The sequence below is a fragment of the Microcoleus sp. FACHB-SPT15 genome (genome assembly GCF_014849525.1).
Classification (GTDB): domain Bacteria; phylum Cyanobacteriota; class Cyanobacteriia; order Cyanobacteriales; family Coleofasciculaceae; genus Symplocastrum; species Symplocastrum torsivum.
In genome coordinates this window covers 1-49211 of record NZ_JACJNU010000043.1, presented here as the reverse complement: position 1 = coordinate 49211, position 49211 = coordinate 1, and the positions used below count along the sequence as shown (strand labels likewise).

The window sequence follows — 49211 nt, the reverse complement described above, 5'->3', positions numbered from 1 at the left end:
TTATTTAGTTCAGCAACTCAAACGTCCCGATATTCTCATGTCTATCGTCTAGTTGTTGGACGCGGCAATACGGCTATGCCACGCCATAGATTGTGACAGTTGCGTAAGTCCTGATCAAGCCTAGAGTTAACTAGTGGAAAAGAAGCGGCGCTCCCACTGCCATCAATGAATGATATCTGTTGGAGTTTTCTACTTAGGAAAAGGACAGCAAAATCGCCGCGTTTGAAACCTTCCTCCGTGACGTTGACGGCATGAGCGCCTTCTTTACCAACGTCGCCAATAAAGCAGAAGCGTTCCACTAACGCTTCCAAAATCTACAACTAACTACCTCTTTTGTACTTTGAAGGTAATCAGTTTAATTCCAATCCAAGCATGGACGATTGCGCGGAGCGCACTGCAATCAGGCAATCGCACTTCGCTGAGGAACGGTATTGCCGGGAAAAGCGAAATGCACAACGAACCAGTTCACAAAAAAGGAGACTCTAATGCCTTACGTTACTGTCGGTAAAGAAAACTCTGGAAGCATTGATATCTACTACGAAGATTTCGGAGCAGGTCAACCCATCGTGCTAATCCACGGGTTTCCTCTGAGCGGTCATTCCTGGGAGAAACAGGTGGGGTTTTTGCTGGACAAGGGTTATCGGGTCATCACTTACGATCGCCGAGGATTTGGCGATTCCAGCCAGCCGTCGTTTGGCTATGACTACGACACCTTTGCTGCGGATCTGAACACGCTATTGACAGAACTTGACCTGCGTGATGTTGCCCTAGTCGGCTTCTCGATGGGTACAGGCGAAGTGACGCGCTATCTCGGCAAGTACGGCTCAGATCGCGTGAGTAAAGCCGTGCTAATGGCTCCGGTGCCACCCTTCCTGTTGAAGACAGGCGATAATCCCGAAGGAGTTGATCGCAGTGTCTTCGACGGGATTATGAAGAGTATTGTAGAAGATCGTCCAGCGTATCTGTCCGCATTTTTGAAAGACTTCTTCAACGTGGATGTGTTTCTCGGCGATCGAATTAGCAACGATGCCATCCAGATGAGCTGGAATGTCGCGGTCGGAGCTTCCGCTAAGGGAACGCTGGACTGTGTACCGTCATGGCTGACCGACTTCCGTGACGATCTGCCACGCATCGATGTGCCAACCCTGATCATTCATGGGGATGCTGATCGCATTCTTCCATTTGAGTCTACCGCAGCAAGACTGCCGCAGCTCATTAAAGGCAGTCGCCTCGTGGTGATACCAGGTGGTCCGCACGCCATCAACTGGACTCATGCCGATCAAGTCAATCCTGTGCTGCTGGACTTTCTTAAAGGAAATTAATCAGCATTCCAAAGTCCGCCTAAACTCATTGGTATCTGTTGCGATGCCATAGGCACGCTGAGTCCTCCGGACACGCCCAAGGGACGCGAACGAACGGTGATCTAGACTGCTGTGATCGAATGCTGTCCCAAACTTTAGAGCTAAAGATGAAACTCATCTCTGTTAACGTAGGACTTCCGCATGAAGTTACCTGGAAAGGGAAAACAGTTACAACTGGAATTTTCAAAGAGCCAGTCAGCGAACGGGTGATGGTGCGATCGCTTAATTTAGACGGTGATGGACAGGCTGATCTCTCCGTTCATGGCGGATTAGACAAAGCAGTTTATGTCTATCCGTTCGAGCATTACGATTACTGGCGAGGTGAATTGCCTGACACAGAGTTCCCATTAGGCATCTTTGGCGAAAATTTCACGATTACTGGACTAAGAGAAGAGGAAGTGAATATTGGCGATCGCTTTCGTATTGGCGATGTTCATCTGATAGTGACACAACCTCGCCTACCCTGCTACAAACTGGGGATTCGGTTTGGGCGACCGGATATGGTTAAGCAATTTCTCGCAAGTCGCCGAACCGGATTTTACTTTCGTGTTTTGCAAGAGGGAGAAGTTGGAGCCGGAGACACTTTAGAGTTGGTGAGCCAGGATGACAACAATATCACTGTTGCCGATATTACTCAACTTTATGTTCGTGAGCAAGACAATCCGGAGTTACTTCACCGCGCTGCTCAACTTGAAGCCTTACCCAAAAGTTGGCGTGACTATTTCCAGCGGTAGCGTGTGTTCATCTAAATTGAGTGCGCGATCGAGATTGCAAGAGAACTGTGTAGCATCACTAACACTAATTTACGAATAAACAACTTGTTTACTTGGAGACGACAATGACAATCAACCAAAATGGACTTCTCGTTGAATCAGGTGGGGGTCATTCTTACTACTTTGGTCAAGACCTTTATACCTTCAAAGCAGTTGGTGAAGAGACAGGTGAAGCTTACGCGCTTTGTGAGGTTGTTGTTGCACCTCAAGGGGGTACTCCTCCCCATCGACACAGCCGAGAAAATGAATCGTTCTATGTGCAAGAGGGAGAGATTGAATTTCAGCTTGACGAGCGCACCTTTGTTGCAACGGCTGGAAACTTCCTCCATTCGCCCAAAGGTCAGCTTCATCGATTTACCAACACTACCTCTGTACCTGCCAAAATGTTGGTTTGGGTGACACCCGCCGGATTTGAGAAATTTATTGCCGAGGTGGGAAAGACGGTGAATGGTCAAATTACATCTGCCCCACCATTGAGTTCTGAAGACTTAGATAAAATCCTCACTACTGCACCGAAGTATGGCATCGAGATTATTCCCCCACCTCCTGAGCAATGACAACACGAGGACTCACCGTAAAACTTCCAGGACTTGTGCAAAGCAACGAGTTTTAGTTGTGGGAAATCGGTAAAAAGTCTACTGATAACTGGGAAGACCTGAAGTTTAATTTACTCGATACCTGACATTTTGCTCTGGAAGAGGACGCAGATGTGATCTGCGCTAGCCTGCGGCAAGGCTTGCCGTAGGATGCTCAAAGGACTGTAGGACGAACGTGGTAGCGGGTAGAGTTCCTACGTCGCTATCGCTGACGCTATTGCAAACCACATCACACAATTTCTTAGGTCACAACTGCAACCTATCCCTATCTAAGTAAGTACAAAGGTTGCTAGGCGAATGCTTTCGTTTTGGCGATATTCACCTGATAGTGATACAGCCTCGCTACAAACTTAGGATTCGTTTTGATGTTGTTGTGAAAGAGTATTTCTGAAGCCAAAACTGGTGTACAAAACAATGCGATAGATATTGTTGCTTCATTTTTTGTCTAATTCCAAACAAACCAAACATTCATTTGCAAGAGGTCTCATGTTTATCGATTACCTTACACTCATGCTCATTAACCTAGCGGCTGGACTCGCTCTGTTAGCTGCCTATGTGTATTTTGGCCTTGGTAGTTCAAATCAGACACGCTGGATTCCAGGCTTTGGTGTAGTCGGTGCGATCGCTTTAGTAACTGGCTTACACATGACTTTTACCTGGCCCATTATTGGCAGTTTCAATATTGCCTTTGGTGAAACAACTGTCCTGTTTGGCATTCTCTTCGTAGCAACTTCACTAACTCTGGCAATGGGTTGGGAGCTATTTACCCTGGGCATTTATGGCTTCTTTGCAGGACTTGTATCGCTTCTAATTGGCTTTCGCATCATAAACCTGGGAATAACACAAATCCCTCTGCTGACAGGAATTGGGTTCATTTTAGTTGGCTTAGGAGGAATTTTCTCTATACCAACCCTCTCTCTCAAAGAAAATCGGCTCTTGCGAACTATTGGAGGAATTGTGTTAATTGTGGCAGCCCTCATCTTTGCTTTTATTGGATTGACTGCGTACTGGGGACATCTTGCTAGCTTCTCGACATGGCAGCCCCTGCCAAAGTAGTCGCCGTAAAACGACCCTAGTGTACTTTCCTAAAGTTAACTTCTCTTCCCTGCTCCCCTGCTTCCTCAACATGCTTTACTTTGATGCGTAACAGAAAGTAGGGCGGGATTGCCCACCCTACTCAGCTCAATCGTTATTTGAGACTAGAGTACATTCTTTGTTCAAATACGTGAATTAGCCAATGATCTAGCGTGATTAGCTTGCTCAGTGTTGCAAACCTTCATATAGCTCTGGTTATACCTTCTGTGCTTTCATCCCATAGTATTAATTTTCCAGCCGAATGATTGGAAAAGACCAGAAGCTTGAGGCTGTTATTTGTTAATCACGCCACATTTACTGTTCACTCACAACTAGGAAGCATTAATAACCTAACTAAAACGGAGTTAAATCATGCAGAACATCACGCTTGACACCATCACTGAAGCCATTATTAATCATGGCGATGGCGGCAAATCTCACCCACGACTATATGAAATTTACACAAGCTTAATTCAACATTTGCATGACTTTGTGCGCGAGGTGAATCTGACTGAATCAGAATTGCAGCAGGGACGTAATTTTCTCAATCAGGCAAGTCATCACACTGAAGAGATTCCCGCTGGAGAGCTCCATCTACTGACGGATCTACTAGGGATTTCAGAGTTGGTAGAACTGCTACACGATGCCCATCGCGGTACAGAAAGCAATTTAGAAGGACCCGTGTATTTGCCGAATGCACCAGAACGGCAAATGGGCGATCGCTTAGGCATTGATCCAGAAGGCGACACGCTTTTCCTGTCAGGGAGTGTTTTAGATTTGAACGGTCAGCTGATCGCTAATGCCGTAATTGATGTTTGGCAATCAAATTCTAAGGGACTGTATGACATTCAGGATTCATCTCATCTCCAGGGAAACTTCCGAGGGCGTTTCAAAACAGATGGGAGTGGCAAGTATACGTTTGAAACTGTGGTGCCAATGGGCTACCCCGTGCCAGTCAGTGGTCCAGCTGGCGAGTTGCTGCGACGGCTAGGACGGCATCCTTGGCGGGCGGCTCACATCCATTTCAAAGTCAATGCCCCGAAGTACACTTCGCTGACAACACAAATTTTTATGGCTGGCGATCCTCACCTGGATTCAGATACAACCTTCGCAGTGCGATCGGCGATCATTCAATTGCAAAAACATGAAACACTAGACGAACTCAAAGCGCACAATCAAAGTAAACCGTTTTACACGTCCGAGTTTGATTTTGTGTTGAAACCCGTTACTCCAGCGGAAGACCATAAACCAGCGGCTAAACATTATGTCTACACCATCGATTGAGAATAACCCGCTAATTGGCATTTGGAAGTTAATTTCTGCAATCGGCATCCAGTCAGATGGAACGATTAAGACAGACGTGTATGGGACTCATCCTACTGGCTATATTACTTACACATTGGATGGTCACATGATGGTGATGTTTTCCAAGAGCGATCGCTCACTGCTGAGTCAAGAGATTCAATCGCCGCTGAGTCCCCAGATGCAATCTCTACCTGTTGAAGAGCTTGCTCAAGCATTCACGACATTCAATGCTTATGCGGGAACTTATACATTGAGCGGCAACACAGTAATTCACCAGATCGAAATTGCATCGATTCCTAATCGGGTCGGTACAACGTTAGTTCGCACCTTTACTCTGAGTAAGAGCCGATTGACGCTGAAAACGCCACCAGTTTTGAGTGATGGTGTTGAGACGGTTTTCGAGTTGGTGTGGAAGCGCATTTAATTGCTTTGTCATTCCATCGCAAAAGCCTTTAGGTTTTTACAACTTGGCGGCACAGTAGGAAATTTCATTCAAGCTTCAACCGTAGGCGAAGTCAATTTTTATGACTAGCGTGATTAGCTTCCTTAATAGCGCAAATCTTCAACAAGCGCTTTGAAACTGTCTCTAACTTGTAGCTTAATTTAGCAAACTTGAGTGTTCTGAATCAATGAATCTTGAACAATGAAGATAACGGAACACCTGTTTTTCAATCCAGCAAGTGGAAATAATAGAACACTCGGCGCTCATCATCAAGCGCAGTCGTAGCATAGTTCAACGGTGGTTAAGTCAATGTTGATTCAAAAACTTAGTACATGCGAAGAATTCATCGCTGGAGATGGCACATTTTTGCGAGAGCTTTTGCATCCTGATAAGCAACCTTTGGAATTACGGTATAGTCTAGCTCATGCAGTAGTGCCAATTGGAAAAACGTCAACTCCCCACTCCTTGACAACTTCCGAAGTCTATTACATCCTCAGTGGGAGAGGAGAAATGTATATAGATAGTGAACTTCAGATAGTAGAACCAGGAGATGCGGTGTACATTCCACCGAATGCTAGACAATTTATTCGTAATTGTGGGGAAGAGGCACTGGTATTTATTTGCATAGTCGATCCCGCATGGCGTAAGGAAGATGAGACGATCTATCCTGTTGAGTCAGTCTCTGCAACTGAGTTCACATATCTAGGGACGATTGTCTGATACCAATTGGCTTTGACACAAATGAAACTAAGTCCCTACCAGGAGTGGCTCAGACCAATTGCGTCATTCTTATACCCAATTGGTTAAATGCACTGTTGTGCCATCACCTTCTTTAAATCTCAATAGCTCAAAGCGTAGCAGCAATACCACCGCACCTTCAGCGAGAGGATGTCTGGCAAACGCCACAATTTCACCACCTATAACCTTACAAGGAGTAAAGTTATGACCACATATCGCACGATCGCAGTCGATGGTTTAGATATCTTTTATAGAGAAGCTGGCTCTCGCAATAATCCAACGATTCTGCTGTTGCACGGCTTCCCGACCTCATCTCACATGTTTCGCAATCTGATGAGTGCGCTTGCTGATCGCTTCCATCTGGTTGCACCCGATTATCCTGGCTACGGCAACAGTTCGATGCCAACAGTGGATGAGTTTGACTACACGTTCGATCATCTAGCTGAGATCGTGGAGAAGTTTATTACTGCGATCGACCTCAAAAAATACAGTCTTTACGTGATGGATTATGGTGCGCCCGTTGGCTATCGAATTGCTACTAAATACCCAGAGCGAGTGCAAGCCCTGATTGTGCAAAACGGGAATGCCTATGAGGAGGGGCTGGGAGAGTTTACGGAACCGATGAAGACATACTGGCAAGATCCTTCTTCTGAGAATGCTAAAAAGCTTAGAGACTTTCTCTCCCTGGAAGGAACGAAGTGGCAATACACCAACGGTGCTCGCAATCCTGAAGCGATTAGCCCTGACACCTGGAACATGGATCAACTCTTCCTCGACCGCCCAGGAAATGCTGAGATTCAAATGGCGCTGTTTTATGACTATAGAACTAATCCACAGCTCTATCCACAATGGCAGGAGTATTTCCGCAAACATCAACCTCCCACCCTAGTTGTTTGGGGTAAGAACGACGACATCTTCCCGGTCGTTGGCGCTTATCCCTACCAGCGCGACCTGAAAGACGTTGAGTTCCATTTACTCGATACCGGACATTTTGCGCTGGAGGAAGATGGGGATGCGATCGCAAACTACATCCGTCAATTTCTCACGTCACGGCTGCAACCCATCCCTGCCTAATCAAATTTTGATTTCCGATCCCCATTAATTGGTTAAAAAGGAAAGGCACCATGACAATTCAAACTGTAACCATTCCCGCCTTGTTAGGGGGCAGTTTTAGCGCCTATCTAGCAGCACCCAGTACTCAGCCTCGTGCAGGAATTGTGCTGATTCAAGAAGTGCTTGGGGTAAATGCTATTATGCGGCAGACTGCCGATGATTATGCTAAGGCAGGCTATTTGGTGCTCGTGCCAGATTTATATTGGCGACTGGAACCTGGTGTGCAACTTGACCCTGAAGATAAGGACGATTGGGCTAAAGCCTTTGAGTTGCTCAAAGCGTTTGATGTGGATAGCGGCGTAGAAGACCTGAAGGCAAGTCTGTCTTTTCTGCGGCAGTATCCCAGCAGCACAGGCAAGGTCGGTAGTTTGGGCTTTTGTTTGGGCGGCAAACTGGCATACTTCATGGCAACACGTAGTGATGCGGATGCCAACGTCAGTTACTACGGGGTTGAGATTGACCAGAATTTAGCAGAGGCGACAAAGATTCAGAAGCCGCTGATATTGCACATGGCTGGAAATGATGAGTATGTATCACCAAGCGCTCAAGCGACCATTCAGCAGGGATTGAAAGACAACCCGCTGGTAACAATCTATCGCTATGAAGGAATGAGCCACGGGTTTAGTCGCGTGGGGAGTTCCGCTTATCGTAAAGAAGCCGCAGAATTAGCACGCGATCGCACGTTGGCGTTTTTAAAGCAGCATTTAGGGTAGCGGGACTTAAACGAAAATTGAGAGGCAATAAAGGTATCCCTCTTCTGTCACTCTCCGAAAACTTTTGCCATTGCTGAAGTCTAGAACTAACCTATGGTAGGCGATCGCAGACTTTTTCCTTCATAGAAATTGATCAGAGTAGGGAAATTGCCAAAATTAGATGGGCAAACGCTGTATTCCCTAATATAACTCCTTTGTAGAAAATATTAATAATAGGAAAAACCGGAGAGTGACAGAAGAGGGGTATAGCAGTCGCCAAAGCTGTTAGGACAAGTCAGCGTTAGACGCAGCGTACTTTGTGAATTGCTCGTTGTCCTAAGCCTCCTGTCCGTTGCTATATATCCAGGCATGGCAGCATTTCACGTTAACGGGACTTAGACATTTTCTAGCCCCTAAAGGGGCTGAAAATGCCTCTTAGTAAGGGAAAGAGGTCGATGAGTCAAAAATGGCTGAAACCCTTGTAACTACTCGATTCATGCCTATTCGAGCTAAAAGCCCTTCTATGTCTAGATTTGCAGCCATTTTTGCCTCACTTTTTGTCTAAGTCCCGTTAATGCGCTTTGTTTGGGCTGGAAATCTGTCCAAGTCCCGTTAAGTTGAAATTAAGTTAGTACTTTAGTGATCTTTCTTAAGTGTTCTCCATCTCAGCCAAAGCTAGATACTAAGCTTAGTTACTCAGTTACTCATGAGGACTTAATCCTAGCTGTTATTGCTTTTAAAAGCTTATTCATTGGTTGAGGAAGAGAAATTTACAACTATTTCAACCTTCCGGGCAGTGATGGCGATTTGATGCACAAACAGCTATCAACTTCAACAAGTGTGAGGTAAAAGATGACGAAAGTTTTAATTGTTTACGCAACAGATTACGGCAATACCAAGAAGATGGCAGAAGCGGTAGCTTCTGGTGTGACATCAGTTCTAGGGACTGAAGTGGAGGTAAAGTTTGCTGAGGATGTTACTCAAGATAATGTCATCGCCAGTGATGCTGTCATTGTTGGTTCCCCTGTACACATGGGAAGCCCAGATTGGCGCGTGAAAAAATTTATCGATCAGGTTTGTGGCCCTCTTTGGATAAGAGATAGCCTGATTGGGAAGGTGGGTGCTGTCTTTGCGACTGGTGGCGGTTACGGCAATACAGGTGGTGGCGCTGAACTAACTATGGTGGCGCTGTTAAATAACTTTGCTGAACTAGGAATGGTGATGGTACCTTTACCCAAAATCACACCAGGATATCCTATGGGCGGTCTGCAATGGGGTCCCTATGGGCGCTCAGCGGGAGAACATATGGAGCAGACAGGCGTAACTGAAGAAAGGCTGGAAGCGGCAAAGCATCATGGTGCGAATGTAGCGCGAGTGGCTGCTGCCTTAGCAGGCAAAGAATTGTTTGCCAAGTAAAAAACTCAGGACTTATGCAACTTTTATAGCAAAAGGCAGAAGGAAGAGGGCAGAAGGTTTATTACTGGTACTTGGTCATTTCAGCCATTAAATCTGTCCTAACCTTTATGGCGACAGCTATAGATGCGATTGCCCCAGGGGCACTGGCGGAGCCAATCGCTTGCCAAAACTAGACCAAGGACATTGGGAGAGCAGGGCGTTTAGTTACCTTGACAGTGTCACTTCAACAGATTGTTTACCATCATCAACAACAGGAGGACTTATGATTAGTCAAGCAAACTTGCAAGCGGTGAAAGTTTTGGAAGTCGCAGACGATCCGCGTCTTTCCAGGGAAGTGAAGGCATTTTTGAAATTACTGAATTCAGGTGGCGTGCCTTTAGAGACATTACCTCCACTCGAAGCGCGTCAAGTGCTAGTGAATGCACAGGCTTCCGTTAAAGTGGATCTTTCAGGCATTGACGAGTCTGAGAAGACGATTACCGCTGACGGTTATCCGATCAAGCTAAACATCGTGCGACCTGAGGGTGTCAAAGGTACATTGCCTGTTTTCATGTTTATTCATGGCGGCGGTTGGGTGCTGGGCGATTACCCAACGCACAAGCGCATGGTTCGCGATCTGGTCGTGCTTTCAGGTTTTGCGGCTGTCTTTGTCAACTACACTCCAACTCCAGATGCTCAGTATCCGCAGGCTGTCAATGAGATCTATGCCGCTACTAAATGGGTAGCCGAGCATGGTGAGGAGATTGGTGTTGACGGCAAAAATCTGGCAGTAGTCGGCAACAGTGTCGGCGGTAACATGACGGCTGTAACCACTTTGATGGCGAAAGCGAAAGGGGGCCCGCATATTAAGTTACAAATCCTGATGTGGCCGATCGTAGACGCTGATTTTGAAACGGATTCTTATCAACAATTTGGCGAGAAACGTTTCCTAACCACATCTTTGATGAAGTGGATGTATGACCTCTATACAACAGACTTGGAAAAACGCAAAGAAATCTATGCCTCTCCTCTACAGGCTACTGTTGAACAACTGAAAGGATTGCCTCCGGCGTTAATTCAGGTTGCAGAAAGCGATATCTTGCGTGATGAAGGCGAAGCGTATGGACGCAAGCTAGATGAAGCCGGGGTCAAAGTGACAACCGTGCGTTACAACGGCATGATTCATGACTTCGGACTGTTGAATGGTTTAGCCGAGGTTCCGGCAACCCGTTCTCTTTTTGTCCAAGCAGCCGCTGAACTGAAGAAATATCTGCAATAAGAAACGATCGTTATTAGAGTTCTCTCAAAGTTTTTGACCAAATTCCGGAGAGCGTTCCATCCAACCACGTTTCTTCAAAGTTGATATCTTCTTGCTTAACTTATGACTCATTTTGCCATTATCTGTCCAGCAGTAACTGGTCACCTCAACCCGATGTTCGCATTAGGTCGTGAACTGCAACGGCGAGGTCATCGCGTTACTTTTATCGGCGTTCTCGATGCCCAATCTACGACACTAGCAGCGGGATTGGAATTTCGGGCGATCGCAGAATCGGAGTATCCTTTGGGGGCGATGCCAAAATTGAGTGCACAACTGGGGGAACTGAGCGGACTTCCTGCATTGCGCCACGCCTTCAGTGATTTCCAACAGTGGAATGCTGTGTTACTTCGGGATGCCCCAGGAGCGATCCAGGAGGCTGGTGTAGAAGCATTACTGGTGGATCAAGTGATACCAGTGAGAGAGACTCTTGCAGAATTTCTGGACATGCCGTTGATTGAGGTATGCAATGCCTTGATACTTAATCCAGACGACACCATCCCGCCTTTTTTTACAACCTGGAGCTATAACCCAGCAGGGTGGGCGCGTCTACGCAATCTAGCAGCTTACCTTCTGTTTGGTCGCATCGCAGGACCAATCGAGAAGGTAAATGAAGAGTATCGCCGACAGTGGAAGTTACCCCTGCACTCTAGTAGCAACGAGCGATTTTCCCCATTGGCGATTGTGAGTCAACAGCCAGCTGAATTTGAATTCCCGCGCAAAACATTGCCCGATTACTTCCATTTCACGGGACCGTACCATGACTCAACCGGGCGGGTATCTGTCGATTTCCCCTATGAAAAGTTGACTGGGCAACCGCTGATTTACGCTTCTATGGGAACCATACAAAATCGCCTGGTGGAAGTTTTTCACACTATTGCCTCTGCATGTGTTGGGTTAGATGCCCAGTTGGTGATTTCTCTGGGTGGTTCCGGTAGCCCAGAATCCTTGCAAGGGCTGCCCGGAAATCCCTTGGTTGTCGGCTATGCACCTCAACTGGAACTGCTCAAAAAAGCAACGCTCACCATCACCCATGCAGGCATGAATACCACTCTAGAATGCCTCACCAACGGGGTGCCAATGGTGGCGATTCCCATTACCCATGACCAGCCTGGAGTTGCAGCGCGTATCACTTGGACAGGGGCAGGAGAGTTAGTTCCCTTATCCCAATTGAGTGTCCCTAGGCTGCGAGGTGCTATACAACAGGTGCTGACCCAAGAGTCTTACAAAAAGAATGCAACCAGGCTACAAGAAGCCATTCGCCGAGCAGGTGGGGTTAGTCGGGCTGCTGATATCCCTCTTCTGTCACTCTCCGAAAACTTTTGCCATTGCTGAAGTCTAGAACTAACCTATGGTAGGCGATCGCAGACTTTTTCCTTCATAGAAATTGATCAGAGTAGGGAAATTGCCAAAATTAGATGGGCAAACGCTGTATTCCCTAATATACCTCCTTTGTAGAAAATATTAATAATAGGAAAAACCGGAGAGTGACAGAAGAGGGATATTATCGAACAGGCTGTATCCACAGGGAAGCCTGTCTTGGCTCAAGAGGGTATTTTTTCAACACAAAACAGCCGAAAATAACTTTTTTCTTGAACCGTTTCCGTTCACTTAATTGAAAACGGTATGCAGTGCAAAGAAATTTGTACATTCAGGTAGATCGCGAGTTCATTATCGAACAGCTCAAACCGTCATTAAGAGCTAATCGACATAATCAACTCCCTGTCAATGCGTAAGTTCTACTCTCAACAACCACAGGACTCATCCAAAATGAAAAAACTAGAAGGAAAAGTTGCTCTTGTCACCGGCGGTACCAGCGGTATCGGTCTTGCCACTGCTAAGCGCTTTGTTGCCGAAGGAGCGTATGTCTTCATCACCGGTCGTCGTCAAACTGAACTGGATGCCGCCGTCAAAGCGATCGGTGAAAACATCACGGGCGTTCAGAGCGATGCCTCCAAGATGGAAGACCTCGATCGCCTGTTCGCCACGATTGAGCAAGAGCAAGGACACCTCGATGTGCTTTTCGCCAATGCTGGTGGTGGAGGAATTGCCCCACTCGGAGCCATCACCGAAGAAGAGTTTGACAAAACGTTCAACACTAACGTCAAAGGTGTGCTGTTCACCGTGCAGAAGGCACTGCCACTATTGCCAGAGGGGGCTTCCATCATCCTGAACGCCTCGACGGCTTCTAGCGTGGGAACCCCAGCCTTCAGCGTTTACAGCGCTACTAAAGCTGCTGTGCGCTCCTTTGCCCGTAATTGGACACTCGACCTCAAAGAACGCAAGATTCGGGTTAACGCTATTAGTCCTGGCGTGGTTCCGACTCCTGGTTACGATCACTTGGGACTGAGTGATGAGCAGTTGCAGGAATTCATAGACAGTCAAGCCGTCACTATCCCACTGGGAAGAGTCGGCACGCCCGATGAGATTGCCAAAGCCGTTGTCTTTCTCGCTTCAGATGACAGCAGCTTTGTCAACGGTATTGAGTTGTTTGTCGATGGCGGTATGGCACAGATTTGAAACGCGATCGCAAGCGGTCAACTCACCTAATAACGTTGAGAATCATCAAGGAGGTGGAAATGGCTTTAATTCATGATTCAATTCCAGATAGCGAGATCTGTAAAAAAGCAACGCAACTGGTTACAGAAGTTTCACCAACTTCTTTATGCAATCACTGCATTCGGACATTTCTATTTGGTGATTTGTTAGGAATACGTGACGGACTCAAGTGCGATCGCGAACTGTTGTATCTGGGTGCCATCATGCACGATTTAGGATTGACTGAGCGATTTGATGCTGAACAACGGTTTGAAGTCAATGGTGCCGATGCTGCACGAGCTTTCGTTTTAGAACATGGATTGTCAGACGAGAAGGCGGAGATTGTTTGGGATGCGATCGCGCTCCATACCTCGATTGGAATCGCTATACGCAAACAGCCTGAGATTGCGTTGGTGCATCTAGGAGCGACTGCGGATCTGCTAGGAATGCGGATTTCTGATATCACTCCAGAAACAGTAGAGCAAATACTTGATGTCTATCCTCGGCTCGGCTTCAATCAACAGATAACGCAATTAATGGTTTCACAAGTCAAACGAAAGCCTCAGACAGCCACATTCACTTGGCTAGCTGAAGTCGGTCGCTGCTGCATTCATGGATTTGTTTCTCCCAATTGGAACGATATGCTCAATAGCAGTCCGTTTGCTGAGTAAGTGTAAATCACTTACCTCAACTGCCCTGCTGGTGTGGATACACGCAGCGCGGATCGCCGCTAATAACGATAGCCAATATTTCTAACAAACCGCGCTTATTTAGTGAGCCAGCGCGGTAGGCGGGTCTCCACCCGTTGTAGATGAATCTTTCACTCCTCAACAACGATAGGACTCATCATGAAAAAACTAGAAGGAAAAATTGCAGTCGTAACGGGGGCATCTAAAGGAATTGGTGCCTCGATCGCCAAACATTTAGCAGCCGAGGGTGCAGCCGTAGTCGTCAACTACGCCTCTAGCAAAGAAGGAGCCGATCGCGTGGTTGATGAAATTACTGGTGCGGGCGGGAAGGCGATCGCAGTACAGGCAAATGTAACCAAAAAAGCAGAGGTCGAACGTCTTTTTGCCAAGACGCAGCACGTATTCGGCAGGCTTGACATCTTGGTCAACAATGCCGGAATTTATGAATATCTGCCGATTGAAGACGTCACAGAAGAGCACTTCCACAACCACTTCGATCTCAATGTGCTGGGGTTAATCCTTACCTCCCAACAAGCCGCAAAATACTTTGGCTCAGCAGGCGGCAGCATTATCAACATTAGTTCGATCGCCAGTACCGCTACGCCCGCGACTGCCTCGGTCTATAGCGCCACTAAAGCAGCTGTCGATGCCGTTACCAAGTCGCTAGCTAAAGAGCTGGGTCCACGCCAGATCCGTGTCAACTCCATCAATCCTGGGATGGTGGAAACGGAGGGCATACAGGTAGCAGGAGTGATCGGGAGCGATTACCAAAAACAGGTTGAAGCGCTAACCCCACTGGGTCGTATCGGACAACCGCAAGACATCGCACCTGCCGCTGTTTTCTTCGCCTCCTCCGATTCAGCCTGGATCACTGGGGAAACACTGCACATCGCGGGTGGTATTTAACGAGGATAACCGTGAACATCAACAAGCAGGGAGAAAAATTATGAAGGTCAGGTGCTGATTGTCTCGACTGCTACAAGCCCTTTATCGAAGATGGCAAGATAATCGTGGTCAGTCCCCACAAAGCCTATGAATCGCAGAGCAACGACCTCGTGAAAACAACTGCGTAAATGCACCCTGAATACTATGACGACATTATTATCGGTCGCTAATTCTTGCCAACTGATCGCGAACTGAGCAGAGTATGCTCTGCGATAGCGAGTCTTCTCCCAAGGGGAGATGCCAAGGGCAAACGAGCGTCAGCGCAGATCGCCTCGTCAACCAATCCAAGGAATGGCTCCTATGTCCAAAGAAATTAAACACAACCGCCGAAGCTTTCTGGGAAGCGCTGCGCTAAGCATCGTCACAGCAGAAATGGCGCTCATAGGTACCGCAAACGCGAGTTTCGACAAGCCCAAGGAAGCCGAACTTAGGTTGGCTCCAATCAAGCAGATCAAGGCGGGCCTCCTCGACATCGGCTACTACGAAGCAGGACCAAGCGATGGCCCTCCGGTGCTGCTGCTGCATGGATTCCCGTATTCCATCGATAGCTACGTTGATGTTGCACCGATGCTCGCTGCGCATGGATGTCGGGTGATTGTTCCCTACCTGCGGGGTCATGGCTCAACGCATTTCCTAGACAGTGGGACACCGCGCTCCGGTCAGCAAGGCGCGATTGGTGTCGATGTGATCGCCTTGATGGATGCATTAAAGCTGAACCGCGCTGTCCTTGCGGGCTATGACTGGGGTGGGCGAGCCGCTTGCGTCGCTGCTGCTCTCTGGCCTGAACGATGCACGGGTCTGGTGTCCGTCAACAGCTACCTTATCCAGGATATTGTGAAGGCAGGACTGCCAATTCCTCCCTCAATCGAATCAGGCCTCTGGTATCAATACTATTTCCAGACCGAGCGCGGACGCGCAGGACTGACGGCTAACCGACGTGAGATCGCAAGAACCCTCTGGATTCGCAACTCGCCGAACTGGCGCTTCGACGAGGCTACGCTCCATCGGCACGCAAGCGCGTTTGACAACCCCGACTATGTGGACGTCGTGATCCATTCCTACCGCCATCGCCTTGGCCTTGCAGCGGGCTACCCACTTTACGAGGATCTTGAGAAGCGGCTCGCCGCGCAACCGACCATCACTGTGCCGACGATCACGCTGGACGGGGGCGCGGATGGTGTCGTGCCGGCAACAGATGGGACATCGACGGCAGCGAAGTTCGCCGGTCAGCGCCAGCATCGCGTCATTCCGAACGTCGGCCATAACTTGCCCCAGGAAGCTCCCACAGCATTCGCGGCTGCGGTCTGGGAACTCGCATCGAAAGAACGTTGACGACTTCTCCAGAGCTATGACCCTGCGCCTCTTCCCCTTTTCAGCAGCTTACTCTATCGCTCGATAAGTCCTAACAGTAATTTGAGTTTGGGTAGAGGAATCTCGCTCGTCAATCTGGCTTTAAGTCGAAGCAGTTTGATGTGAACGATTTCAGTTTAATTGGTTTGACAACACTCTTGAAAACAATGAAAACACTGCTGAAAATATCCGCGTTACTCCTTGCTCTGCCAATAAGTGTCTTAGCTAATTTTTCCTTAAAAGCGTCTGCTGATTCTACTGCTGGCATCATCCTAAGTACAAGATGCCAGGGTGGCTACAACATCAATATTTGGCAGAATCATAGTTCTGGTGAACTGCTCTATCGCGTGACCAGTCCCAACGGGAATTTAAGTTTGGACGGAGGGACTACCCAAGCGACAGAAGGTGTTCGAGTGTATAAGTTTCGGAATGGAAATTATCAATATTGGGTGTGGGATGGCACGTTAGATAACCCGCAGTCTGGAACTTTAGAGGTGTATAAAAACAACCGTATCTTGATGCAGCGAACTTGTACGAAAAATTAAATCCCCTAATCCGTGTTAAGCACTTTTTTAAAACCTAGTTCGTTAGTGCCAGAACAAAGATAACCGTGAACATCAACAAGCAAAGAGAGACATGAACATCAACAAGAATGACACCGCAGTAGTCGTTATCGATCCGCAAAACGATGTCTTGAGTGAAACAGGGGTTTCCTGGGACTTGGTAGGTGACAATGTCAAGGATAACAAAACCGTCGAGAACATTGAGCGCATCTTCAAAGCCGCGAAGCAAAATGAATTCGAGGTTTTCATCTCCCCCCACTATTACTACCCCACCGACTATGCCTGGAAATTTGCCGGAACCGTGGAGCAAATGATGCTTAAATCTAGGGAGTTTGATCGCAGGGGGGCGTTGAGCCTCGACGGATTCTTGGATTCTGGTGCTGACTGGCTTGAGCGCTACAAGCCCTTTATCGAAGATGGCAAAACAATCGTAGTCAGTCCCCACAAAGCTTACGGACCGCAGAGCAACGACCTCGTTTTACAACTGCGTAAGCGCAACCTCAGCAAAGTCATTCTGCTCGGAATGCTCGCAAATATTTGTGTTGAAGCTCACCTACGCGACTTGATCGAACAGGGATTTGAGGTGCTCGTCGTCAAAGACGCGACGGCTGCCCCTCAACATCCGGAACTGGGCGACGGCTACAAGGCAGCACTGATTAACTTCGGGTATATCGCCAACGCCGTTCTGTCTACGGACGAGGTTGTAGCAGCAATGGCATAACGCCTATCAACGATGAGTTGCACTTGCCGATCAGAAAATCCAACTGGAAATGGTGTTTGTCTAATTGGTGTTACCGCATATTCAGCAGGAACCAGTTACCAATCTCACCAGTTTTCAAGTTAATCATGCAGACAACAAAGCGCATTTTAGAGATTTCAGCAATCCAGCAGGAATACAGAGGTGATCGTAATGATGGTTTTTACATGCAAAAAAGTTCAAAGCTTTTTGCTGTTGCTACTTGCATTTAGTGTTGTCGTTGGGGTATCGATCCATCCAGCATCAGCCACCTTCAAGGAATTAGCCCAAGCGTCCAACTCCAAACCTTCGATTGTTCTGGTTCATGGTACCAATGCCGACGCTACATCATGGCAACACGTCATTCCGTTTTTGCAACAGGATGGCTATACAGTGACCGCTGTGCAAAATCCGCTTACTTCTTTGCCAGACGATATTGCCACAACCAAGCGGGTGATTGATGCCCAGCAGGGAGCTGTTGTTGTGGTCGGGCACTCCTATGGTGGAAATGTGATCACAGGTGCGGCGGCTGGCAACCCACAGGTAAAAGCATTGGTTTATATCAATGGTTTTGCACCAGAGTCAGGCGAAACGATTAGCGAGTTAAGTGGCAGATACGCCCCACCTCCACTTAGCACAGCACTTGTAGCTGATACAGCAGGCTTCCTCTACATTGATCGTGAGAAGTTTCACGAGGTCTTTGCTAAAGACGTATCGAGAGTCGAGGCGCGGGTGATGGCAGTGACGCAAAAGCCGGCTGCCAAGGTGGTTTTTGACCAATCAGTGGACAGCGCCGCTTGGAAGACAATTCCTTCATGGTACCTCGTGGGTCAGGAAGACCAGGCAATTAACCCTGAGCTTGAGCGATTCATGGCAAAGCGAATCGGTGCTAAAACAACTGAGATCAAAGCAAGTCATGTGCCCTTTATCTCTCATCCAAGAGAGGTTGCCAAACTGATTATTGAAGCAGCAAGCTCTGCTGTGCAGTAATCCCAATGCCGAATGAAGTAACGTCAAACGCAAAGGAGATAGAAATGGATACTCAATACTACGACGACATTATTATCGGCGGCGGCAAATCGGGTAAAACCCTGGCACCTGCACTAGTCGCGGACGGACGCAAAACCGCTCTGGTGGAACGTAGCTTAAACATGATTGGTGGCTCGTGCCCTAATATCGCCTGCATTCCCAGCAAAACGATGGTGGCAAGTGCAGAGGTGGCAAATACTGTACGAAACAGTGCTGCCTATGGCATCCACACGGCACCGCCCACGGTTGATATGGCGGCAGTGATTCAGCGCAAACGATCAGTCGTGCAGTCCCTGCGACCAATAAATCTCAACATCTTGAACACCGCCTTGGGAGACAATCTGATTATTGGCACCGCTCGCTTTGTGGCACCTAAAACGATTGAAGTGGCAACAGATGAGGGTACTACTCGGTTACTCACCGCCGAACGATTGTTTATCAACACAGGTACGCGACCGTTGGTTCCATCAGTGCCGGGACTCAAAGAAGCTGGGTTTTTGACCAGTGAGTCGATCATGGAATTGGAAGAGTTGCCAGAACACCTAATCGTTCTCGGTAGTGGCTACATTGGGTTGGAGTTTGCCCAAATGTTCCGGCGCTTTGGCTCTCGCGTCACTGTAATTGGGCAGAGTGAGCAAATCCTGTCACAGCAAGATCCAGATATTGCGATCGCCGTGCAAACGTTACTGGAACGAGATGGCATTGAATTCTTGCTGAAGGCGAAGGTGTTAAGGGTCGAGCGTTCTGGCAATGCAACTAAACTTCAACTTCAAGTCGCTGATCGGGAAATAGAACTTCAAGGTTCGCATTTGCTCGTTGCCATCGGTCGTACACCAAACTCCGATATCTTAAATTTAGCTGCTGCTGGTGTTGCAACCGATGCACGCGGATTTATTCGGGTCAACGATCGCTTGGAGACAAACGTACCGAATATCTGGGCGTTAGGCGATATCAATGGAGGACCGCAATATACCCATGTGGCGCTTGATGATTATCGGATTGTCAAAGCGAATCTAATTGATGGGGGCAACCGCAGCACACAAGGTCGCTTGGTGCCATCCTGTCTGTTCATCGACCCAGAACTCGCTCATGTAGGTCTGACCGAAACTGAAGCACAGCAACAAGGGTATGCCATCCGAGTGGCGAAGCTGGATGCCTCAGACATTATGCGAGCGGTAACACAAAGTCAAACCGATGGACTGATGAAGGCGATCGTGGATACCGAGACAGGTCGTATTTTGGGGTGTTCACTCTTGTGTCATGAAGCGGGTGAAGTGATTTCGACGGTGCAAATGGTGATGCAAGCTCAGATGCCCTACACCGTTCTGCGTGATGGCGTGTTGACTCATCCCACGATGACCGAAGGGTTAAATATGCTGTTTTCAAAGGTGTAAGAAAGCAGTAAGTGCAGATACCTCACAACTTTTTACACGTAAATGAGGCTCTTAGGCTAATGACAACCATCCAAATTAACCCCAACGAGTTGTCCGACAAGAGAGTGCTGGCGACAGGCGAGACCAAAGGTATGGGCGAAGCTATTGTCAACCGTTTGAGGCAAGTTGGTGCAACGGTGATCACAACCACCCACTCAAAGCCTGATGAACTGCGATCACCGGATTTTTTTATTCAGTCTGACATCAGCACGTTTGATGGAGTGGAAAAAGTCGTCAAGGAAGTCCTCGCTCGTCCAGTAAACCTCACATTGTGGAGAAGTAGTCATGTTGAAAGTAAGACCGTGAGCAAGGATGCGAATGAAACTTATTCGCTACGTTCAAAGCTATTCCAGAAATGAGAGGGTAAGCAGCTATGCAAAGAACAACCAGTTTTGAAAGTAAAGGTCTTCATTGTTCCGTCACGTTTTACACTCCAGATCAAGTCGCATCCGGCGAACGCTGTCCGGCGATTGTCATGGCTCATGGAATTGGCTTGACCAAAGAGATGGGACTGCCGCAGTTTGCTGAGTTGTTCGTTCAAGCTGGGTTCGTCGTCTCACTGTTCGATTATCGCTACCTGGGTGCTAGTGAGGGAGAGCCTCGTGGGCAGATGCTCCCTACCGAGCAGCATGAGGACTACCGCAATGCCATCACCTGGACTCAACTACAAAGCGAAGTTGACCCGGAGCGCATCGGTCTGTGGGGCTTCTCCTATAGCGGCGGTCATGTGCTGCATCTGGCGGCATTTGATCCGCGCGTGAAAGCGGTCGTGGCACAAATGCCTACGGTAAATGCGTTTCTCAACTCCCGTCGCCTGACCTCTCCACTTGAACTCGAAGAACTCACGAAGATAGTTTCACTTGACCGGATAAAACGGTATCAAACCGGAGAAGTGAGCTACTTACCCTTGGTTGCCCCACCCGGTCAACCCTGCTTCCTGGCGACACCCGATGCGTTCACTTGGGTTGAATCGACTAAAAGCGCGAGCGAAGGAAGATGGGAGAATCGGCTTACCTTTGAATCGATTGAGCACTGTCTCTATTACGAACCGGTTCCTCACCTTGAGGCGATCTTTCCCACCCCGCTATGCCTGATTATAGGTGAGAAGGACTTTCTTGCAACTGCCGACTTAACTGCCTCTGTCTATGCGCGTGCGATGGAGCCGAAGTCTCTCACAATCTTGAAGGGCGGACACTTTGACGGCTTCCAGGGAGAGGGCTTCAAGATTGCAAGCACAACAGCCTTGAGATGGTTCGAGAAATATTTGAAGCAAGCTTGAAAGGTCTATTGTCTGCAACTACTTATTACTTCAATGTTAAAAATGGGGTTTGTCGTTCAGTCTGCTCAGAGACTTCAGGACTACCGCCATGTTCTACACATTGCTGAATCAATTTTGCCACTAAGCCTGTCCAGCCAGTTTGATGGCTGGCTCCAATACCTGCACCGTTGTCACCATGAAAGTATTCATGAAATAGAATTAGATCTCGCCAGTGAGGATTTGTTTGAAAGATTTCTATACCGCCATAAACGGGTCGTTGTTCAGTTGCATCCTTTAAAAATGTCCGAATTAATCGCTGAGATAATTCAGTTGCCACTTCTAAGAGCGTCATCATATGACCTGAACCTGTCGGGCATTCTATCTTGAAATCATCACCTAGATAGTGATGATATTTTTGTAGAGATTCAATAATCAGGTAATTGATGGGGAACCACACTGGACCACGCCAATTCGAGTTTCCGCCAAAGAGATTTGTAGTCGATTCTGCCGGTTCATAATTAATTCGGTACTCGTTACCGTGAATCTGTAAAACATAAGGGTGTTCTGCATGGAATTTAGAAAGCGCCCGAATTCCAAAAAATCCTAAAAATTCACTTTCATCCAGCATTCTTTGGAGAAGTCGCCGTAGTTTGTCTTGTCCTGCGATCGCTAGTAACCTTCTAGCTCCAACACCCGCAGTCTCCAAACAAGCAATATCTTGGACTAAGTCGGGGCGATTTTGGATAAACCATTCCGTGCGTTTTCTAAAACTAGGGAATCGTTCAAGTGTCTCCACATCTAAAGTAGAAGTGGCAAACAACGGAGCAAGTCCGACAACCGATCGCACTTTCATTAAGAAGTGATGACCATCAGGCAGATGGAGTGCATCATAATAAAACCCATCTGTTTCATCCCACAACCCTAACTCCGCTTCCCCGATGCCATCTATCGCATCCGCAATATAGAGAAAGTGTTCAAAGAACTTGCTGGCGATGTCTTCATAACTGGAATTGTCTTTTGCTAATTCCAGTGCGATTTCCAACATATTCAGGCAATACATTGCCATCCAACCCGTGCCATCTGCCTGATTAATATATCCACCGTTGGGTAACTTGGTATTGCGATCGAACACGCCAATGTTATCTAAGCCCAAAAAGCCACCCTGAAAGACATTTTTCCCTTCAATATCCTTGCGATTGACCCACCAGGTAAAATTGAGCAGCAGTTTCTGGAATACTCGTTCGAGAAATTGGCGATCGCTACGACCATAGATTTTTTGTTCAATCTGATAAATCCGCAATGCTGCCCATGCGTGAACAGGTGGATTGACATCGCTGAATGCCCATTCATAAGCAGGAATTTGACCATTCGGATGCATATACCACTCCCGTGTTAGGAGGTCTAACTGACGTTTGGCAAAGTCAGGATCGAGCAGGGTTAAGGGAATCAGATGAAATGCCAAGTCCCAGGCAGCAAACCACGGATATTCCCATTTATCCGGCATTGAGAGAATGTCTTCATTGAACAAATGAATCCACTCGTGGTTTCTGCCGTGCTTACGTTCTGACGGTAACGGCGGACCTGCTGGATCGCCATTTAACCAATCATGCATCACGTAATGATAGAATTGCTTGCTCCATAACAGCCCTGCAAATGCCTGCCGTTGTATGCTCCGCATCTCTTCGGATAGCTCAGATGGACAGATTCGGTGATAGAACTCATCCGCCTCTTGCTGGCGATCGCAAAACGTTGTTTCAAACTCCTGTCCGAACACAGCCTCTCTTGAATTCCCGTTATTGAGCGCAGATGGAGCAGTTTCTCGCAATCGCAGTCGCACTGTTTGTGTTTCACCAGCCGCAATCACTAACTGATAGTAAGCCGAGGACTTGGTTCCAGTTTGATGGGGATTAATTGCATCCTTGCGGCCCTGAACAACGTAGTCATTAATCCCGTCTTTAACATAGGCAGAAGAATTGCTAACGCCAAACAAACGTTCGTTGTTAGTCTCATTCTCAGTAAATAGTAAATTAGGTACGCCATCACAATACAACCATCGAGTCCCTAGCGTTGGGTGAAATGCCTCAATTACGCTGAGATTAGAAGTTGTTTGGTTGACATGCAGCCACGGTTTCTCCTGTTCGTACCCCCATGACCAAGTATTGCGAAACCATAGAGTTGGCAGCAAGTGCAGCGTTTTAGTTTCAGCTCCCCTGTTAGTTGCTTTGATTTGAATCAGAATATCTTCAGGTGATGCCTTGGCATATTCAACAAACACATCAAAGTAGCGCTCCTCAGCAAACACTCCTGTATCCAACAACTCAAATTCAGAGCTGTGGCGATCGCGTCGGCGATTTTCCTCTACCAGTTGGTTGTAGGGAAATGCCCCGTGCGGATATTTGTAGAGATACTTCATGTAGGAGTGAGTGGGGGTATTGTCCAGGTAGAAGAAGTATTCTTTGACATCCTCTCCGTGATTACCTTCGTTGCCCGTTAACCCAAACATCCGCTCTTTGAGAATTGGATCTTCTCCATTCCAAAGCGCGATCGCAAAACATAACCGTTGATGGGTATCAGAAATGCCTGCAATGCCATCTTCACCCCAGCGGTAAGCACGAGAGCGAGCATGGTCATGGGGAAAATACTCCCAAGCCGTACCATCGGAACTATAATCTTCACGCACAGTACCCCATTGCCGCTCACTCAGGTAAGGACCCCAGCGTTTCCAATACGCACGTCGATCGCGATCAGCCGTTAATCTTGCTTCTTCTTGAGTCATGGAGTTATTCCGGATGATAGGTATTGGCTTTGAACGCGACATCATCTAGAGAGTCATGCCTTGCAGGACACAGATGCAATATCTTTGTCAAAGCATAGAAGTGATAAGTAAGCAGGGTTGGCGACGATTGCCTTGGCGACAGAGTATCCAGCAATTGTCCAGGTTTGATATTTCCTGGCTGCCCGCCCAATTAGGTGTCCATATCGACCGTCGTAATATTCTGGAAATTCATCCGCCTGAAGGCTAGTCTCGGCGATTGCGACCGCATTTTCAGCAGTTTCAGTTCTGCCCACTTTTACTGCTGCTGCTGTCAGCATCCACAGCAGAACCGGCCAGTTACCGCCATTGTGATACGACCAGGGAATATTTTTGGGATCGTAACCTGTGACAATTTTCCACTCCACATCCTGTAGCGCCGGAAAGCAAATTTTCATCGGCATTTGCCCAATCAAGTCTTGAGAGTGTTGTTCAATCAGATTCATGATTGCCTGGGACTGCTCATCGGTAGCTAATCCCGTAATCACAGCCATCAAGTTGCCTAACGCAAAAAAGCGAAAGTCCATCCAACCAGACCCCAAATTTCCGGCATAGTACCCAGATGTTTTGGACAGCCACTCGGTTAGCCACTGAGGAATCGAATCTGAATAAATGTTGAACTTGTTGATTGCGCGATCGCCAAATTCCTCCCCTTTGTAGCGGTAAATTTCATTGAGGCGCTTGAAATCAAGCCAGTAATACTCGTGCAGATGGTATCTTAGATGATTGAGCCGTTCTTGTACTGCATTCAAATAGAGTATATTCCGATCGTCCAGCAACAGCAGCTCCTGCGCCGAACGCAACATGGCGTAAAACAGCACTTGAATCTCTAGCGGACGCCCATAAACGCCCATCCGTCGGTCGATCATGAACGCCCCATCGGGAACAAGCAGCGTAGGATACATATCAAATCGAGCAACTAAACACAAATCGAGAATCAGTCGAATGCCGTGCTGAAACTCTGCTTCATGAGCTAACTTGGTGTCACCCGTTGCTTTGACGTAAGCCCGCAGCAATATTAGCCACCACAAGCAAGAATCGATTGGAGTTACTCGTCCAATCGCCTGTTCGCCAAAGTCTGCAATCAACTGCTCTTTGCCGTTGAACGATTGCACCTTGAAACTAGCAGGCATCAACCCTTGACCGGGCTTGAAACAGTCTATTTGCTTGTCCCGACTCTGAAGAGCTAGAGTTTCAATTAAAAAATTGCGAACGATTTCTGCATCCCCTCGTATCAGAAACGCCAGGGCAGACGGGATAAAATCGCGCACAAAGCACTGATCGTAGTTCAGAGCCTCCACGCGCGAATCATTGGCGGCAATTGTCCCCACAGGGCGTTCTTGATAATAGAGAATCGATGCTTCTAATGCTTGCCAAGCTGCCTGTTCAAGCGGATTTGTGGCTGTCGAGTAACTTTCCATTTTTGAGGTTGTCTGCATCGCAAACCAGTGCTGCTTTGAGAGGAAGTCGCGCATTCACGCATTCAAAAAGCTTTGAGTGTAAGGCATTCAACTACTTGTAAGCTGGTTACTTATTTGGAGCCAGTCTCTACTAGTGTGACAATAAAGCCCAGATACTGTTCAGTAGCGCTGAGACACTTGCTACTGCTCGTGATAATTCCGAATTAGCCCGCCATCGACGAAGAAGGTGCTTCCAGTCACGTAGTCGGCGGCGGCAGAAGCGAGAAAGGCTACCATTGGCGCAATGTCCTCTGGTTTACCTAACCGTCCGAGAGGAATATTTTGTTTGAGTGAATTTAACTTCACAGGATCGTTCAAAAGCTTGGTATTGATAGGGGTTTCAATGGCTCCGGGTGCAATGTTGTTGATGGTGATTCCCATTGGTCCTAGCTCCACAGCCAGATTTCGCATCATCATCTTTACACCGCCCTTGCTGGCGCAGTAGGACGTGAAGTGAGGAAATGCCATTTCCTCGTGGGTAGAACTGATGTTGATAATTTTGCCTGTTCGTTTCGTTTCAATCAAGTGCTGCACGAAGGCTTGTGTGGTGAAAAATGTGCCTTTGAGGTTGATGTTGAGAACAGCATCGTAGTCGGCTTCAGTGATATTCCAAAAATTGGCATTTTTGCCATCAACCCCAGCATTATTTACCAGAATATCCAGCTTGCCAAAGTGCCCAATTCCTTCTGATACAAGCTTGCGAACGTCATTAACAATGCTCAGATCTGACTGAACAATATGCCCTTTACGTCCTGCGGCTTCCACCTGTGCCAATGTTTCTTTGGCACCGTCTGGGTGAGAGCGGTAGTCAATCACGATGTCTGCTCCTTCTTTTGCCAGGTAAGTAGCGATCGCTTGACCAATTCCCTGGCTGCTGCCTGTGACTAGCGCAACTTTTCCTTCAAGTGTCATAATGTCCTCGAATTAAATTTCAATGGATTATTTAAGGCTGGTGCGATCGCAAGGAGTGATTCGATCCTCTGACATTTTTGAAAATGCTGCGGTAGTGAGGAGCGTGAAACATTTTGCAACTCAAAACATCACGCCTACCCATACTCAATAGACGAAACATAGCAACCGCCAGTAATGCACCCAAAGGTGGAGCAATACAGTAAAGCCACTGGTCTCTCCATAAGCCCGTTACAAACGCCGGTCCAATACTGCGGGCAGGATTAAGGCTTGCGCCAGAAATCGGAGCTTCTACCCAGACTATCGCTGTAATGAGAAGCCAAGTCATCAAGGGTGTCCAGCGCATTAGACGATGGTTACACACAAACAGGAAAATCGATAACACCAGTAGAAAGGTGACAAATACTTCTGCAAGAAATACAAACCAGAGGGCATATCCTGCTCCAGGAAGGGTCATGCCGTTGTAGACGCTACCAGCGTATTTTCCCCACACCGAAACCATTAGAAGCGCCCCAAAAATCGCACCTATAAATTGGGCAACGATATATCCTACTGCATCCTGTCCATGCATTTTTCCATGTGCCCAAAATGCTAGGGTTACAGAGGAACTGATGTGCCCTCCACTCAATTTTCCTAAAGGCGAAATGGCAAACAATGCGCCACTCCCTGAGAATATTAACCCTGTTATTAGTAAGCGGATACTTTTATCAGGAATGAGATGCTCCATTGGGAGACCTTGACCGAAATCAAAGACAACTGCACTTAGCCCAACGAAGATGTTAAATGATGTGCCCACTAATTCCGCCGTATATTCTTCCCAATGTAAAGGCTGCCAACGGACAAAATAAAGTGCAATTTTCTTCCTAATTAACAAAGTAAGCCGCTTCATAGAGAAATAACCATTTCCTACGGTTTAGATGTTCCTCAAATTCCTGATGAGGGTCTTTAAGGTTTGAATGTTTGGTTTCACTGATTGCATCACTGGTTACCTTTCTGTTGTTAATAGCCCATCAGGATTGATTTGAAATATCCTTCAAATCAACAAGCCCAATTTTTAGGCTGTTTTGATGGGTCGCAAACCCATCAAAACCAGTCTTGACAGACTATTAGGTCAGTACAGGTGTGCGAATGGGTGCAGCCTGTTCACTGTAAATATCCATGATTGTGTTGAGTAACTGTAGTGCATCCGGCTTGGAACGTTGGAAGGAATTGCGTCCGATAATTGAACCAAATCCTCCACCTGCGTGAATGGCACGCATTTCATCGAGTAAGGCATCGTCAGTGTCAATCACTCCACCCGAAAAGATGACAATCCGTCGTCCGTTAAAGGTACATTGCACCACATGACGCACTCGCTCACTCAAGGTTGCGATCGGGATTTGCTCTTTCTCATACACCTTGCGTGCTGCCTCCTGTTCAATATGTTCGTTCGGCAGTTTCACCTTGATGATGTGAGCACCCAATTGAGCCGCAATCTGAGCCGCGTAGCCAATTACGTCGATCGCCGTCTCACCCGTTTTGCTTAATCCCGATCCACGGGCATAGGACCAGATCATCACAATCAATCCACGCCGCTTCGCTTCTTCGGCATAGGCTCGAATCTGTTGATACAATTCAAATCGTTGAGCTGATCCTGGATAGATGGTGAAGCCGATACCAACACAACCTAACCTCAGTGCATCCTCAACGCTGCCTGTGAGTGCTTGTGTAGGGTCTGCCTCATCTAGCAATACATCGTGATCGTTGACTTTGAGAATCAGGGGAATTTCGCCTGCAAATTCTCGCGCCCCCGCTTCTAGAAACCCCAGTGGGGCGGCATAACCATTGCATCCGGCGGCGATCGCTAACTCAAAGTGATAACGAGGATCATAAGCAGGTGGATTGGGCGCAAAACTGCGAGCCGGACCATGCTCAAAACCTTGATCCACAGGTAAAAGGACGAGTTTTCCAGTTCCTCCTAATTTCCCGTGATTCAGCAATCTCGCCAGATTTGTCAATGTACCTGGATTATCGCTGCCATACCAACTGAGAATTTCTTTTACTCGCTGAGTCGTCATTGTCATTTCTCCTAAAAGTATTGTTCAGTAAAACCTTTCCCCTTTCCCCTCACCGCATATCCTGCCAGCACCTTCGGCAAAACCAATGCACACGATGATGACGAATATGCCGTAAGAGTGGATTAGAACAGCAGGGACAGACTGTTTCGTTCACTGAAAGCCTAGACCGTTGATCGAAAGAGGTTCTTGGGAATTTCTGCTGCATTGCCATTGCCTAAAATGAACCATTCAACCGCATTGGCAAAACCTTCCTCTTCATAGGAAGTCGTTACATACTGTGCCTGCTGCTGCACTTCTACACTTGCATTCCCCATTGCAATGCTCAATCCACTTCGTTCAAACATCGGGACATCATTAGGCATATCTCCGATAGTGGCAATCTCCTGTCTGGGGATTCCGAGCAGTTGTGAGAGGCGATCGACTACAAATCCTTTATTGGCGCGGTGATGTGTCACGTCTAGGTAGTAGGGTTGCGATCGCGCCGCAGATACCTGTTCACCACCACCCGAACTGGCTCCTGCCTGACAGCGAACTTGCTGACTATACGCCTGCTGAACATCTGTTTCGCACTTAGCAACAGCATCCAGGTCATCACTAACGCCAACGACTTTGACAACGTTATCGAACAAACCATCAAAGCTAGAAACAACCGTAGGTGGAAACTTAACCGTCCACTCTTCGCGATCGACATGAGGACCATGCCGCTCGTGCACAAACCAATCCTTTCCTCGATAAATCCAAACATCCAGATGGTGGGCGGTAATCATCTTGATGACTTCTTGAACAGTTGTTGCGGGTAAGACGTTTTCCTCCAACGTTGAGAAGTCAGGATAGACAAACAGACCACCATTAAATGGCGCGATCGGTCCTGTCAACTTCAGGGCATCCACAATCATTTTCATCCCTAATGGTGGACGACCACTGGTAATTGTGAAGCGAATGCCTGCATCCCAAAGTTTATGAATAGCAGCACGGGTGCGCTCGGTTAGGATTTTCTCTTTAGTTACAAGTGTGCCATCTACATCTGCTAGCAGCAGTGAAATTTTAGATGACTTGGGAGAACTTATTGGGTTCATGATAAAAAGCCTGGTTGTTGATTGTTGGTGTTCAATTTATTGGTCTGCATCTAACACCGGATACTGATTGATACCGTTTCACTTCTGATTTTTCTTAAGCACAGGAGTTACGCACTTGCCCCCTAAATCCCCCAATTTTGGGGGACTTTGAATTCCGGTTCCCCCCAAAGTTGAGGGGCTAGGGGGCGAGATTTATTTAACTGCGTAAGTCCTGGCTTACTCTCGCCATTGCCGACCATCGCGCCGGAGCAGTTCGTCAGCCTCTTTCGGTCCCCAACTTCCTGCCGCATAGTTGGGAAACTCTCGTGTTGGTAATGCACTCCAAACATCCAGAATTGGGGTAACTACACTCCAACCCAATTCCACGTTGTCCGATCGCTGAAATAGCGTTGCATCGCCAATCATGCAGTCATAGAGCAACGTTTCATAGCCTGTGCTAGGGGTTGTGCCAAAGTAATCGGCGTAGCAGAAATCCATATTCACGCTGCCCATCTGCACTGTTGGACCAGGAATTTTTGCGCCAAATTGGAAGTTAATTCCTTCGTCGGGTTGAATGCGGAGGACAAGAAAATTGGGCGTTAATTGATCGACTGAAGTTTGACGAAACACCAGTGAGGGAACCTGCTTAAACTGAACCGCAATCTCAGTGGTACGCTTCGACAACCGTTTCCCGGTTCGGAGGTAAAACGGCACACCTGCCCAACGCCAGTTATCAATCGTGAGCTTTAAGGCGGCATAAGTCTCAGTGTTAGAGCCTGAAGCAACCCGTGGTTCAAAGCGATAAGCAGGAACCGATTTCCCCTTAACGATTCCCTCACCATACTGCCCTCGCACCGTATGAGTTAGCACGTCTTCAGGAGTTAAGGGTTGAATTGCTTTTAGCAGTTTCGATTTTTCATCTCGAACAGCATCCGCGTCAAATGAAACGGGTGGTTCTATTGCGGTCATTGACAACAATTGAAACAAATGATTTTGCACCATATCGCGCACGGCACCCGTACCTTCGTAGAAATTACCTCTGCCTTCTACTCCAACCGTTTCAGCCACCGTAATCTGCACATGATCAATGTAGTGACGATTCCACACGGATTCAAACAAGCTATTGCCAAAGCGAAACATTAGGATGTTCTGAACCGTCTCTTTACCCAGGTAATGATCGATGCGATAAATCTGGCTTTCCTTTAGTACGCTGCCAATGTTCTTATTTAATGCGCGTGCAGATTCAAGATCATGTCCAAATGGCTTTTCGATGATGACTCGTCGCCAATATTCTTCTGTTTCTTGAACCAGTCCCGTCGCACCCAGTTGTGAAATGATGTCACAGAAAAAATTAGAGGACGTTGCCAGATAATAGAGGTAATTGTTCTGAGTGCCGCACTCTTGGTCAACTTGCTGCAACAAGTTTTGCAGTTGACGGTAAGTGTTGGGATCTTGAAACTCACCCGATAAATAATAGAGACGTTGCTCAAGTTGCTGCCATAGCTGGTTGTCAACCGAAACAGTGGCAAACTCCTGTATCTCCTGACGCAGCTTGTGACGGAAATCGTCCTGACTCATCGAGGTATGAGCCACTCCGACAATCGCAAAGTCTTTTGGCAATAAATTGGTGTGTGCCAGATTGTAGAGAGCAGGCATCAGCAGACGTTTGGTTAAATCTCCAGCAGCACCAAAGATGACGATCGCACAAGGTCCGGCTGGATGAACTGAGGCTGTAGCCAAATCAGAGTTGACGGCGGTTGCAACGGTCATGATGTAATCTCCGCATGTTCTTCAATGTGTCCGCCAAACTGATAGCGCATTGCGGACAGCAACTTAGAGGCAAATTCATCCTCCCCTCTAGAGCTAAACCGCTGATAGAGAGCAGCACTAAGGACGGGTGCAGGCGTTCCTTCATCGATCGCAGCGGTAATCGTCCAGCGTCCTTCGCCAGAATCAGATACCCGCCCTGCAAACTTGGCAAGGTGCGGATCGTCGAGGAGAGCGATCGCACTCAAGTCCAACAGCCAGGAGGCAATCACACTGCCACGTCGCCAAACCTCGGCAATGTCAGGCAAATTGAAGTCGTACTGGTAGTGCTCTGGATCGCGTAACGGAGTTGCTTCCGCACTAGCAGCCCGCTGCTGTTTGCCCACGTTAGCATGTTGCAGAATGTTGAGTCCCTCTGCATACGCTGCCATAATGCCATATTCGATGCCATTGTGCACCATCTTGACGAAGTGCCCAGCACCATTGGAACCACAGTGCAAATAGCCTAGCTCTGATGTGCCATCCGCTTTTTCCCGACCGGGTGTGCGAGAAATGTTGCCCAGTCCGGGTGCTAGCGTTTTGAAAATCGGATCGAGGTACCCAACAGCAGCTTCTGATCCACCAATCATCATGCAGTAGCCCCGCTCTAGCCCCCACACTCCACCGCTCGTTCCTACATCTACGTAGTGAATGCCCTTCGGTTCCAGCAATTTTGCTCGTCGAATGTCGTCAATGTAGTACGAGTTGCCGCCGTCAATCAAAATATCGCCGGGGTCTAGCTTTGGAGTGAGTTCTGTCAGCATCTCCTCGGTTGGATCTCCCGCAGGTACCATCAACCAAATTGCCCTAGGTTTGTCGAGCTTTAGGACAAAATCGTCGAGCGTGTATGCCCCTTTCGCCCCTTCTGATGCAAGCTGTTTCACTTTATCAGGTGTGCGGTTGAACACAACGCAATCATGCCCGTTTCGTAGCAGTCGTCGGCCGATATTCGCGCCCATGCGTCCTAGACCAATTACACCAAGTTGCATAGCTTTCTCCTACGTGTACGTGATTCTCAATTTTTTGAAATACGTCCTGTTTAGGGGCAAAGATTTGGTCAGTGCTGTTGCAGCATTCAACAATTCCTTACCAACTGCCTTACCTTACAGAACGTCCTTAGAGAATTTGCTTGATCGCGTTTTTGAGGACAGCTAAACCTGCCTGAACATCCTTGCCAAGATGCACTCGCAACGCACGGCGATCGCGTTCTGCTAAAACCTGAAAGTCTCCCCGTGCTTGAGCCGCTTTCACAACTCCAAACGTGTATTTCTGCTCAGGAATGGGGAGGTCAATGGCATCATCACAGGTAATTTGGAGAAATACACCGCTATTTGGTCCACCTTTGTAAGCCTGTCCGGTTGAGTGTAAAAAGCGAGGACCAAAGCCCAGACAAGTTGCAACTCGCTTGGTATCCCGAATTTTTTCTCGAATCACTTGTAATTGCTCTTGATGCACATCATTGCGTTCGATATAGGCAAGCAGTGCAAAATAATCTCCAGCTTGCAGTCGATTCAAGTGGGCACGAAGGTAATCAGCCAGAGATTGAGAATTTCCAACAGCCTTTGTCAGTTCTGCTGCATTTTTGGAATCAGTGAATAATTGAATTCCATCTGCTGTTAGGATTGGGCTTTCGGGTGGCAGTTTTCCAGTCTTCTCATATTCAGTTGTTAACTGTCGGGTAACAAGCTTACTTGCTTCCACATCCGGTTGGTTAAAGGCGTTGATGCCAATAATGGAACCTGCGACTGCTGTGGCAATTTCCCAACGGAAGAACTCTTGACCGAGTCGGTAGGAATCGGCAATTGCAATCCGCACAACGGGTTGTCCTGCCTCCTCCAATGCTTCAACCGCTGCATCTTGAGCTGAGTCAGGAGCAGATTCTAGGCGGATGTAGGCAAAGATACGGTCACTCCTATATATGTCTGATGTTGCTAACGGTTCTCGATCAACTGGAATCAATCCTTTGCCATCCTTGCCTGTTGACTCTGCCAGTAATTGCTCTAGCCATGCGCCTAAATCTGCAATGCCTGGTGAGGCAATCAGCGTTACTTTGTCTCGTCCCTGCTTTGCTAGTACGCCTAGAATAGTTCCCAACACCACTCCAGGGTTGTCTTTTGCTGGAACTGATGGAGCGCAAGAATGCACCATTTCCTCAGCCGCATCCAAAAATTTTGCGACATCTACACCCATCGCCGCCGCAGGCACCATCCCAAAGTTGGATAAGGCAGAGTAACGACCACCAATACCTGGTACACCGAAAAAGATGCGGTGGAAGTCGTCCCCTTCTGCCACCTGTTGCATCTTAGAACCGGGGTCAGTAATGGCAATGAAGCGGTTGCCTGCTGACTCTGCACCCAGGATCTGCTGTACGCGATCGAAGAAATACTGTTTGAAGATATTTGGCTCTAGTGTGCTGCCAGATTTGCTGGACACAATGAACAGAGTTTTAGTCAAGTCGATCTGGCTCTCGATCGCTTTTATCTGAGCCGGATCGGTGGAATCTAACACCAGAAGTTCTGGAAAGCCTTCTACTTTACCAAACGTCAGCTTCATCACTTCCGGGCAGAGTGAAGAACCACCCATCCCCAGTAGCAACACATGGGAGAATTCTAGGTCTTGCACCTCTTGCGCCAGTTGCTTGAGATGATCAATGTGCGCCAGTTGGTCTTCGGTGATGCCAAGCCAAGCCAACCATTTATTTTCATCGCTGCCTGTCCAAAGTGAGGCATCCTGTGCCCATAATCGACGAATCTTACCGTTCTTTTGCCAATCGTCTAGAGCAGTCTGAACATCAGCGTTCAGTGTTTCAGGAAGTTTGTAGGTTAGGCAATCAAGCTTGTTTCCAAGAATCGCGGTTCGTTTTTTCTCAACCGCACTCAACAACTGATCGAATGCATCAGTGAAAAGCTGTACCCCTTCTGCCAACAATTGTTCTGTAACCTGTTGCAAGGATATCCCCGATTGCTGTAGCTTCAACAATGTCTCTTGGGCACCATCAATGTCTTCAGCCAGACTGGAACTAGGTTGTCCATGATCGCGAAAAGCGGATAACGTGGCTGGCGGAATCGTGTTTACGGTGTCAGCACCAATAAGTTGCTCGACATACAGCACATCACTGTATTGAGGATTCTTTGTTCCTGTACTTGCCCACAGCAGGCGTTGGGTTTGTGCGCCTTGATTCGTTAATTTCTGCCATCTGCTCGATTGGTAGATGTCCTGATAGTGCTTATATGCAAGTTTGGCATTGGCGATCGCAACTTTACCTAGTAAGCTTCTGAGCAAATCCCGTTGAGCCGGATCGGTAGCAGTTTTGAGTTGAGCCGTAATCTGGTTATCAACAGCGCTATCAATCCGACTGACAAAGAAACTAGCAACGCTAGCAATGCGGCTGATATCTCCCCCTTTTGCCGCTAGTAACTCTAATCCAGTGATATAGGCATTCGCAACTTGTTCATAAACATCTTGAGAAAATAGCAACGTGACGTTTACATTAATGCCTTCACTGATAATCTGTTGAATAGCAGGAATTCCATCAGGCGTAGCAGGCACTTTGATCAGCAGGTTAGGACGATCAACTGCTTGCCACAGTCGGCGGGCATCTTTAATGGTTTGTTGTGTATCGTTTGCTAGATAAGGAGAAACCTCAAGACTGATGTAGCCATCACGCCGATTGGTTTGCTCGTAAATCGGTTTCAAGACATCTGCGGTTGCTTGAATATCCGTGATCGCAAAGGACTCATACAGCGACATGACATCCTTATCGTGACTTTGCTCGCTGGCGGTTAAAGCCGAATCGTAATCGGTACTACCAGCGATCGCTTTTTCAAAAATGGAAGGATTCGAGGTTACGCCCCGCAAACCATCTTCGTCAACTAAGTGTTGCAGTTCACCACTGCTAATCAAACTACGACGGATATAGTCTAACCAGACAGACTGTCCATAAGATTGTAATGCTTGCAAAGGATTCTTCGTCTGTACTTGCACAGTAACCATTAGTTCACATCCTTAAATTGAATTATTGAAGCTGGAGAAATAATCGAGAATCTAGACGTTTCTCCCGTTACGGAATGATTTTGGATTTTCAGCGATCGTTTCTCCCTTGTCTCTAGACAAAGCCAGGAAAACAAAAAAACTGACAGCTAAGGAGCTTACTGCTGTAATGTCAGCCAGCTAACTGGGCTTTTGCGGCGGCAACCACTTTGTCAGGGGTAAAGCCAAACTTACGTTGTAGTTCTTTGAGAGGTGCTGAAGCACCAAACGTATGCATAACGATACGCCCTCCTCTAGAACCGACATACTCACCCCAACCAAACGTTGAGGCTTGCTCCACACAGACACGGGCAGTCACCACAGGCGGAATCACACTGTCGCGGTAGTTCTGACTTTGCTGCTCAAACAATTCCCATGAAGGCATACTCACTACCCGCGCTTTGATTCCTTCGGTCTTGAGTTGTTCATACGCTTCAATGCAGAGTGAAACTTCACTTCCAGTTGCCAGCAGCAACACATCGGGTTTGCCATCCTCGGCATCCGCCAAAATATAAGCTCCTTTAGCCAAACCCGATGCGGCTGCATACCGAGTGCGATCGAATGTCGGTAATGCCTGCCGACTCAACACCAGCACAGCAGGTTGATGCTGCAACTGCATAATCACTCGCCATGCTTCCACAACTTCGTTGGCATCCGCAGGTCGTAGGGTAATCAGCCCTGGAATCGCTCGTAGAGAAGCCAATTGTTCGACAGGTTGATGAGTCGGTCCATCTTGACCCACGCCGATCGAATCATGCGTGAAGATGTAAATGACGGGAATTTCCATCAACGCACTGAGTCGAATCGAGGGACGGCAGTAATCGCTGAAAATGAAGAACCCGGAGCCATAGGCACGTACTTTACTGAGCGAGAGTCCGTTAAGAATTGCCGCCATTGCGTGTTCACGGATGCCAAAGTGAAAGTTGCGTCCGCTGCGATCGCGTTCACTAAAATCACCTGCGCCTTCAAAGGTGAGACGTGTTTTGGTCGAAGGAGCCAGATCAGCAGCGCCGCCAATCAGCCAGGGAATTTGTTGAGCGATCACATTCAGCACCTTTGCAGATGCATCCCGTCCGCCTAGTCCTTTGGCATCAGCAGGAAACGTTGGTAGTGCCGTCTCCCAACCATCGGGAAGCTGACGATGCTGCATCTTGTAGAGCTGATCGGCTAGTTCTGGATACTGAGCAGCGTACTCTGTATAAGTTTGCATCCACTGTTGGCGTAGTGTATGTCCCCGTCGTCCTAGTTCTGCCCGAAAATGCTCTTTAACTCCATCAGGAACCAGGAATTTGGCATCTTCTGGCCAACCGTAGCCTCGCTTGGTTAATCGAATTTCATCTTCCCCTAGCGGATCTCCGTGGGCTGCACTGGTGTCTTGTTTGTGTGGAGCACCATAAGCAATATGGCTATCAACAATGATTAAAGTTGGTCTATCTTTCGTATCTTTGAATGCTTGAAATGCCTGTTCTAGCATATCCAAGTTATTCGCATCGACCACACGAACTACATTCCAACCGTAAGCCAGAAAGCGAGTGCCAACGTCATCACTAAAGGCTAAGTCGGTGTGTCCTTCAATTGTGATGTGGTTGTTGTCGTAAATCCAGCACAAGTTGGAGAGTTTAAGATGTCCAGCTAGGGAAGCGGCTTCATTGGAAATTCCTTCCATCATGCAGCCATCACCAGTAAGAGCATAGACATCATAATTAAATAGGCTAAAACCGGGACGGTTAAAGTATTGTGCCATCCACTGTTTAGCGATCGCCATACCGACACTGGTTGCTACGCCCTGTCCTAACGGGCCTGTGGTCGTTTCAACACCAGAAGTCCAGCGATATTCAGGATGTCCAGGACATTTGCTATCCAGTTGACGGAAGTGCTTAATATCATCAAGCGTGACGGATGGTTCACCAAATTGTTCGTACTTAGCATTGACAGCTTTAACACCCGTCAAATACAACAATGAGTACAGCAGCATTGAGGCGTGACCGTTCGATAAAACAAAGCGATCGCGATTTGCCCAGATTGGATCATTGGGGTCGAACCGTAAAAATCGCTGCCACAAACAGTAAGCAACTGGAGCTAATGTCATCGGTGTACCTGGATGCCCAGAGTTTGCCTGCTGCACAGCATCCATCGATAAAGTCCGAATCGTGTTAACGCATAGCTCATCGAGTTTTGTTTGATTTGAAACTTGAGTTTGGGAAATCACTGCTTTCTCTCCTTCTTAAGGATTTATAGAAAGAATTAGCAATGTAAACTAAACGCTTTTAAGCGTAAATTTTTAATTTGTGCTAATGCTTTTTGAAAATGAAAGATTCTACTGGCTAAATACGTTGCTCATTATTGATGATTGATGTTGCAGATATCCAAGAACAACAACTTATAGCAGTGTGCAACACGATCCAATCTCTAACAACTCAACATTGCTAAGTTAAACAACAACTTAAGACGAATGGTACTGAATTAAAGACTGCCATCTTTCTCCTACCACAACCAAAATAGTTGATACTCTTATCGCTATTGCATTTGATTTAGTCAATCCTAAACATTTACGAAACTGGTTTACAAACTGCTGCTCCTGTACTTCATAAAACTGCAATCTGCTGTAAATGAGAGGTTTTTAAGGATCGAATGAAAAACCTGAGATGTCACCTCAAACTGCCTTCCGAAGCTCTGTATTCTTACAGGTTGGGCAGGCATGAACTTCGAGAATACCTGCAAGTTCAGGATCGACCGTCTCCGACTCGCTCAACGTGGCGCTAGGGCCAGCCTTGTCGGCGTGGTGATTCATCTGAGTCCCGCATTTAGGGCAATTCATTTTTTCTGTTGACATAAAGCCTCTATTGTCATTAATAACGGAAACAAGATTCATGACTGGCATTTTCTGAGGCAGCGCGTTATTCTAACGCTATATTCTGCCGCCCATATTGCAGCACCTTCGCCATCCAAATCAATTCTTTGATAAAGTTATCCAGTCTTCTAATGTAAGCTTCCTCCAAAAGCTTGCCAGACTCATCAAATATCGTTTGGATGCTAGAGAAGTTGCCATCCCAGAAGATTGTCACCAATCCCAACTCCCTCATCACTGGTAATAGGTTTTGAATGACGCGGGTACCGCCAAAGGAACCCGCTGAAACACCACAAATCCCAACCGCTTTGTGAATGTATTCCTTGAGGTTGGTGTCCAACACATGCTTGAGTAGACCTGGATAGCCGTGGTTGTATTCTGGCACCACAATAATCAGTGCATCGGCTCGCATCACAGTTGCAGAAAATTTAGGGTCTTTGATAGATTCACCTGCGTCTGTTGTCGAAATCAGAATTTGGCGAATATCAATGAGTTCTGTCTCGACACCTTCACGCTTGGCGACTTCTTCCACCACAAACTTGGCAACGTGTTCGCTCATACGACCCTGACGAGATGTACCCAAAATCACCGGAATAAAAATAGGTCGGTTTGTGTCCATGAGATTGCTCCTGGTGAAGTATCTCTACAACAGTATTCTCTCAATTAGGGTGTTCTAGAAGAGAAGGATTCTTGTTAATCTCCTTCTTGTATGAATTAGTATCTAGCTTTGAGTAATGTTGAGAACACTCAAGAAAGATCACGAAAATACTAACTTAATTTCAACTTAACGGGACTTAGACAGATTTCAATCCAAAACCAAGCCCAAAGTATCGATGTTCGCGAAGAATACGTTCCGATTTTGGGTCAACCACTCCACTGGCATGAAAAGACATCCTGTCCGAAATGTCTCTAATGTTTCGGCAAAGGTGCTTAAAGGTTTGGAAGCCCAATGCCTTCTTAAGCCGCAGGTTTTAGGGTGCCATAAAATAAACCCTTGGGTTTCCCTTCTTTACTCACTGTACCGCTGCCAATGTCTCCGATGATGGGGGATTGGTTGAGGTGTTGACTCAAAACATCGACTATTTCAAGTCAAAGCCTATCAGTTATGCAGGAAAAGTTCCAGTAACTCAGTGAACAGTTGATTTACCAATCAATTTAGCGCCTGAAGGAGGGTACTGCACGTTTGCTTACAGCAACGACAGGCTTCCAAACAGATCAGCACGGGGTTTACTTGATGATCATTCTCGAAAGGCAGCCATTGGCGATCGTATTCTGGCATTTTTGAAAAGCATTAGTATGCAACCCACTTAAATTGCTTCTTAACTTGAAAAACTTGACTGTTCTAAATCAAATCACAGTTGAAGAATAAAGATGTAGTTTGTGGAGTAACAATGAAAGACAAGTATGTGTTACTGACAGGGGGTACTGGCGGGTTGGGTTTGGGTGTCACTCCTGTTGTACTGGCACAAGGTGCGCTCGTCACAGTGCCTTATCGCAAAGCGGAAGAAACAGTGCGGCTCAAAGAAGCTATCTCCCCTGCCGATCAGAGCAGAATCCAGTTTACTCCTGCTGATCTGCAAGATGAGCAAGCTGTTCAACATCTAGTGGATGATATGCCGCGAGTCGATGTGTTGATTCATCTGGTTGGGGGTTTTGCGCTTGGTAAAACCCATGAGTATCCTTTTGCTGATTGGCAACGGGACTTTGGGTTGAATCTCAACACAACCTTTTTACTCTGCAAGCATAGTCTACGACGTATGTTAGAGCATGGGTATGGACGGATTGTCACAGTCGGCTCGCGGGGGGCTGTAGAACCAAGCGGACAACTCGCAGCTTATAGTGCTTCCAAAGCAGGAGTCGTTGCCCTGACCAAGGCTCTAGCTGATGAAACCAAGGGAACCAACATTACAGCCAATGTGGTTCTACCCAGCATTATTGATACCCCTACCAATCGAGTAGCATTTGGAGCTGAGAACGCGCACAACTGGGTAAAAGCTGAATCTTTAGCTCAAGTTATTTGTTTCTTAGCATCTGAAGCAGCTCAAGATGTTCGAGGGGCAGCCGTTCCCGTCTACGGCAGTGCTTAATGCTCTCAAGAATCGATTTTCTTCACTTCTAGAACGCCAACGGGTATCACTGTAAAAATTACGGAGGAATTGTAGCCATGCATCTATCAGCTGACCCAGCAAATCCAACGCCCCCAACCATTGAGAAGAAACTTGCTCTGCTACAAAAGTTAAGAGATGAATTAGGCAGTGGAGACACGATTCGCCGTCTATTTTTTGGCGATTTGCAACCGATTGCACTCCAACCAGGAGGAGCTGGCACAGTCGTCCATCTCTATAACAAAGCTTCGGATGTCACCATTGCTTATTGTGCAACCTACGATGTCTTTTTGGCTGCCCGACTAGGACGAGTCACCGAATTCGATCCTGCCGAAATCAAGTAGCGCTATTGTTTCCCTCAGCAGTAGAACCCACCAACTACTTAAGCGGGTTTCCAATAACTAGTTAATTCGCTATAACTAGTTAGCAACCAGTTAGGATTGTCCTAGCTGGTTGCTACATATTCTAACTTGTTATTCACTGCTTAACTGATGCCAGCGATCACATTTACTAAACCAGGACTTACGCAACTGGCTCATAGTTAGAGAAAATGTAACCGCAGAATTAAACATACTGACATCTTGCACCTGGCGGTTGAAACCGCAGCTACACAAACACGCACCTGCCTACGCAGATTAGGAAAACTGCTGATTCTCGGTTAGTCCGTCCTCACTAAAGCTCCGGCGGCGGACAAGGAATGCAATAGCCCTAGAATTTCATTCTGAGGGCTTGGTGCAAGACTCCCCATGAACTGCACACACAAAAAAGAATAGAAAATTCCTCTACATAGGAAGTTTGCTGGCAAATCAGAATTCGTTGATGCAATTTATTGTGTGTACTCTATTTACTTGCAATCTGCTGTAATCAAATGCAGACGGATTTAAAGTGCTGATGATAGATGGATTAGGTTTTGCTTCTGGCATGGCTTTCATCTTTCCCACCTTCCCTATCTTTTTACAGCTTGCTCTAACTGAGCCGTTGTCAAGGATTGCACCAAATTTAGGTTGAGTGGCGGTTGGCTGACAAATTTAGCATAGGATGCAGACAGATAGGAATGATAGTCGGGTCGATTCGCCAGATGCCTTTGCACAAAAGCCACGCTGAGAGTACTGAGATAGGAACGAGCAATCGCTGGATCTGGTCCCACCATTTCTGCTGGAACAGGTATGATCCGAGAACTAGAAGTGCCTTCTGGAAGCACGGAAAAGTGTGTTCCGTTTTCGATTAAGACCAGATATCGTTCTGGAGTAGTGAGCCGCGTAAAAGGGCGAATCTGCTCGGGTACAGCCGGAGTAACCACGTCTTTACTACCTGCAACCAACATCACTGGAACTTGAATTTGACTCAATCCACGTTCCCCGAAGATGCTACTACTGAGCGAATTAACGGCAATAATAGCTTTCACCCGTTCATCCCGTAGGGGATAATTAATACGTGGCAATCCAGCCGTCTTGCATTGTACCAACAGCGACATATTCAGGAAATTATCGCGTTCGCAATTTCGCCGCAGCAGCTCAAAATTAATCGTTGCTCCTGCTAAAGTCAACGCCGCATACCCACCATGCGAATGCCCAATCACACCCACTTGCTGAAGATTTAATCGATTCTGAAGCACCAAGTCAGACTGGGAGCGACGTTGCAGTTCATCCAGCACATACTTCACATCCAACGGCTGGTTAATCGACTCCATCGGTTCTGGTGAACTTGCCAACCCTGCAAAGTATTGCTGGAACCGTTGGCTGCTAATACCTGGATGTTCCACTACAGCAACAGCAAAACCGTGAGACGCTAAATATTGAGCCAAGTAAGCAAACGTTGTCCGATCTCCAGCCATACCGTGGGAGATGACAATTACGGGAACCAGTTGCTTGCCAGGTAGTTGAGGCAGGTAAAGATCCACGGGTAAACGGCGATGCCGCGATTTATCTTCCAACGTCAACGTTTGTTGCTGCCAATGAAACGCTCCCTTCTGCCGCAAATCGGGTTGCTGTGAGAAATCAACTGGGGATTGAGCAGATGATTCTGCGATCGCTTCTTTCTGGATTGCCCCAACAATTGCCTCTCGCTGTTCGAGCAGTTCTGAAGAGCTATGAATAATATTCAGGCTACGGTTTAAGTTCAGCCTAACACTACGGGAAGGAAACCGACGCAGCACGTTCAAAACCGTCAAGCCTTCCGGGTCGGTTGCCGCCAAAATCATAGCAGAGCGTAAGGCATAGAAGCCATTTTGTCTGGAGTCCGTCTGAAATATTTCCCCTAGACGGTGTATTACTGTTTCTCCCAACGGCGAGTAGGTGAACTGAGATACTAAGGTAGGGCTAACCTCAAACCGTCGTGAAAGCAAAGTCTTAAATTGAGCCAGTTGCTGTGGGTTGGCACGCTTGGCGTAGAATCGGAATTCGTCAGTAACTTTGCCAAGTTACAGACTAACTTAATGCTTAAAAATGAGTTTAAAGGCTAACTCATAACAATATCCTCCAAATAACACTGCACCTGCTCCAATTAACCCTAATAAGGGAGGAACCGGAGCAGGTAGCTTCAACCAAGCAAACACCACACCGATAATCCAGCCTCCAAGGATTGCCATTCCAGCCACTTTAATAAACTCCATAGTTTAGACCTCTTACCTTATATAGAATTGGGCGCAAGCATCACTCTCCCAGTTGCACTTCGATTGAGAACTTGCCCATATGCCGTTATCGCGTCCTGAAGCGAATAACGGTTGATTCCGGCGACAGGGGGACGGAGGGCACCTGCTTCAAAACCGAGAGTAAGCCTTCCCAGAATGGACGCACAAGCACGAGCATCCAACGCCCGACTATCGACACCAAACAATCTTGTCTCTCGATGGTAAAAATCGATTAAATCAAAGCTGACTCGCCGCTCCTTAGCAGGAGAGCTAATCTCAGTTAGGCGACCCTTGTGAGCGAGTGATTGCAAGCATGGCTCAAACATTGGTCCACCAACCGTATCTAAAATGACCGAAGCGCCTTTGCTATCGGTCGCTGCCAGAACCGCTTCGGAAAGCTCTTTATCTGCTAAATTAATCACAATATCTGCACCCGATTGCTGGGCTAAGTCGCGATCGCTTTCTCGTCGTACAGTTCCCAGCACATGCGCTCCCTTCCATTTGGCAATTTGCATCGCGGCACTGCCGACACCACCCGTTGCTCCAATCACCAATACCGTTTCTCCTGCGGCAAGTTGTGCGGCATCAATACACGACCAAGCCGTCACGTAGGTTACTCCAATCGACCCTGCCTCTTGTATAGAGAGATTTCTAGGCTTGGGGGTGACTGCCTCCTTCGGCAAGGCGATGTATTGGGCATGGGTACCATCGCGAGTGAAGCCAATATCGCCACCCGTACCCCAAACTTCAGTACCAATCAGACTCTGTGGACCCTCTACTACAATTCCAGCAAAGTCCCGACCTGGTGTGCGAGGCACAGTAGTATGCTGCATATTGCCTAAAACATTCTTCACATCGCTGGGGTTAATTCCTGCCGCGTGAACCTCTACCAGAACTTCGTCTGATGCCAGGTTAGGCTTCGGTAATTCTTGAATCAAAAGTTCAGAGGGAGGTCCAAAATGGTCAATGCGAACAGCCAGCATGGTTACTCCTGGTAATGGGTGGTCACCCTCAGCTAGACTATGTTATTTAATTTCATTCGATTGAAACCAGTTAAGATTAGCCAGTTAACAGTCAACTTAGGTACAAGAAATGAAGTAGACTTCCTGCGCGAATTGAAACTTGCCCCCCAAAAATGTGGGGAAATTTCTCGTGAAATCAGTTGATTGTATGAATCTGTGCATGATCATGCAAGGATATTGCGCCCTTATCTATGATGTAGCTCAAGCCATTGTCAGACAAGGTTTTGAATAGCTACTTTGCGGCTAGTGTCAGCTCCGCTATATTTGCGCCTGATTGAGAGAACTGTAGAAATGGCTCACCTTCAGGGAGGGGTTTGCGATAGCGAAGCGCTGACTTCGGCGTGAGGCTTCGACTTTGAGCGCTCAGCCGAGCGCTGCGAAGCCCAGATATGCCAACACAAAGGTATCCACAATAGCATTTTGGCAATTTACTGCGCGATCGCGATCTTTAACGCCTACTAACCGACTTTAGTCAAGATATTGACTTTTACTGTGCCTGAAGTAAATGCGATCGCACAAATTCTCAATTTATTGAGTGTCAAGCTCGCTGGCTGTGTTTACCTTACGGGAATCAAGACCCAAACTACTTAAGTTGCTCTTAACTTATCAATCTTGCCTAGCCAAACCTGTTCAAAACATGAAAACTAGATGCAGTTACCCAACAGGAATTGATTAGTCCTTTCCAGAGTTATTTAGGAATAGATAGGCAGCTCATACTGCTCAATCTCGGTATTACATCGAAGTAAACCTTGCAACTAATGGGTATGCTCCTGCTTACTAGCCTTAATCCGGATTTCTAGTGAGCTGTTAGCTAATTCAATTCAACGTCAACAATCGTAGAAACTTTGCATGACTATTCACACCTTGCTCACTCCAGACGAATCAGTCGTCGCTCTGATTGACCACCAACCCCAAATGATGTTTGGTGTTGCCTCCCACGAGCGCATGTCAATTATTAATAACGCAGTTGTTTTGGCAAAAGCCGCTAAGCTCTTTAATGTACCTGTGGTACTTACAACTGTTGCATCAAAAACATTTAGCGGCGATCTATTGCCCGAAATTCAGTCAGTATTTCCAGATCAAGTTCCCATTGATCGCACCACCATGAACTCTTGGGAAGACCCACATTTCAAGGCAGCGATCGAGAAAACTGGGCGCAAGAAGATTGTGCTGGCTGGGCTATGGACAGAAGTGTGTGTTGCCTTTCCTGCCATCAGCGCTATTCTAGATGGCTATGAAATATATTTTGCTGCTGATGCCTGTGGCGACATCTCCGTTGAAGCGCATGAGTGTGCTATCCAGCGGGCGATTCAAGCGGATGCTGTGCCAATGACTACTTTGCAAGTAATGTTTGAGTGGCAACGCGACTGGGCACGGGGAGCAACCTATGACGGCTGTATGGAAATCCTGAAAGCCCACTCTGCCTATGGAATTGGCGTCCGGTACGCTAAGTCAATTCTTGGGGAACATGCCAGCGAAGCTGGGGCACAACCACAGTTGGCTACAGCACTGTCTTAAAAGGGAAAGGAAGAAGGGAAAGGGAGAATTTTTCTGGTTTCTCTGTTCCCCTTTTTCCCTTCGTCCTTGGCTACATCTTTAAGTCACCACTCAAATTTCTTGTAGGAAAGCAATAGATGGCACAGATTCTACACATTGATGCCAGTCCACGGGGTGATCGCTCTATCTAGCGGAGGAATGCTCACGAAAGAGTTTGTGACTATCTGGGACGAAAGGATTAGTGAAGGGCAGAAAAATGCTCCTGATTACAGTCCGAGGTAGCTCCTATCCTCAGGATACCCCAATGCATTCCTACGATATGTAGGAGCCGTATTTACGGCTAGCGTTTGGCTTCATCGGCATTACGGATATTGAGTCGATCCACGCAGATAGTCTAGCGATGGGAGATGAAGCCCGAAATCAGGCGATTGCCAATGCCCAATCTTCTCTAAAAACCAGGCTGGCACAGTGGTAAGCCTCACTTAGGAGAATTATATGTTTGCTAAACCTAATTCCAGTAATAATTTAACGGCTGATACGATTATCACGAATGGACGCATTGCAACTCAAGACGAGCGACGTTCCTTCGCCTCTGCTACCGCGATTAAAGATGGTCGCTTCATTGCGGTTGGCACCGAGAAAGAGGTGATGGCGTATCGAGGCAGCAATACTCAAGTGATTGATGTACGGGGAAGAACTATCATTCCTGGACTCAATGATTCCCACCTCCACCTAATTCGAGGTGGGTTGAACTACAACATGGAACTGCGGTGGGATGGGGTGCCATCACTGGCTGAGGGATTACGCATGTTGCGCGAACAAGCACGGCGCACACCACCTAACCAATGGGTACGAGTAGTGGGTGGATGGTCTGAGTTCCAGTTTGCCGAACGCCGGATGCCAACTCTGGATGAAATCAATCAAGCTGCACCAGACACACCTGTGTTCATCCTACACCTGTACGATCGCGCCCTACTCAACCGAGCAGCACTGCGAGTTGTTGGCTACACCAAAGACACACCCGATCCACCAGAAGGCTTCATTCAGCATGACAGTCGAGGGAATCCAACCGGAATGCTGATTGCCAAACCCAACGCCATGATTCTGTATGCCACCCTGGCGAAGGGACCGAAGCTGCCCTACGAGCAACAGCTCAACTCGACGCGGCAGTTCATGCGCGAACTGAATCGGCTTGGAATTACTAGCGCCATTGATGCAGGTGGTGGATTCCAGAACTATCCTGAAGACTACCAGATTGTTAATGACCTTCATCAACAAGGACAGCTCACTGTCCGCATCGCCTACAACCTATTTACTCAGCGCCCAAGACAGGAAAAAGACGATTTTGTCAAGTGGGTAAAGATGACCAAACCAGGCGACGGGGATGAATTCTACCGGATGAATGGGGCAGGTGAGATGCTCGTTTTCTCGGCTGCTGACTTTGAAGACTTTCTGGAACCCCGTCCCGATCTGGCACCTTCTTTAGAGACAGAATTGAAGGATGTGGTGAGGCTATTGGCAGAAAACCGTTGGCCCTTCCGCCTACATGCTACTTATGATGAATCCATTACCCGCTTCCTGAATGTGTTTGAGGAAGTTAATCGCGAGGTTCCGTTTGATGGTTTGCACTGGTTCTTCGACCATGCAGAGACGATTAGTGATCGCAACATTGAACGGGTGAAAGCACTAGGGGGCGGCATTGCGATTCAGCACCGCATGGCATTTCAGGGAGATTACTTTATCGATCGCTACGGGAAGGAAGCCGCTCAACGAACACCTCCCATTACCTGGATGCTAGAGATGGGAGTGCCGGTTGGTGGTGGCACTGATGCAACACGGGTAGCATCCTACAATCCCTTCGTTTCCCTTTACTGGCTTGTCAGTGGTAAGACGGTTGGTGGAACCCCTCTTTATCCAGAAAAGAACCGCATGGATCGGATGGAAGCCTTGAGGCTTTATACCGTTGGCAGCAGTTGGTTCTCCTCTGAAGATGGGAAGAAGGGAGCGATCTCACCCGGACAATACGCTGACTTAGCTGTACTTTCCGAAGACTATTTCTCCATTCCAGAAGAGCACATCAAGAGCCTAGAATCAGTTCTGACGATTATGGGTGGTAAGCCCGTGTACGGGGCTGAAGAATTCACAGATTTGTCGCCACCTGCGCTTCCTATTATGCCTGAGTGGTCTCCTGTTGCAGCCTATGGAGGCTACGCCAAAACCCCAGTAGCAGCATTTTCCTCGACTTCCCACATCTGCACCTCTGTTTGTGCGGCAATTCATCAACCCGTGCATAAACCGGCTTGCAATCTGGCATCGTCTGCAATGAATGTATGGGGAGGACTGTCTAGCTTTTGGGGCAGTACGGGTTGTGCGTGCTTTGCATTTTGAGGTTAAAGGGGAAGGAGGGGTTACCTCTGGAGATAAGGGGTAGGGGGAAGTGCTGAAGCAATATCATGCCTACGATATGCAAAAACCCTATCTGCGGCTCATTTTTGGATTCATCGGCATCACTGATATTCAAGTCATCCACGGCGATAATCTTATGCGGTGGAGATGATGCACATGCATAAGCGATCGCCAATGCTCAATCGGTCTTGAAAGACGTGATCGCTTATTGGTAAACCATGACTAAGGGTTAATTTTATGCTGGAACCGCCGTTGACAAGTGGCACAGATGAAGAAAACCATCAGGTAACTGCCGTCATCTCGCATATTGTCCGACCAGGACGGGAGCAGGGATACGAGGAATGGCTACACGGCATTACTCAAGCTGCCCACAAATTTAAAGGGCACTCAGGAATTAGTGTGATCCGCCCCTGCGATCGTACTCAGCCTGAATATGTCGTCATTGTTCGATTTGACCACTACAACCATTTGAAAAAGTGGATGGAATCCGACACTCGGCGAGAATGGCTTGAGCGATTGCAACCGCTGATCGAAAAGCCTGAAGCGGTGCAAACCCTGACTGGTCTAGAAGCCTGGTTTACCCTATCCGACAAGCCGCTGAAGTCTCCACCGCCTCGCTACAAAATGTTTTTGGTAACCTGGCTGGGGGTTGAAATCATGACCATTCTAGTCAGAACTTTTGTTTCACCACTTTTGTCTAACCTACCCTGGCTGATTAGTTTAACCATTGGCAATGCGTTCGTCGTGGCTTGCCTCACCTATTTGATCATGCCTCAATTGACACGCCTAATGTATCGATGGCTATATCCGCGATCTCGTGTGACACCTGCGTAAGCCCTGACGAATTTATTCCAGTTATCCGGGCTGATCGTTTCAGGATTGCGGACGCCGTTGATGTACTGCCATTTTGTTGTCTAGTGTGAAAAAGGGTCTGAGCTTGTCAGCATTCTCAGGAGAACGATCTTGCCAGTATGTCTTGATCGGGTTCCAAAACTCCCGTAGACCTTCCTCGTAAGCATTGCCGTTTTGCACAATCAATGCCTGCACTCACTCTGGATATTTAGCCGCAATGCGATATCCACTGTGAGCACCATAATCCATCACGTAAAGGCTATATTCTGAAGGGGTGACGAGTAAGCTAAAAGCTTGATGAATCAAGGTTTCTCCTCCATTGCTCGACACAAAGATATCAGCTTATTGACAGGCTTGTTGAGAATAGATGTCTCGCCGC

At 47.5% G+C, this 49211-nt stretch carries 43 protein-coding genes and 1 pseudogene; 27 read left to right on the top strand and 17 right to left on the bottom strand.

Features of this window, described 5'->3' with window-relative positions; all coding sequences use genetic code 11:
- The first annotated feature begins 485 nt into the window (after window positions 1–485).
- The 22 genes from H6F98_RS14425 to H6F98_RS14320 all read left to right on the top strand — a co-directional run bounded on the left by H6F98_RS14425 (window position 486) and on the right by H6F98_RS14320 (window position 21366).
- The gene (locus H6F98_RS14425; RefSeq protein ID WP_192219394.1) at window positions 486–1322 is read left to right on the top strand and encodes an alpha/beta fold hydrolase; all 837 of its coding nucleotides are present in this window, start codon (window positions 486–488) and stop codon (window positions 1320–1322) included.
- Window positions 1323–1468: 146 nt separating this feature from the next.
- Entirely contained in the window at window positions 1469–2095 is a 627-nt protein-coding gene (locus tag H6F98_RS14420) for an MOSC domain-containing protein (protein ID WP_192219393.1), read from the top strand.
- 104 nt (window positions 2096–2199) lie between these two features.
- Window positions 2200–2691: a cupin domain-containing protein gene (locus tag H6F98_RS14415; RefSeq protein WP_192219392.1), complete on the top strand. Its 492-nt coding sequence runs from the start codon at window positions 2200–2202 to the stop codon at window positions 2689–2691.
- A 525-nt stretch (window positions 2692–3216) separates the two neighbouring features.
- The gene (locus H6F98_RS14410) at window positions 3217–3786 is read left to right on the top strand and encodes a DUF981 family protein (RefSeq protein ID WP_192219391.1); all 570 of its coding nucleotides are present in this window, start codon (window positions 3217–3219) and stop codon (window positions 3784–3786) included.
- A 390-nt stretch (window positions 3787–4176) separates the two neighbouring features.
- Window positions 4177–5088, top strand: a complete 912-nt coding sequence (locus tag H6F98_RS14405; RefSeq protein ID WP_192219390.1) for a dioxygenase — start codon at window positions 4177–4179, stop codon at window positions 5086–5088.
- Window positions 5069–5533, top strand: a complete 465-nt coding sequence (locus H6F98_RS14400) for a lipocalin-like domain-containing protein (protein ID WP_192219389.1) — start codon at window positions 5069–5071, stop codon at window positions 5531–5533. The genes H6F98_RS14405 and H6F98_RS14400 overlap by 20 nt, the downstream gene beginning before the upstream one ends.
- 327 nt (window positions 5534–5860) lie before the next feature.
- Complete coding sequence (locus H6F98_RS14395; protein WP_192219388.1) at window positions 5861–6271, top strand: cupin domain-containing protein; 411 nt, start codon at window positions 5861–5863, stop codon at window positions 6269–6271.
- Window positions 6272–6493: 222 nt separating this feature from the next.
- Window positions 6494–7363, top strand: coding sequence for an alpha/beta fold hydrolase (locus H6F98_RS14390; protein WP_192219387.1), 870 nt, complete (start codon window positions 6494–6496; stop codon window positions 7361–7363).
- Window positions 7364–7413: 50 nt separating this feature from the next.
- Entirely contained in the window at window positions 7414–8115 is a 702-nt protein-coding gene (locus H6F98_RS14385) for a dienelactone hydrolase family protein (RefSeq protein WP_192219386.1), read from the top strand.
- A gap of 831 nt (window positions 8116–8946) precedes the next feature.
- Complete coding sequence (locus H6F98_RS14380; protein ID WP_192219385.1) at window positions 8947–9510, top strand: flavodoxin domain-containing protein; 564 nt, start codon at window positions 8947–8949, stop codon at window positions 9508–9510.
- A gap of 262 nt (window positions 9511–9772) precedes the next feature.
- Window positions 9773–10768 (top strand): alpha/beta hydrolase, encoded by a 996-nt coding sequence (locus H6F98_RS14375; protein WP_192219384.1) that lies wholly within the window; start codon window positions 9773–9775, stop codon window positions 10766–10768.
- Between the two features lie 102 nt (window positions 10769–10870).
- The gene (locus H6F98_RS14370) at window positions 10871–12139 is read left to right on the top strand and encodes a glycosyltransferase (protein WP_192219383.1); all 1269 of its coding nucleotides are present in this window, start codon (window positions 10871–10873) and stop codon (window positions 12137–12139) included.
- 435 nt (window positions 12140–12574) lie between these two features.
- Window positions 12575–13324 (top strand): SDR family oxidoreductase, encoded by a 750-nt coding sequence (locus tag H6F98_RS14365; protein WP_192219382.1) that lies wholly within the window; start codon window positions 12575–12577, stop codon window positions 13322–13324.
- Window positions 13325–13383: 59 nt separating this feature from the next.
- Window positions 13384–14013, top strand: a complete 630-nt coding sequence (locus H6F98_RS14360; RefSeq protein WP_192219381.1) for an HD domain-containing protein — start codon at window positions 13384–13386, stop codon at window positions 14011–14013.
- A 177-nt stretch (window positions 14014–14190) separates the two neighbouring features.
- A complete protein-coding gene (locus H6F98_RS14355; RefSeq protein WP_192219380.1) occupies window positions 14191–14937 on the top strand; it encodes an SDR family NAD(P)-dependent oxidoreductase in 747 nt (248 codons plus the stop codon).
- Window positions 14938–15276: 339 nt separating this feature from the next.
- Window positions 15277–16308 (top strand): alpha/beta fold hydrolase, encoded by a 1032-nt coding sequence (locus tag H6F98_RS14350; RefSeq protein ID WP_192219379.1) that lies wholly within the window; start codon window positions 15277–15279, stop codon window positions 16306–16308.
- 140 nt (window positions 16309–16448) lie between these two features.
- The gene (locus H6F98_RS14345; protein WP_313929873.1) at window positions 16449–16871 is read left to right on the top strand and encodes a hypothetical protein; all 423 of its coding nucleotides are present in this window, start codon (window positions 16449–16451) and stop codon (window positions 16869–16871) included.
- 91 nt (window positions 16872–16962) lie between these two features.
- Complete coding sequence (locus H6F98_RS14340) at window positions 16963–17610, top strand: cysteine hydrolase (RefSeq protein ID WP_192219378.1); 648 nt, start codon at window positions 16963–16965, stop codon at window positions 17608–17610.
- A 189-nt stretch (window positions 17611–17799) separates the two neighbouring features.
- Entirely contained in the window at window positions 17800–18615 is an 816-nt protein-coding gene (locus H6F98_RS14335; RefSeq protein ID WP_192219377.1) for an alpha/beta fold hydrolase, read from the top strand.
- Between the two features lie 44 nt (window positions 18616–18659).
- Window positions 18660–20048 (top strand): mercuric reductase, encoded by a 1389-nt coding sequence (locus H6F98_RS14330; protein WP_242058532.1) that lies wholly within the window; start codon window positions 18660–18662, stop codon window positions 20046–20048.
- 59 nt (window positions 20049–20107) lie between these two features.
- Window positions 20108–20446: a hypothetical protein gene (locus H6F98_RS14325; protein ID WP_192219376.1), complete on the top strand. Its 339-nt coding sequence runs from the start codon at window positions 20108–20110 to the stop codon at window positions 20444–20446.
- Between the two features lie 14 nt (window positions 20447–20460).
- The gene (locus H6F98_RS14320) at window positions 20461–21366 is read left to right on the top strand and encodes an alpha/beta hydrolase (protein WP_192219375.1); all 906 of its coding nucleotides are present in this window, start codon (window positions 20461–20463) and stop codon (window positions 21364–21366) included.
- Between the two features lie 25 nt (window positions 21367–21391).
- Here H6F98_RS14320 and H6F98_RS14315 read toward each other — a convergent pair whose 3' ends face one another.
- From H6F98_RS14315 to H6F98_RS14260, 12 genes are all read right to left on the bottom strand, one after another.
- Window positions 21392–24121 carry an MGH1-like glycoside hydrolase domain-containing protein gene (locus H6F98_RS14315; protein ID WP_192219374.1) on the bottom strand — a complete coding sequence of 910 codons (2730 nt, stop codon included), beginning with the start codon at window positions 24119–24121 and terminating at the stop codon, window positions 21392–21394.
- Window positions 24122–24174: 53 nt separating this feature from the next.
- The gene (locus tag H6F98_RS14310; RefSeq protein ID WP_242058531.1) at window positions 24175–25596 is read right to left on the bottom strand and encodes a glycoside hydrolase 100 family protein; all 1422 of its coding nucleotides are present in this window, start codon (window positions 25594–25596) and stop codon (window positions 24175–24177) included.
- 162 nt (window positions 25597–25758) lie between these two features.
- The gene (locus tag H6F98_RS14305; RefSeq protein WP_192219373.1) at window positions 25759–26529 is read right to left on the bottom strand and encodes a glucose 1-dehydrogenase; all 771 of its coding nucleotides are present in this window, start codon (window positions 26527–26529) and stop codon (window positions 25759–25761) included.
- A gap of 31 nt (window positions 26530–26560) precedes the next feature.
- Complete coding sequence (locus tag H6F98_RS14300; protein WP_192219372.1) at window positions 26561–27415, bottom strand: MIP/aquaporin family protein; 855 nt, start codon at window positions 27413–27415, stop codon at window positions 26561–26563.
- 217 nt (window positions 27416–27632) lie between these two features.
- The gene (locus tag H6F98_RS14295; RefSeq protein WP_192219371.1) at window positions 27633–28583 is read right to left on the bottom strand and encodes a class I fructose-bisphosphate aldolase; all 951 of its coding nucleotides are present in this window, start codon (window positions 28581–28583) and stop codon (window positions 27633–27635) included.
- Window positions 28584–28744: 161 nt separating this feature from the next.
- Window positions 28745–29659 (bottom strand): Cof-type HAD-IIB family hydrolase, encoded by a 915-nt coding sequence (locus H6F98_RS14290; protein WP_192219370.1) that lies wholly within the window; start codon window positions 29657–29659, stop codon window positions 28745–28747.
- A gap of 216 nt (window positions 29660–29875) precedes the next feature.
- Window positions 29876–31408: a glucose-6-phosphate dehydrogenase gene (gene zwf / locus H6F98_RS14285; protein ID WP_192219369.1), complete on the bottom strand. Its 1533-nt coding sequence runs from the start codon at window positions 31406–31408 to the stop codon at window positions 29876–29878.
- Entirely contained in the window at window positions 31405–32433 is a 1029-nt protein-coding gene (gene gnd, locus H6F98_RS14280) for a phosphogluconate dehydrogenase (NAD(+)-dependent, decarboxylating) (protein ID WP_192219368.1), read from the bottom strand. The genes zwf and gnd overlap by 4 nt, the downstream gene beginning before the upstream one ends.
- 127 nt (window positions 32434–32560) lie before the next feature.
- Window positions 32561–35437 carry a bifunctional transaldolase/phosoglucose isomerase gene (locus H6F98_RS14275; RefSeq protein WP_192219367.1) on the bottom strand — a complete coding sequence of 959 codons (2877 nt, stop codon included), beginning with the start codon at window positions 35435–35437 and terminating at the stop codon, window positions 32561–32563.
- 169 nt (window positions 35438–35606) lie between these two features.
- Window positions 35607–37682, bottom strand: a complete 2076-nt coding sequence (gene tkt / locus H6F98_RS14270) for a transketolase (RefSeq protein WP_192219366.1) — start codon at window positions 37680–37682, stop codon at window positions 35607–35609.
- A 444-nt stretch (window positions 37683–38126) separates the two neighbouring features.
- A complete protein-coding gene (locus H6F98_RS14265; RefSeq protein ID WP_192219365.1) occupies window positions 38127–38264 on the bottom strand; it encodes a hypothetical protein in 138 nt (45 codons plus the stop codon).
- Window positions 38265–38370: 106 nt separating this feature from the next.
- Window positions 38371–38940: an NADPH-dependent FMN reductase gene (locus tag H6F98_RS14260; RefSeq protein ID WP_192219364.1), complete on the bottom strand. Its 570-nt coding sequence runs from the start codon at window positions 38938–38940 to the stop codon at window positions 38371–38373.
- Window positions 38941–39712: 772 nt separating this feature from the next.
- On the opposite strand from H6F98_RS14260, the gene fabG reads away from it, so the two are divergent.
- Entirely contained in the window at window positions 39713–40408 is a 696-nt protein-coding gene (fabG, locus tag H6F98_RS14255; protein WP_192219363.1) for a 3-oxoacyl-ACP reductase FabG, read from the top strand.
- Window positions 40409–40485: 77 nt separating this feature from the next.
- Entirely contained in the window at window positions 40486–40770 is a 285-nt protein-coding gene (locus tag H6F98_RS14250) for a hypothetical protein (RefSeq protein WP_192219362.1), read from the top strand.
- Window positions 40771–41372: 602 nt separating this feature from the next.
- Here H6F98_RS14250 and H6F98_RS14245 read toward each other — a convergent pair.
- From H6F98_RS14245 to H6F98_RS14235, 4 genes and pseudogenes are all read right to left on the bottom strand, one after another.
- Entirely contained in the window at window positions 41373–42581 is a 1209-nt protein-coding gene (locus H6F98_RS14245) for an alpha/beta fold hydrolase (RefSeq protein ID WP_313929874.1), read from the bottom strand.
- A pseudogene (locus H6F98_RS34075) lies at window positions 42555–42830 on the bottom strand (alpha/beta hydrolase); the annotation flags it as partial. The gene H6F98_RS14245 and the pseudogene H6F98_RS34075, both read right to left, overlap by 27 nt.
- A 27-nt stretch (window positions 42831–42857) precedes the next feature.
- Window positions 42858–43037: a XapX domain protein gene (locus H6F98_RS14240; RefSeq protein WP_192219360.1), complete on the bottom strand. Its 180-nt coding sequence runs from the start codon at window positions 43035–43037 to the stop codon at window positions 42858–42860.
- 17 nt (window positions 43038–43054) lie between these two features.
- Entirely contained in the window at window positions 43055–44038 is a 984-nt protein-coding gene (locus H6F98_RS14235; RefSeq protein ID WP_192219359.1) for a zinc-binding alcohol dehydrogenase family protein, read from the bottom strand.
- A gap of 888 nt (window positions 44039–44926) precedes the next feature.
- Between H6F98_RS14235 and H6F98_RS14230 the strand changes: the two genes are divergently transcribed.
- The 3 genes from H6F98_RS14230 to H6F98_RS14215 all read left to right on the top strand — a co-directional run bounded on the left by H6F98_RS14230 (window position 44927) and on the right by H6F98_RS14215 (window position 48814).
- Window positions 44927–45595, top strand: coding sequence for a hydrolase (locus tag H6F98_RS14230; RefSeq protein ID WP_192219358.1), 669 nt, complete (start codon window positions 44927–44929; stop codon window positions 45593–45595).
- Window positions 45596–46069: 474 nt separating this feature from the next.
- Window positions 46070–47962 (top strand): amidohydrolase, encoded by a 1893-nt coding sequence (locus H6F98_RS14220; RefSeq protein ID WP_192219357.1) that lies wholly within the window; start codon window positions 46070–46072, stop codon window positions 47960–47962.
- 255 nt (window positions 47963–48217) lie between these two features.
- Window positions 48218–48814 (top strand): antibiotic biosynthesis monooxygenase, encoded by a 597-nt coding sequence (locus H6F98_RS14215; protein ID WP_192219356.1) that lies wholly within the window; start codon window positions 48218–48220, stop codon window positions 48812–48814.
- 39 nt (window positions 48815–48853) lie between these two features.
- On the opposite strand, the gene H6F98_RS14210 is transcribed toward H6F98_RS14215, so the two are convergent.
- Window positions 48854–49027: a hypothetical protein gene (locus H6F98_RS14210; RefSeq protein ID WP_206759653.1), complete on the bottom strand. Its 174-nt coding sequence runs from the start codon at window positions 49025–49027 to the stop codon at window positions 48854–48856.
- Window positions 49028–49211: the final 184 nt, after the last annotated feature.

Coding starts and splice junctions, on each gene's coding strand:
- H6F98_RS14310 (WP_242058531.1), bottom strand. CDS start 25,596: ATGCAGACAACCTCAAAAATGGAAAGTTACTCGACAGCCACAAATCCG.
- H6F98_RS14305 (WP_192219373.1), bottom strand. CDS start 26,529: ATGACACTTGAAGGAAAAGTTGCGCTAGTCACAGGCAGCAGCCAGGGA.
- H6F98_RS14350 (WP_192219379.1), top strand. CDS start 15,277: ATGTCCAAAGAAATTAAACACAACCGCCGAAGCTTTCTGGGAAGCGCT.
- H6F98_RS14420 (WP_192219393.1), top strand. CDS start 1,469: ATGAAACTCATCTCTGTTAACGTAGGACTTCCGCATGAAGTTACCTGG.
- H6F98_RS14240 (WP_192219360.1), bottom strand. CDS start 43,037: ATGGAGTTTATTAAAGTGGCTGGAATGGCAATCCTTGGAGGCTGGATT.
- H6F98_RS14215 (WP_192219356.1), top strand. CDS start 48,218: ATGCTGGAACCGCCGTTGACAAGTGGCACAGATGAAGAAAACCATCAG.
- H6F98_RS14385 (WP_192219386.1), top strand. CDS start 7,414: ATGACAATTCAAACTGTAACCATTCCCGCCTTGTTAGGGGGCAGTTTT.
- H6F98_RS14220 (WP_192219357.1), top strand. CDS start 46,070: ATGTTTGCTAAACCTAATTCCAGTAATAATTTAACGGCTGATACGATT.
- H6F98_RS14315 (WP_192219374.1), bottom strand. CDS start 24,121: ATGACTCAAGAAGAAGCAAGATTAACGGCTGATCGCGATCGACGTGCG.
- H6F98_RS14340 (WP_192219378.1), top strand. CDS start 16,963: ATGAACATCAACAAGAATGACACCGCAGTAGTCGTTATCGATCCGCAA.
- H6F98_RS14265 (WP_192219365.1), bottom strand. CDS start 38,264: ATGAATCACCACGCCGACAAGGCTGGCCCTAGCGCCACGTTGAGCGAG.
- H6F98_RS14300 (WP_192219372.1), bottom strand. CDS start 27,415: ATGAAGCGGCTTACTTTGTTAATTAGGAAGAAAATTGCACTTTATTTT.
- H6F98_RS14400 (WP_192219389.1), top strand. CDS start 5,069: ATGTCTACACCATCGATTGAGAATAACCCGCTAATTGGCATTTGGAAG.
- H6F98_RS14295 (WP_192219371.1), bottom strand. CDS start 28,583: ATGACGACTCAGCGAGTAAAAGAAATTCTCAGTTGGTATGGCAGCGAT.
- H6F98_RS14335 (WP_192219377.1), top strand. CDS start 17,800: ATGATGGTTTTTACATGCAAAAAAGTTCAAAGCTTTTTGCTGTTGCTA.
- H6F98_RS14405 (WP_192219390.1), top strand. CDS start 4,177: ATGCAGAACATCACGCTTGACACCATCACTGAAGCCATTATTAATCAT.
- H6F98_RS14360 (WP_192219381.1), top strand. CDS start 13,384: ATGGCTTTAATTCATGATTCAATTCCAGATAGCGAGATCTGTAAAAAA.
- H6F98_RS14415 (WP_192219392.1), top strand. CDS start 2,200: ATGACAATCAACCAAAATGGACTTCTCGTTGAATCAGGTGGGGGTCAT.
- H6F98_RS14325 (WP_192219376.1), top strand. CDS start 20,108: ATGACAACCATCCAAATTAACCCCAACGAGTTGTCCGACAAGAGAGTG.
- H6F98_RS14410 (WP_192219391.1), top strand. CDS start 3,217: ATGTTTATCGATTACCTTACACTCATGCTCATTAACCTAGCGGCTGGA.
- H6F98_RS14425 (WP_192219394.1), top strand. CDS start 486: ATGCCTTACGTTACTGTCGGTAAAGAAAACTCTGGAAGCATTGATATC.
- H6F98_RS14250 (WP_192219362.1), top strand. CDS start 40,486: ATGCATCTATCAGCTGACCCAGCAAATCCAACGCCCCCAACCATTGAG.
- H6F98_RS14275 (WP_192219367.1), bottom strand. CDS start 35,437: ATGGTTACTGTGCAAGTACAGACGAAGAATCCTTTGCAAGCATTACAA.
- H6F98_RS14370 (WP_192219383.1), top strand. CDS start 10,871: ATGACTCATTTTGCCATTATCTGTCCAGCAGTAACTGGTCACCTCAAC.
- H6F98_RS14395 (WP_192219388.1), top strand. CDS start 5,861: ATGTTGATTCAAAAACTTAGTACATGCGAAGAATTCATCGCTGGAGAT.
- H6F98_RS14230 (WP_192219358.1), top strand. CDS start 44,927: ATGACTATTCACACCTTGCTCACTCCAGACGAATCAGTCGTCGCTCTG.
- H6F98_RS14355 (WP_192219380.1), top strand. CDS start 14,191: ATGAAAAAACTAGAAGGAAAAATTGCAGTCGTAACGGGGGCATCTAAA.
- H6F98_RS14365 (WP_192219382.1), top strand. CDS start 12,575: ATGAAAAAACTAGAAGGAAAAGTTGCTCTTGTCACCGGCGGTACCAGC.
- H6F98_RS14320 (WP_192219375.1), top strand. CDS start 20,461: ATGCAAAGAACAACCAGTTTTGAAAGTAAAGGTCTTCATTGTTCCGTC.
- fabG (WP_192219363.1), top strand. CDS start 39,713: ATGAAAGACAAGTATGTGTTACTGACAGGGGGTACTGGCGGGTTGGGT.
- H6F98_RS14380 (WP_192219385.1), top strand. CDS start 8,947: ATGACGAAAGTTTTAATTGTTTACGCAACAGATTACGGCAATACCAAG.
- zwf (WP_192219369.1), bottom strand. CDS start 31,408: ATGACCGTTGCAACCGCCGTCAACTCTGATTTGGCTACAGCCTCAGTT.
- H6F98_RS14290 (WP_192219370.1), bottom strand. CDS start 29,659: ATGAACCCAATAAGTTCTCCCAAGTCATCTAAAATTTCACTGCTGCTA.
- H6F98_RS14330 (WP_242058532.1), top strand. CDS start 18,660: ATGGATACTCAATACTACGACGACATTATTATCGGCGGCGGCAAATCG.
- H6F98_RS14375 (WP_192219384.1), top strand. CDS start 9,773: ATGATTAGTCAAGCAAACTTGCAAGCGGTGAAAGTTTTGGAAGTCGCA.
- gnd (WP_192219368.1), bottom strand. CDS start 32,433: ATGCAACTTGGTGTAATTGGTCTAGGACGCATGGGCGCGAATATCGGC.
- H6F98_RS14235 (WP_192219359.1), bottom strand. CDS start 44,038: ATGCTGGCTGTTCGCATTGACCATTTTGGACCTCCCTCTGAACTTTTG.
- H6F98_RS14390 (WP_192219387.1), top strand. CDS start 6,494: ATGACCACATATCGCACGATCGCAGTCGATGGTTTAGATATCTTTTAT.
- H6F98_RS14260 (WP_192219364.1), bottom strand. CDS start 38,940: ATGGACACAAACCGACCTATTTTTATTCCGGTGATTTTGGGTACATCT.